Source organism: Pseudomonas sp. PL-6 (genome assembly GCF_054110165.1).
Genome location: NZ_CM134189.1, coordinates 3,306,059 through 3,361,178 on the forward strand (window position 1 = coordinate 3,306,059; position 55,120 = coordinate 3,361,178).

The following is a 55,120-nucleotide window of genomic DNA, read 5'->3' on the forward strand; positions in this document are numbered from 1 at the left end:
GGTGCAGGCCCTGCCCGCGGTCGCCGACCTCGGCCTGCAGGCCGGTCGGCGCTACCACCTGACCAGCTACGGCGCCTGGGGCTACGCCATGCTCAGCAGCGCCACCGCGCGCCAGGCGGCCGAACTGGGCCTGCGCTACCACGGCCTGACCTACGCCTTCACCCGCATCAGCCTGGACGAGGACGGCGTCACCGCCAGCCTGCGCTTCGACGACGGCGCGCTGGACGAGGAGCTGCGGCCCTTTATCGTCCAGCGCGATATGGTCGGCGCCCAGCTGATCGTGCGCGAACTGCTCGGCGCCCCGCTGCCGCTGACCTGCCTGGAGCTGCGCCAGCAGGCGCCGGCCGAGGTCGCGCCCTTCGTCGAGGTCTTCGGCCTGGCGCCGCATTTTGCTGCCGCGGCCAATCGCATCGGCCTGGCCGCCGGGCTGCTGGATGTTGCGCTGCCGCGGGCCAATTCGCAGCTGGTCAGCGCCTGCGAGCAGCAATGCCAGGCGATCCTCGCTCGCCACCAGTGGCACCAGGGCCTGGCCGGCCGCGTGCGCCAGTTGTTGCTGCAGGCGCCAGGGCAGATGAGCGACATGGAACGGGTCGCCGCCCGCCTGCACCTAAGCAGCCGTACCCTGCGCCGCCGCCTGATCGACGAAGGCAGCAGCTTTCGCGCCCTGCAGGACGAGGTGCGCCAGGCCCTGGCCGAGGATCTGCTGGCCGCCGGCGGCCTGAGCCTGGAGGAAATCGCCGAACGCCTGGGCTATGGCGAGCTGTCCAACTTCATCCACGCCTTCAAGCGCTGGAAAGGCACCACGCCGGGGCGTTACCAGCGCGGCGAGATCACTCCGTAGGGGGCGCCTTGCACACCACCCATCCGCTTGCCCGCGGTGTGCACAACCTAGCGGCCCCGCGACACCCTGCACAGGGCAGGTCGTCGCAGTTTGAAAGTCATCTTCACGCTGACAGCGCCGCCCGACGCGGCTAAGGTGCAAGCCATGCACAATATCAGCCTGCTCCTGCCCTACCTGCCGCCCTGGCACTGGCCGCAGTTCCACGCCCACTTCGCCCTGCGCGCGGTGCCGGGGCTGGAATGCCTGACGCCGGACAGCTACAGCCGCAGCTTCAGCCTGGCCGGCGCCAGCGGCTGGCTGCGGGTGACACCGCTGCCCGGGCAGAACGCCCTCGAACTGCGCTGCTGCAGCGCCGCGCCCATTGCCCTGGAGGCCTTGCAGCAGCGCGTGCGGCGGATGTTCGATCTCGACGCCGAGCCGCAGGCGATTGCCGCGCACCTCAGCGGCGACGCCCTGCTCGCGCCGCTGCTGCAGCGCAACCCCGGCCTGCGCCTGCCGGTGGCCTTCGACCCGTTCGAGCAGGCGGTGCGCGCCATCGTCGGCCAGCAGGTCACGGTCAAGGCGGCGGTGACCCTGGTCGGCCGCCTGGTGCAGCGCCTCGGCACGCCGTTGAACCTGCCCGGCTGCCCCGGCGTCGCCACGCTGTTTCCCAGCCCGCAGGCCATCGCCACGGCCGATCTGACCGCGATCGGCATGCCCGGCAAACGGGTGCAGAGCCTGCAGCAGTTCGCCGCGCGCATCGCCGACGGCAGCTTGCAACTGAATCTCGACGACGGCAGCGCGGCGCTGATCGAACGTCTGTGCGCCCTGCCCGGCATCGGCCCCTGGACCGCCGAGTACATCGCCCTGCGCGCCTTCGGCGAGGCCGACGCCTTCCCCGCCAGCGACCTGGGCCTGCTCAAGGCGCCGCTGTGGGGCGCCGGCGGCATCGATGCGCGCCGCCTCAAGGCCCGCGCCGAAGCCTGGCGGCCCTGGCGTGCCTACGCCGCCGCGCACCTGTGGCACAACTATTCGGGAGGCTGAACGCCATGCACTACCGCCACCACGACAGCCCCCTCGGCCCGCTGTTGCTCGCCGGCGACGAAAACGGCCTGCAGCTGCTGCTGATGGAGCTCGACAGCCGCCCCTGGCGCATCGGCGAAGACTGGCGACAAGCCGGCGGCGAGCTGGATGATGTGTGCCGGCAGCTGGACGAGTATTTCGCCGGCCATCGCCGCCAGTTCGAGCTGCGCCTGGCGCCGCGCGGCACGCCCTTTCAGCAGGTGGTATGGCAGGCCCTGCAGCGCATTCCCTACGGTCGCACCTGCAGCTACAGCGACCTGGCCGCCGCCATCGCGCGGCCGCAGGCGGTGCGCGCGGTGGGCACCGCCAACGGCGCCAACCCGCTGTCCATCGTCATCCCCTGCCACCGGGTGATCGGCCGCGACGGCAGCCTTACCGGCTACGCCGGCGGCCTGCCGCGCAAGCAACTGCTGCTGGAACTGGAAGGCGCGCTGCCGTCGCAGCAGACGCAACTGGCGCTTTGACCGCCGTGCGCACCGACGCTCAGGGCGGCGCGATACGCGCCAGCACTTGCGGCGCCGCGCGCAGCGGCAAGGCCAGGATCAGCCCCTCGCCGGACGCGGGAAACACCCGGGTCAGCGCGGTGATATTGACCTGATGCGACACCAGCACCAGCGGCTCGCCCGGCGGCAGCAGGTTGACCGCGCGAATCAGCTCGGCGGTCTGCGCCTCGGCGGCATCGCGTTGCTCGAAGAAAGAGTCCAGCGCCGGTAGCGGCTGCACCGGGCCCAGGCCCATGCCCCTGGCGGTATCCAGCGCGCGGCACCAGCGGCTGCTGAGCAGCCGCGGCCGCTCGATGCCCTGGCGGCGCAGCAGTTCGCCCCAGCGCCGCGACTCCTCGCGGCCCTGCTGGTTGAGGTTGCGTTGGGTGCTGCAGTTGCCCAGCTGGACATGCGCCGGATCGCCGACACCCGGCGCCGTGGCATGGCGCAGGATCAGCAGCGCCCGCCCCTCGCGCAGCGCCTGCCAGGCGTCGGACGGCTGCGCTGCCGAGGTCCACAGCGGCGCCAGCAGCAGCACCAGCAGCCAGATGCGCATCACAGCCTGACGTTGCCGCGCGGCCCGGCCAGCGCCCAGATGATCAGCCCCAGCACGGGCAGGAAGATGATCAGCAGCACCCAGAGAATCTTGATCCCGGTTTCGGCGCTGCTTTTCACCACGTTGACGATGGCCCAGATATCCAGGACCAGAATGATCAGGCCGATCAGCCCATTGAGGGTGGAACCCATGACGACACTCCTGTGTGAAGGGTTGCCCTCAGAGGATAGCCACTCAGTCGCCCAGACGCGGAAAACGGCTGGCGATCTGGTCGCCAGTCAGGCTTGGCGCTTCCGCCGTGGCGCTCAGGCGCACCAGCAGCAAGTGCGGCTCCTCGCCCAGGTCGAACCAGTGGCGGGTGTCCGCCGGCAGCTCCAGCAGATCGCCGCGCTCGCCCTGCAGCACATAGACGTACTCGCCCAGGTGCAGGCTGAGCTGGGCGAAACCGCCGACGAACAGCCAGGCGCTGGCCGCCGGCTGCGTCTGCTCGTCGAGGTAGCGCGCGCGCAGCTCGAGCTTGCGCGGGTGGTTGCGCTCCAGGCTGAGCAGCTCGTGCTGGCGGTAGCCGCCCTCGCCGCGCAGATCCTGCAGCCAGGCGCCGCAGGCGGCGTCGAACTCCTGCTCGCTGCAGCCGGGGCGCAGCGTCGCCGGCGGCGGGCACTGGCGATAGCGCACGCCGACCTCGGCCAGGGTGCTGGCGATGTCCTCGGCGTGGGTCAGCACCTTGTTCGGCAGCTGCGGGGAGGTTTGCAGGTGAACGCTCAGGCTGGTCATGGGGATTCTCGCTCGGACTCCGGGGGCAGACGAGTGGCAATGATAACGGCTGCGGCCAGCGCCGCCAGGCTGGCCAGGGCGAAGGTCCAGGCCGGGCCGATGCTGTTCCAGCTGTAGCCGGCATACAGCGCGCCGAGGGCGCCGCCGATGCCGGCCAGGGTGGCGTACAGCGCCTGGCCCTGGCCCTGCTGACCGCCTTCGAAGCTGCGCTGGATGAAGTGGATGCTGGCGGCGTGGAAGGCGCCGAAGGTGGCGGCGTGCATGCACTGCGCCAGCAGCAGGATCGCCAGCTGGTCAGCCAGGTTGCCCAGCAGCAGCCAGCGCACGGCGGTGATCAGGAAGCTGGCCAGCAGCACCGCGCGCAGCGAATAGTGCTGCAGCAGCCGCGCCATGACCAGGAACAGCAGAATCTCTGCCACCACGCCCAGGGCCCAGAGCATGCCGATGGTGCCGCGGCCGTAGCCGAGCGCCTCCAGGTGCAGGGTCAAAAAGGTGTAGTAGGGCCCGTTGCTCAGTTGCATCAGGCCAACGCTGGCGTAGAAGGCGAGGATGCCGGGGCGGCGCAGCTGGCGCAGAAAACCGCCCTGCTCGGCGCTGCCGGGTCGCGATAGCGGCTGCGCGTTGGGCACCCAGAAACTGCCGGCGACTATGCCGGCCATGATCAGCACCAGCGCCCAGGGGTAGGCGTCCAGGCTCAGCCACTCGAACAGGCGGCCCAGGCCGACCACCGCGACGATGAAACCGATGCTGCCCCACAGGCGGATCTGGCTGTAGCGCGCGGCCTGCTCGCGCAGGTGGGCCAGGGTGATGACCTCGAACTGCGGCAGCACCGCGTGCCAGAAGAAGGCGTGCGCGGCCATGATCAGCGCCAGCCAGGCATAGCTGTGGCTGACGAAGATGCCGGCGAAGCAGACCAGGGTGCACAGCGCGCCGAGGCGCACGATCAGCAGGCGCTGGCCGCTGTGATCGCCTAGCCAGCCCCACAGATTCGGCGCCAGGCAGCGCATCAGCATGGGGATGGCCACCAGCTCGCCGATGCGCGCCGGCGAGAAGCCCAGGTGGTCGAAGTACAGGGCGAGGAACGGCGCCGTGGCGCCGAGCAGGGCGAAGTAGAAGAAGTAGAAGCCGGACAGGCGCCAGTAAGGCAACGCGGCGATCATGGCCTGGTCTTAGCCCGGGTCGAGCGCAGCGACAGCCGGGGCAGCGGTTGTTGGGTATCGCTGCGCTCAACCCAACCTACGCAAGCGGTCACAGCTGCGGCAGCACCGGGGTAGTGACGCGCACCTCGGCGTTCTGCGCGCGATGACGCAGCAGGTGATCCATCAGCACTATGGCCATCATCGCCTCGGCGATGGGGGTGGCGCGAATGCCCACGCAGGGGTCGTGGCGACCCTTGGTGATCACCTCCACCGGGTTGCCGTCGACGTCGATCGAGCGCCCCGGCGTGGTGATGCTGGAAGTGGGTTTGAGCGCCAGGTGGGCGACGATCGGCTGGCCGCTGGAAATGCCGCCGAGGATGCCGCCGGCATTGTTCGACAGGAAGCCTTCGGGGGTCAGCTCGTCGCGGTGCTCGGTGCCACGCTGGGCGACGCTGGCGAAGCCAGCACCGATCTCCACGCCCTTGACCGCGTTGATGCTCATCAGCGCGTGGGCCAGTTCGGCGTCGAGGCGGTCGAAGATCGGCTCGCCGAGGCCCGGCATCACCCCTTCGGCGACCACGGTGATCTTCGCGCCGACCGAATCCTGGTCGCGGCGCAGCTGATCCATATAGGCCTCGAGCTCGGGCACCTTGTCCGGGTCGGGGCTGAAGAAGGCGTTCTGCTCGACGCTGTCCCAGGTCTTGAACGGAATCTCGATGGGACCGAGCTGGCTCATATAGCCGCGCACCACGATGCCCTGGGTCGCCAGGTATTTCTTGGCGATGGCGCCGGCGGCCACGCGCATGGCAGTCTCGCGCGCCGAGCTGCGGCCGCCGCCACGGTAGTCGCGGATGCCGTACTTGTGGTGGTAGGTGTAGTCGGCGTGGGCCGGGCGGAACAGATCCTTGATCGCCGAGTAGTCCTTGGACTTCTGGTCGGTGTTGCGGATCAGCAGGCCGATGGCGCAACCAGTGGTCTTGCCCTCGAACACCCCGGAGAGGATCTCCACCACGTCGTCTTCCTGGCGCTGGGTGGTGTGGCGGCTGGTGCCCGGCTTGCGCCGGTCGAGATCGCGCTGCATGTCCTCCAGCGACAGCTCCAGGCCCGGCGGACAACCGTCGACTATGGCGACCAGGGCCGGGCCATGGCTTTCGCCGGCGGTGGTGACGGTGAACAGCTTGCCGTAGGTATTGCCGGACATGGGAAGACGCTCCGCGAAATTCAGCCCCGACCTGCCGCTGCGCAGGCCGCTTAACGAGGTGGGCGAGTATACCCGCGGCGACCTTGCAGTTCACCCCGAACCTTGGTCGGCGACCGGCGTCCAATGCCGGTCTGCCACCACCCTGCCCCGATCATGCTGCGAACCCTGCTCTTGTCCCTTGCCCTGATAACCGGCCTGGCCCAGGCCAACACCACACGACAACTGCCCATCAGCCTGGACACCGACCAGGGCACCCTGTACGGCAGCCTGCTGGTGCCGCAAAGCGACGAGCCGGTGCCGGTGGCGCTGCTGATCGCCGGCTCCGGCCCCACCGATCGCGACGGCAACAACCCCGAGGGCGGCCACAACGACGCGCTGAAGAAGCTGGCCCAGCTGCTGGCGCGCCACGGCATCGCCAGCCTGCGCTACGACAAGCGCGGCGTGGCCGCCAGCCGTGCCGCCACGCCCGACGAACGCGACCTCAGCATCGAACGCTACGTCGCCGATGCCGAGGCCTGGGGACGACTGCTCGAGGGCGATCCGCGCTTCGACCGGCTGATCCTGATCGGCCACAGCGAAGGCGCGCTGATCGCCAGCCTGGCCGCCGCCGGCAGCGGCGCCGAGGCGCTGGTATCGATCGCCGGCCCCGCCTACCCCATCGGCCAGGTGCTCGACGCCCAGCTGGCCATGCGCCTGCCGCCGCCGCTGCTGGCCGACAGCCGGCAGATCCTGGCCAGCCTGATCCGCGGTCAGGAGCAAGCCGAGGTGCCCAAGGCATTGCAGGTGCTATTGCGCCCCAGCGTGCAGCCCTACCTGATCAGCCTGCTGCGCCAGCGTCCGGCCGAGGCCTTCGCCGCGCTACGGATTCCGGCGCTGATCGTGCAGGGCAGCCACGACGCCCAGGTGGGTCTCGACAACGCCGTGGCATTGCAGCAGGCGAAGCCGGATGCCGAGTTGGCGCTGATCCCCGGCATGAACCACGTGCTGCGCATCACTCCGCTGCCCTGGCACGAACAGCTGGCCTCCTACGACGATCCGCAGCTACCCTTGGCCCGCGCCCTGGGCGAACGCATCGTCGCCTTTATTCGCTCCAGTGCGAGGCAAAGCGGCCGATAACCTGCCTACACAGCAGTTTCAGCTTTAGCGCACAGGCCCCCACATGAGCGAGCAACCCGCCTCTCCCCCCGCAACCGCGCCGGTCGACGCCCAACAGAGCGGCGAAGCGCCGGCCGCCCCCCATCCCTGGGCCGACCTGCCGGCCGAGCAGTTCAGCCTGCTGCGCCTGGCGCCGTTGCCGGTGGATCGCGACACCGGCCCACGGCCGCTGCGCTTCGTCCAGCTCGGCCGGGTCGAACGCCATGCCAAGGACCTCAGCCTGCTGCGCCTGAGCCTGCAAGTGCCGGGGCAGCGCCTGCACCGCGAGCAGAACCTGCTGGAGGTCTGGGCCGATCATCAACGCAAGGAGGTGCGCTTCGGCCCGGACAAGGGCCTGAGCGTGGAGCCGGCCAACCGCGGCCTGGGGCGCTTCCTGCTGGCCCAGGGCATCGCCTGGGCGCGCAAGCAGTACGCCCATTACCAGGTCGAGGGCGGCGCCCTGCCGACCAAGGACAACTTCAACGAAGCGGCGCGCGCCCGCCGCGACCATGCCCTGAAGGCCCAGGGCTTTGCCATCGAATACAGCGACCCGCTGCAGCTCAAGCCGTTCTACAGCGCGCCGCGGGTCAGTTCGCTGCACGGCGACTGGCAGACCGAGAAGGTGCAGATCATCGAGCTGCTGGACGCCGCCGCCATGCTGCAGCAGGCCGATCAGAGCCTGCGCGAGCAGGACGTGCAGGTGCGCAAGCTGGAGGAGAAGGTCGCGCGATTCAGGCGCGAGGACAGCGGCCTACGCTTCACCATCAGCTGCCTGGTGGCCTTCTGCCTGTTCCAGGCCGGGCTGCTGATCTGGATCGCCACGCGGTAGAGTCATTGTCGGATCATCGTAGGGTGGATGGCGCTTCACCCATCCACCGATCAGGTCATCGTGGTGGATGAAAAAAGCGTCATCCACCCTACGCCTGTCCGTCGTCAGCCGTGCGAATCAGCCCTCGACCCGCGAGCGGAACAGCGCCTGATGCTCGCGGCACTGCTGGGCCGCCAGCAGGAACACGCCGTGGCCGCCGCGCGCGAACTCCAGCCAGGTGAAGTCCACCTCCGGGTACAGCGCCTCGACATGCACCTGGCTATTGCCCACCTCGACGATCAACAGGCCGCGCTCGGTGAGATGGTCGGCGGCCTCGGCCAGCATGCGCCGCACCAGGTCCAGCCCATCGTCGCCACAGGCCAGGCCCATGGCCGGTTCGTGCTGATACTCGGCCGGCATGTCGGCGAAATCCTCGGCATCGACGTAGGGCGGATTGGAGACGATCAGGTCGAAGCGCTGCCCCGGCAGCCCGGCGAAGCCGTCGCCCTGCACGCAGTAGACGCGCTCTTCCAGACCATGGCGCTCGATGTTCTGGTTGGCCACCTCCAGCGCCTCGAACGACAGATCGGCCAGCACCACCTCGGCCTCGGGAAACTCGTAGGCGCAGGCGATGCCGATGCAGCCCGAGCCGGTGCACAGGTCGAGCACCCGCGCCGGCTCAGCCGGCAGCCAGGGGGCGAAGTGCGCCTCGATCAGCTCGGCAATCGGCGAGCGCGGCACCAGCACGCGCTCGTCGACGACGAAGGGCAGCCCGCAGAACCAGGCCTCGCCGAGCAGGTAGGCGGTGGGCACGCGCTCCTCGATGCGGCGCTTGAGCAGCGCCTGCAGATGGGCGTGCTCGTCGTCCTCCAGGCGGCAGTCGAGGTAGGCATCGGACATTTCCCAGGGCAGGTGCAAGGCACCGAGCACCAGTTGGCGCGCCTCGTCCCAGGCATTGTCGGTGCCATGGCCGAAGAACAGTTGCTCGGCCTGGAAACGGCTGACGGCCCAGCGGATGTAGTCGCGCAGGGTGCGTAAACGGGTAGCGGGGAGGGTCACGGGCGATCTCCGGGTGAAAACGGCGCAGTTTAGCCCAGGGTAGGCACGGGGCGCATGGCCATAAATAAATGCCGTTAAGTCGTAGTTCGACTGCTGCCAGACGAGGGGTCACATCGTTATAATTTGCAACGATTTCTTAACCCTTCCTATCCCTTCCTAATGAGAACCCCCAATGGTCATCGACCCCTTCTCGCTCACGGGCTTGCTCGTGCTGGCGATATTCCTTATTGGCATGACGCTGATAGTTTTTGAAGCACAACTGGAGATGGATAAGTTCAAGCCGGCCATGTTCATGATGTCCGGCCTGATCGTCATCGGCGTCCACTACGCCCTCACCGACCCCAACGGCTTCCAGTATTTCCTCCACGCACAGAGCGAGACCAAGGAGGAATTGTTCGGCCTGATCGCCTTCATGGCCTTCATGTGGATGGTGGTCGAGCTGCTCAACGAGCGAAACGTGTTCACCGCACTGAACGGCTACCTGCTGCGCAAGGGCCTGGGTGCGCGCGGCATGTTCTGGGCCACCGGCGCGCTGTCGGCAACCCTGTCGCCCTTTCTCAACAACTTCACCACGGCGATGATCTTCGGCAAGACCATCACCAGCATTTCCAGCCACCAGCGCTACACCCACGTGGCGCTGTGCAACATCGTGGTGGCGTCCAACTCCGGGGTCTGGTTCCTCGGCACCTCCACCAGCCTGATGGTGGTGCTGGCCGGCAAGATCAGCATCGCCGGCCTGCTGCTGCTGATCCCCTCGGCGCTGATCGGCTGGATGCTGTGCGCCGCCACCCTGCAGCTGTTCTACCTGAACAAGCTGCAAGGCCAGCAGCTGATCCGCAAGGTCGACGCCAACGAGAGCCGGCTCAAGCCGGGCGGCGCCGGTCTGGCGCTGGTGGGTTTCATTGCGGTGATCGGCGCGGTGCTGTGCAACATCGTGCTCAAGGTCGGCATCGAGTTCGCCATCGGCATCGGCCTCGGCCTGGTCGCCCTGTACAGCTGGCTGCTGACCCGCATGGGCATCGAGACGCGCTGGCACGAGCAGCTGCAGAAGGTGGAGTGGAACGCCCTGCTGTTCTTCATCGGCATCATCACCTCGGTGGCCTGCCTCAACCACGTCGGCTGGCTGTCCTACATCGCGCGCCTGTTCGAGATCCTCGATCCGACCCTGGTCAACGTGGTGCTGGGCGTCGCCTCCGGGGTAATGGACAACGTGCCGGTGGAAGCCGCGGCGCTGATGTCCAACCCGCAACTGGGCCTCGACCAGTGGGCGCTGAACGCGCTGATGGTGGGCATCGGCGGTTCGCTGACGGTGGTCGGCTCGGCCGCCGGGGTGATGGCCATGAGCCTGGACAAGAGCTACAGCTTCGGCGTGCACCTGAAGTTCCTGCCGGCGATCCTGGTCAACTTCCTCGGCTCGTTGGGCATCTGGTACCTGCAGTTCCAGTGGTTCGGCCTCGGCGGCTGAGGCCCTCGCGCAACAGCAAACGCCCCGCAAATTGCGGGGCGTTTTCGTTTGTAGGGCTGCTTGGGGACATAGCCAACGCTTAACGCGCCGGCATCGGCTGATCAGGGGCGCTCGCGCTCCTTGCGCGACCAGCCGGGCCCATCCGGCGGCCGGCGCAGTTCGCGCAATACGGCGATGGCCACGGCGATGGAGAACAGCAGCCAGAAATGCGGGGACAATTGCGAAAACAGCGACATGGGCAACTCCTTTTGCATGCGACCCCGAGTCCTTCGGGACGGTTCCGATTCTGCTCCGCGCTCCACGGCCGAGCAAGTAATGGCGCACAAGAGGTTCACAGCGCGCTCTGGCAAGCGGACAATGGCACATCATCACCATCAGCCAGGAGCCCGAGATGTCCCATCCGCAAACCATGTTCCAGCTCACCGGTCGTGGCCATGCTCCGGCCAGTCTGGGCAATGCGACCCTGCTGATCATCGATGCTCAGGAAGAATACCGCAGCGGCGTGCTCGCCCTGCCCGGCCTGGACGCCGCCCTGGCCGAGATCGCCAGCCTGCTGGCCGCCGCCCGCGCCGCCGGCAGCGCCATCGTCCACGTCAAGCACCTCGGCATTCCCGGCGGCCTGCTCGACCCCAGCGGCCCGCGCGGCCGCCACCTGCCCGAGGCCGCCCCGCTGGCCGGCGAGATCGTGGTGGAGAAACGCCTGCCCAACGCCTTCGCCGGCACCGAACTGCACGACCGCCTGCAGGCCCTCGGCCATCTCGACCTGATCGTCTGCGGCTTCATGACCCATTCCAGCGTCAGCACCACGGTGCGCGCCGCCAAGGACTATGGTTATCGCTGCACCCTGGTCGACGCCGCCTGCGCCACCCGCGACCTGCCGGCCCCCGATGGCAGCGTGATCGCCGCCGCGCAGGTGCACCGCATCGAGATGATCGCCCTGGCCGACAACTTCGCCACCCTGGTGCCGCAAGCCAAGGCGCTGATCTGACCGCCGTCACAGTGCCGCCAGCATGGCGGAACCCCGGCGCTAATGTCCGGTCATAGCGCCGACACCCCAAAGGAAATCGGCATGAAGCTGTCCGACGATTTCGATGCCCGCCGCCTGCGCCCGCGCCAGCCGAAACACTGGCGCCTGCGCATCGGTGCGGCGCTGGGCGCGCTGCTGGCCACCTTCGGCATCCTCCTGGCGATGGCCGGTATCGCCTCGCTGGCCGGGCGCGCCCCGGTGCTGGGCACGCTCAACGACTCCACCGGCGAAGCCGGCGTCCTGCTGCTGCTCGGCTTGCTGCTGCTGTGGGCCGGCATCGCCTTCTGGCGCCGCTGCCGCCGGCGCCTGCGCCAGCCGCACGACCTCGCCCTGTCGCCACATCTGCTGAAAAAGCGCGACTGAAACACCGCGAGCGGGCTAGAAAATAGCCTGGCGCTATTTTTTAACCTCGCCCAGCGATGGCCCGCAGGGTGGCCGCCAACAACGGCAGGCCATAAAAAATGGCCGGGAGCCATTTTTAACGTCGCGCAGCGACGGCCCGAAGGGTGGCCGTCAGGGATGGCAGGCCATAAAATGCCCATCTGTTTCGCGGAGCCACCGATGCAAGACGACGACTTTTCCCTGTTCCAGGCCGAGCTGCGCGGCGTCAAGCCGCTCAAGCACGACCGCGCCGACACCGGCAAACCCAAGCCCGATCGCCAGCAGTTCAGCACCCTGCGCCAGGCCGCCAGCATCAGCCAGGGCGAGATCAAGGTGGACGGCCTGTCCGACCAGTTCGTCATCGACGTCGGCGCCGAAGACGCGCTGTACTGGGCCGGCAACGGCGTGCAGGAAGGCCAGATGCGCAAGCTCAAGCTCGGCCAGATCCCCTTCGACGGCAGCCTCGACCTGCACGGCATGAGCGTGGAGAAGGCGCGCGACACGCTGTGGGAGTTCCTCGCCGAAGCCGCCAAGCTGGAGGTGCGCTGCGTGCGCGTGACCCATGGCAAGGCGGTGCGCATGGACGGCCGCCGGCCGATGATCAAGAGCCACGTCAACACCTGGCTGCGCCAGCACCCGCAGGTGCTCGGCTTCGCCTCCTGCCTGGCCAAGCACGGCGGCACCGGCGCGTTGTACATCATCCTCAAGCGCACCATGATGGACGGCCGCGACGAGTAACCTGCCCGGCCCATGATTCTGGCGCCCGGCGCTCTTGCCAGGCGCCCATCGGCGCCCTACCCTGCGCCCTTCGATACCCAACAGGATTTTCCATGTCCCTGGAACAACACTACACCGCGATCCTCGGCCAGCTCGGCGAGGACGCCTCTCGCGAAGGCCTGCTGGATACCCCCAAGCGCGCGGCCAAGGCCATGCAGTACCTCTGCCGCGGCTACCAGCAGACACTGGAGGAAGTGACCAACGGCGCGCTGTTCAGCTCCGACAACAGCGAGATGGTGCTGGTCAAGAACATCGAGCTGTACTCGCTGTGCGAGCACCACCTGCTGCCGTTCATCGGCAAGGCCCACGTCGCCTACATCCCTAACGGCAAGGTGCTCGGCCTGTCCAAGGTGGCGCGCATCGTCGACATGTACGCCCGCCGCCTGCAGATCCAGGAAAACCTCAGCCGGCAGATCGCCGAGGCCATCGAACAGGTCACCGGCGCCCTCGGCGTGGCAGTGGTCATCGAGGCCCAGCACATGTGCATGATGATGCGCGGCGTGGAGAAGCAGAACTCGTCCATGGTCACCTCGGTGATGCTTGGCGAATTCCGTGAAAACCCGGCGACCCGCAGCGAATTCCTCAGCCTGATCGGCTAAGGCGCAGCCCCCCACCACGACGGCCGTTCACGACGCTGAACGGCCGTCGGCATTTCAGGAGTAGAAACCATGTTGCTCAAGGCCCTTCGCATTGGCCTCGGCCAGATCGTCGTTTTCGTCGACTGGATCAGCCGCCCGCGTAAACTCCAGCGCAGCGCCGCGGCGCAGGCCGAGGTGGAACGCGCCAGCGCCGACCTGGCGCTGTACCAGTTCCACGCCTGCCCGTTCTGCGTCAAGGTACGGCGCAGCCTTCACCGCCTGAACCTGCCGGTGCAACTGCGCGATGCCAAGCACGACGCCGAGCATCGCCAGGCCCTGGAACGGCAGGGCGGCCGCATCAAGGTGCCCTGCCTGCGCATCGAGGAAAACGGCCAGAGCACCTGGCTGTACGAGTCCAAGGCGATCATCGCCTATCTGGAGCAGCGCTTCGCCGGCTGAGCGTTCAGACGGCTCTGCACTCAAGCACTGATGCCCCCTCCGTCAGCCCCTCGCCCCTTCGGGGAGAGGGAAACTTATTTATCGAGCGAAGGGCATTGCCCAGTACGGCAAAGCTTTTCGCAGGAGCCGGCTTGCCGGTGATGCTTCTGCGTAGGGAACCGCCGGCAAGCCGGCTCCTGCAACATCAGGGCTCGACGCCGTAAGCCTTGAGCTGTTCGAGAAACTGCGCTTCGTCCAGCACCTTCACGCCCAGCTCGCTGGCCTTGGCCAGTTTCGAGCCGGCGCCCGGGCCGGCCACCACGCAATGGGTCTTGGCCGACACCGAACCGGCTACCTTGGCGCCGAGACCTTCCAGCTTGCCCTTGGCCACATCGCGGCTCATCAGTTCCAGGGTGCCGGTCAGCACCCAGGTCTGCCCGGCCAGGGGCAGACCTTCGGCGACCTTCTTCTCGCAGCTCCAGTGCATGCCGAAATCCAGCAACTGCTGCTCGATGGCGCGGGCCTTGGCGACCTTGGCCGGGTCGGCGAAGAATTCGCGCACGGCCTGCTTGGCCTTTTCGTTGAGCCCCTTGAGCACCGACAGGTCCAGCCAGTCCTGACTGAGTTCGATGACATGCTCCAGGCGCACGGCATTCTCCGCATTGCTCACGCCGGTGGCAGCCAGACGTCTGATCGCTTCATCGACCAGCTTCTGGGCGCCGGTCGCGGCGACCGAGGCGATATTCAGTTTGCCCAGCAGCTCGGCCAGGCTGGCGCAGGCGGTGAACTCCGCGCTCAGCCCGGCATCCTCGCGCAATACGCCGAGCGGCGCGTCGTTGTCATAGACCAGTTTCTCCAGCACGGCCTGGTTGTGGGCGTCGGCGAAGAAGCTGTGGATCTCGTGCGCCACTTCCAGGCCCACGTCCGGCAGCCAGGTCAGCACCTCGGGCAGCGCCTGCTGGATGCGCGCCAGCGAGCCCAGGGCGCGGGCCAACAGCTTGGCGGTTTCCTCGCCAACATCGGGAATGCCCAGGGCGTAGATAAAACGCGCCAGCGTCGGCTTGCGGCTATCGGCGATGGCCGCCAGCAGGTTGTTGCTGGACAGCTCGGCGAAGCCTTCGAGGCCGACGATCTGCTCGAAACTCAGGGTGTAGAGATCGGCCGGCGAACTCACCAGGCCCTCGTCCACCAGTTGCTCGACGCTCTTCTCGCCGAGGCCCTCGATATCCATGGCGCGGCGCGAGACGAAGTGGATGATCGCCTGCTTGAGCTGCGCCTGGCAGCTCAGGCGGCCGATGCAGCGGTACACCGAGCCCTCGCTGAGGCTCTCCTTGCCCTTGCTGCGCTTGACCAGCTGGGTGCGCTCCACCGCCGAACCGCATACCGGGCACTGCTCGGGAACCCGAACCGGACGGGCATCGGCCGGGCGCCGCTCGGGCACCACGGCCATGACCTGGGGGATCACGTCGCCGGCGCGGCGGATGATCACCGTATCGCCGATCATCAGCCCCAGGCGCGCCACCTCGTCCATATTGTGCAAGGTGGCGTTGGCCACGGTGACGCCGGCCACCTTGACCGGTTTGAGCCGCGCCACCGGCGTCACCGCGCCGGTGCGGCCGACCTGGAACTCGACGTCGAGTAGCTCGGTGAGCTCCTCCTGCGCCGGGAACTTGTGGGCGATGGCCCAGTGCGGCGTGCGCGCGCGAAAGCCCAGCTGCTGCTGGTCCTCGATGTGGTTGACCTTGAACACCACACCGTCGATGTCATAAGGCAGCTCCATGCGCCGCTGGCCGATATCGCGGTAGTAGTCCAGGCAGGCTTCCACGCCCTTGGCCAGCTTCAGCTCGCGGCTGATGGGGATGCCCCAGGCCTTGAGCTGCTCGAGCATGCCGATCTGGGTGGCCGGCAGCTCGCCGCTGACCTGGCCGACGCCATAGCAGCAGAACTCCAGCGGGCGGCTGGCGGTGATCCTCGGGTCAAGCTGACGCAGGCTGCCGGCCGCGGCGTTGCGCGGATTGGCGAAGGTCTTGGCGCCGGCCGCGGCCTGGCGTGCGTTGAGTTCGTCGAAGCCGGCCCTGGGCATGTACACCTCGCCGCGCACCTCCAGCACCTGCGGCCAGCCCTCGCCCTGCAGGCGCAGCGGTACGTTGCGGATGGTGCGCACGTTGGCGCTGATGTCCTCGCCGGTGCTGCCGTCGCCACGGGTGGCGCCGCGCACCAGTTGGCCGTGTTCGTAGCGCAGGCTGACGGCCAGGCCGTCGAGCTTGGGTTCACAACTGTACTCCACCTCGGCGCCGCCGCCGAACAGGTCGCCGCCGGCAAGCCCCAGGCCACTGCGCACGCTGCGGTCGAAGGCACGCAGGTCATCCTCCTCGAAGGCGTTGCCCAGGCTGAGCATGGGGATCTCGTGGCGCACCTCGCCGAAGGCGTCGAGCGCCTCGCCGCCGACGCGCTGGGTCGGCGATTCGGGGGTCACCAGTTCGGGATGCTCGGCCTCCAGCGCCTGCAGTTCGCGAAACAGGCGGTCGTACTCGGCGTCGGGAATACTCGGCTGGTCCAGCACGTAGTAGCGGTAGTTATGCGCATCCAGTTCGTTGCGCAGTTCGGCGATACGTTGGGCGGCATTCCGTTGGGCGGCGTCGGTCATCTTCGGTCTCTCAAACGAAAAGAGCAGCCTGAGCTGCTCTTTTGCAATGCGGTTGCTGTCAGCGCTTGTGGGTCAGCTGCCGGCGCTCGAACTCGACGATGCGCTGGCGGTAGTGCTCGATGGTCTGCGCGGTCATCACGCTGCGCTGGTCATCCTTCAGCTCGCCGCCCAGTTCGTGGGCCAGCTTGCGCGCCGCGGCAACCATCACGTCGAAGGCCTGCTTGGGATGACGCGGGCCGGGCAGGCTGAGGAAGAAGCTCACCGCGCGGGTGCTGAAGCCTTCGATGTCGTCCAGGTCGAAGGTGCCGGGCTTGAGGGCGTTGGCCATGGAGAACAACACCTCGCCGTTGCCGGCCATGCTCTCGTGGCGGTGGAAGATGTCCATCTCGCCGAAACGCAGGCCGCTTTCGAGGATGTTCTGCAGCAGTGCCGGGCCCTTGAAACCGATGTCGTCGCGGGCGACCACGTTGATCACCAGCACTTCCTCCACCGGCGCAGCCTCGGCGGCCGGCTTGGCGGTTTTCTTCGCATCCTTGGCTTCGACTTCGTCGTCGACCGGGTTGAGCAGGGTCGGCACCGGCTCGTCGACCGCCAGGTTGAGGTCGCCCTGCTGCGGCTCGCTGCGAAGACGACGCGGCAGATCCTTGGCGCTCATCGATGGCAGGTCGTCCTCGTCCAGTTGCGGTTCGAGGTCGCGCTTGATCACCCGCGGCGGGCTGAGCAGATCGGGGTCGCCGTCGTCATCGGGCATGTTGGCGAAACTACGGTCGAGCTTGAACTTCAAGCGCCCCTTGCCGCCACGCATGCGCCGCCAGCCGTCGAACAGAATGCCAGCGATAACGATGATACCAATAACGATCAGCCATTCGCGCAGACCGAATTCCATGAAATACCTAACCCCTAAAAATTCTGGTGAAGAAAGATCCAGTCAAACGGACCCTGACTCGACTATAAACGCGGCGCCAACTCCATGTTCTATCTGACGTTTTCCGCGTGTAACAAAAGTGGGCAATAAGCTAGCACGACGAAAGGCAACTTTACACCGGCACCCACATGGAGTTTTGCCTGTGTTCAGCCAGCCCGGCAACATCATGCCTCCACCATGGCCAGCGCCTCCTCGACGTCCACCGCCACCAGGCGCGAGCAGCCCGGCTCATGCATGGTGACGCCCATCAGCTGATCGGCCATTTCCATGGCGATCTTGTTGTGGGTGATGTAGATGAACTGCACCGTCGCCGACATCTCCTTGACCAGGCGCGCATAGCGCCCGACGTTGGCGTCGTCCAGCGGCGCATCCACTTCGTCCAGCATGCAGAACGGCGCCGGATTGAGCTGGAAGATGGAAAACACCAGTGCCAAAGCGGTCAAGGCCTTCTCTCCGCCGGAGAGCAAATGAATGGTGCTGTTCTTCTTGCCCGGGGGCCGCGCCATGATGGTTACACCGGTATCGAGTAGATCTTCGCCGGTGAGTTCCAAATAAGCGTTGCCGCCACCGAAAACTTTTGGAAAGAGTGCCTGCAGACCGCCATTGATCTGATCGAAGGTGTCCTTGAAACGGTTGCGCGTTTCCTTGTCGATCTTGCGGATGACGTTTTCCAAGGTGTCCAGCGCCTCGACCAGGTCGGCGTCCTGCGCATCCAGGTAGCGCTTGCGCTCGGACTGCTGCTGATACTCGTCGATGGCTGCCAGGTTGATCGGCCCGAGCCGGGCGATGCGCGCGGCCATGCGCTCCAGCTCTTCTTCCCAGGCGCTCTCGCTGGCCTCGGCCGGCAAGGTGGCGATCACCCCGTGCAGGTCGTAGTGGTCCTCGGCGAGCTGATCGGCCAGGGCCTTGCGCCGCACGTTGAGCGACTGCCAGTCCATGCGCTGCTGCTCCAGCTGGCCACGCAGCAGTTGCGCCTGCTGCTCGGCCTGGCTGCGGCGCTTCTCGGCGTCGCGCAGTTCGCGGTCGGCGTCTTCCAGGGCCAGACGCGCCTGGCGCAACTCTTCGTCCACCGCCATGCGTCGTTCCAGCAGTTCCTCGAGCTTGATGCGCAGCTCCTCCAGCGGCGCCTCGCCTTCTTCCAGATTCAGCGACAGCTGCTCGCGCCGCTCATGCAGGCGTTCGGCCTGCAGTTGCAGGCGCTCCAGCGCCTGGCGGGTGGAGTCGTGCTGCGCCCTGAGCGAGCCGACCCGCACCGCCAGCTGATGGGCGTGATCCTTGTGCTGGCGCGCCTCCTGGCGCACCCGGTCGAGGCGTTCGCGCAGGCTGTCGCGGCTGGCCAGCAGGCTTTCGCGCTGCTCGTTATCCAGCGCCATGGCGTCCAGCGCGTCCTGCAATTGCAAACGGGCTTCGCCCAGTTGTTCCTGCTCGATCTCGCGCTGCTCGGCGGCTTCCTGCAGCTCACCGTCCAGACGGCGGCGGCGCAGGCCCAGCTGCTCGGCCTTGGCCTGGCTGGCGGACAGCCGCGCCTTGAGCTCGCCCAGCTGGCGGCTGCTGTCCTGCAACTGGCGACGCTGCTGTTCGCGCAGCTCCTCCTGGCGGCGTTGCTGGTCGCGTAGCGCCAGCAGGCGCTCGTCCAGTTGCGCCAGGGCCGCTTCACGCTTCTCGCACTCCAGCTGCAGGCGTTCCAGCTCCTGGCCGCGGGCCAGCACGCCGCTGTCGGCCTCGGCGGCGCGGCGCACACGCAGGAAATGTCGGCCGACCCAGTAGCCGTCGCGGCTGATCAGGCTCTCGCCCTCGGCCAGCTGGGCGCGAGCCGCCAGGGCCTGCTCCAGCGACTCCACCGGGCGCACAGCGGCCAGCCAGGGCGACAGGTCATGCTTGGATTCGATTTTGTCCAGCAGGCTGCCGGCGTGGCGCGCACCGCCCGCAGCCGGGCTGGCCAGGCGCAGTTCGCCCTGCTGAAGCGCGCTGAAATCCAGCCCGGCAAAATCATCCAGCAGCACCGCCTGCAGGTCGGCGCCGAGCACAGTTTCCACCGCCAGCTCCCAGCCGGCTTCCACGCGCAGGCCTTCGGCCAGGCGCGGACGCTGCTGCAAGCCCTGCTCGCGCAGCCAGTCGCCGGCGCCCTGCCCCGGATCGAGCGCGGCCTGTTGCAGCGCCTCCAGCGAAGCCAGGCGACCGTTCAGCCGTTGTAACTCGCCCTGGGCCTGCTGCTGAGCCTGGCCGGCCTGCTGCAGCTCCTCGCGCAGCTGCTGCAGGCGCTCGGCCTGCTGCTCTTCGGCTGCCTGCAGCGACTCCTGCTCCAATTCGCCAGCCGCCAGCTGTTCGTTCAGTTCCAGGATCGCGGCGTCTTCGGGGTCGGCCGCCAGTTGCTGCAATTCTTCGCCCAGGCGGCGCTGGCGTTCGGCCAGACGTTCCAGGCTCTGCTCCAGCTGAGCGATGCGCGACTGCTGCACCTCGGCCTGCCGGCGCGGCTCGGCGCTGCGCTGGTTGAAGCCGTCCCACTGCTCCTGCCAGCCGTGCATGGCGGCCTCGGCCTCCTCCAGGCCGGCGGCGGACTCCTCGGCGGCGGCGGCGGTCAGCTCCTGCTCGGGCAACAGCATTTCCAGCTCTTCGCCCAGGGTGGCCAGCAGCGTGCGGTCATGGCCGAGGTGGGATTCGGTTTCCAGGCGCGCCTTTTCCGCCTCGCGCAAATCGTCCTGCAACTGGCGCAGACGCTGCTGGCCGTGCTGGATACTCTGCTCGACGCGGGCGATATCGCCACCCACCGAGTAGAAGCGCCCCTGCACCAGGTTGAAGCGCTCGCTCAGTTCGTGGTGGCCGTCGCGCAGGCGCTCGATAGCGGCATCGGCGCTGCGCTGCTCGGCCACCAGCGCCTCGAAAGCCACTTCCTGGTCGCCGATCACCTGTTCGCGGCTGCCGACCTGCTGGTTCAGGGTCTGCCAGCGCAGGGCCAGCAGCTGGGCCTTGAGCTGGCGTTCCTCGGCCTTGTATTCCTGGTACTTCTCCGCCGCCTGGGCCTGACGGTGCAGGCGTTCGAGCTGGCGTTCCAGCTCTTCGCGCAGGTCGGTCAGGCGCGCCAGGTTTTCCTGGGTGCGGCGGATGCGGTTCTCGGTCTCGCGGCGGCGCTCCTTGTACTTGGAGATGCCGGCGGCTTCCTCGATGAAGTTGCGCAGCTCCTCGGGCTTGGCCTCGATCAGCTTGCTGATCATGCCCTGCTCGATGATCGAGTAGCTGCGCGGCCCTAACCCCGTTCCCAGGAAGATGTCGGTGATGTCGCGGCGGCGGCACTTGGTGCCGTTGAGGAAATAGGTGTTCTGCCCGTCGCGGGTCACCCGGCGGCGGATGGAGATCTCGGCGAAGGCGGCGTACTCACCCACCAGCGAATTGTCGCTGTTGTCGAAGATCAGCTCGATGGAGGCCTGGGTCACCGGCTTGCGCGTGTTGGAGCCGTTGAAGATGACGTCGGTCATCGACTCGCCGCGAAGGTTCTTCGCCGAACTCTCGCCCATCACCCAGCGTACGGCGTCGATGATGTTGGACTTGCCGCAGCCGTTGGGCCCGACCACCGCCGCCATGTTGCTGGGAAAACTGACGGTCGTCGGGTCGACGAAGGACTTGAAGCCGGCCAGCTTGATGCTTTTCAGGCGCATCGGGGCTTAGCGCTCGGCCAGGGTCGCCAGCACCAGCTGGCAGTTGTGCTGACCGTAAGCCAGCAGCACCTCGCGGGCGCGGCCGTGGTCGCGGGCGATGATCGCCTGCAGCAGGCTGGCGAAGGTATTCATGAACTGACCCATCTCGCCTTTGCGCCGCTCCAGCGCCAGGTGATAGGTGCGGCTGATGGCCGGCAGCAGGTTCTCCAGGGTTTCCTGCAGGTAGGGGTTGTCGGCGAAGGGAAAGGCGGCGCGCATCACGTCGAAGCTGTTCTCGACGAAGGCGCCGATATCGCCGCGCTGCAGGCTGTCCAGCAGGCGCTGCTGAATGTCGACGAAGGGCGCCAGATCGCTTTCCGCCTGCCAGCGCTCGATCACCGCGCGGGCCAGCAGGATATACAGCTCGATCACCAGGCCGTAGAGGCTCTGCACCTTGTGCGGGGTCAGTTCGGTGACCTGGGCGCCGCGACGCGGCAGGATCACGATCAGGTGGCGACGCTCGAGAATCAGCAGCGCCTCGCGCACCGATCCGCGGCTGACGTTGAGCGCCTGGGTGACCTTCTGCTCCTGGATGCGCTCGCGCTCCTTGAGCTCGCCGCGAATGATGCGTTCGGCCAGGTAATGGGCAATTTGCTCGGCGAGGCTGTCCGGGGCCTTGAACGTCATGACATTCCTTATTTGCGTCGATCCAGGGGCAGGCGGTCGAGTCTGAGAGCCCCGCCATTGCTGGGCGGCGGCGGAAAATCGAGCGGCGAGTGTAACACAGGGTGTTACCGGGCCAAGCGCCCCGGCGGGCGGCTTTCTGATCTAAAGGTGGGCCCCGGACGGCTAGTCTCGAAAACAGATTGTCCTACAATCAGACATCAGTACCCACCACGATAACAAGCCGGAGCCGCCCATGTTCGAACGCCTGCCCTCCCCCTGGATGATCGCCCTGAAGAAGGTCGGCTACTGGATCTGGCTGGTGCCGGTGCTCGGCATTCCGCTCAGCTACTACTGGTCGCTGGGCAGCGCCCACGCCGACGCCTGGGCCTGGCTGGTGATCACCGTGGTGTTCGGGGTGATTCCGCTGCTGGATTTCGTGGTCGGCCGCGACCCGGCCAACCCGGAGGAAAGCAGCGAGGTGCCGGCCCTGGAAGCCCAGGGCTACTACCGCCTGCTGAGCCTGGCCACGGTGCCGCTGCTGCTGGCCATGCTGCTCTGGAGCGGCTGGGTGTTCGTCAACTACCAGGCCTGGAGCTGGCTCGGCCAGCTCGGCTGGGTGCTGTCGGTCGGCACGGTGATGGGCGCCATCGGCATCACCGTGGCGCACGAACTGATCCACAAGGATCCGCAGCTGGAACAACGCGCCGGCGGCCTGCTGCTGGCCGCGGTGTGCTACGCCGGCTTCAAGGTGGAGCACGTACGCGGCCATCACGTGCACGTCTCCACCCCCGAGGACGCCTCCTCCTCGCGCTTCGGCCAGAGCCTGTACGCCTTCCTGCCGCACGCCTACAAGCACAACTTCCTCAACGCCTGGACGCTGGAGGCCGAGCGCCTCAAACGTCGCGGCCTGCCGGCCCTGCACTGGCGCAACGAGCTGATCTGGTGGTACGCCATCAGCGCCCTGTTGCTGCTCGGTTTCGGCCTGGCGTTCGGCTGGCTCGGCGCGCTGTTCTTCCTCGGCCAGGCGGTCATGGCCTTCACCCTGCTGGAGATAGTCAACTACGTCGAGCACTACGGCCTGCACCGGCGCAAACTGGACAACGGCCGCTACGAGCGCACCAACCCGCATCACTCGTGGAACAGCAACTTCCTGCTGACCAACCTGTTCCTCTTTCACCTGCAGCGCCATTCCGACCACCACGCCTACGCCAAGCGTCGCTACCAGGTGCTGCGCCACTTCGACGACAGCCCGCAACTGCCCAACGGCTATGCCGGGATGATCGTCCTGGCGCTGATTCCGCCGCTGTGGCGCGCAGTGATGGACCCCAGGGTGCGCGCCTACTACGCCGGCGAGGAGCACCAGCTGAGCCAGTCGCAGCTGGCCCAGCCCTAGCCGGCGAAGGCCTGGCAACCTGCTAGCAGGCTGTTGAGAAACTACCTGCGTTGCCATCGCGGCGTTAAAAACAGGCTCAAAATGCTCATTTACAGCTCGTAAACTCCGCTTTTTCGCCTGTTTTTGCCTTGCGCTGGCTGCCTCGCCTACGTTTTTCAACGGCCTGCTAGTGCGCCGCCGGCTCCTGCAGCTCGGCGGCGCCCTTGAAGAACACCAGCATCAACGCCACGCCGGCGCCGAGCAGCGGCAGCACGGCCACCAGCATCAGCAGCACGCTGACCAGCATCAGGCCGCCGACCAGGTCGAGCCAGGCCATCACCCGCAGCGCCGGATAGGGGTAGTCGACCTTGAGCAGGCGTACACCGAGCCAGGCGGTGCAGGCGCCCATCAGGCAAAGCACGCCGATATAGCTCGCGGTCGGCCAATCCAGGGCGGCGAACAGGCGCTCGCCGAACAGAGCATCGAGCGCCTCCAGCAGCAGGGTCACCGCCACCAGCGCCCAGATCGGCACGCCCAGCCCCCTGGCGGCGAAACGCGCCTCGGCGAAGGCCTTGAACCGCAGCAGCAGGTAGCAGCCGAGCAGCACCAGCGCCAGGTTCAGCCAGTCGGTGTAGGCCAGCAGCAGCTGCGCCTCGCCCTCCTCCAGCAGGCCGCTGGCCACCAGCAAGCCAAACATCAGGGCGTTGGTCAGCACCGAGACCAGCGCCAGCCAGCCGAGCACCTGCAGCTGGCGCGCGCTCCAGCCCTGCAGGCGGGGGGCGCGTGTCGCGTCGAGCAGGTCCGCCTGCGGCGCGCTATAGGGGTTGTCCGGTTGCATCGGGCCTGTCCTGATCCGGGAAAACCCCGAGGCTAACCAGGCGCGCGACGCTTGACCAGACTGTACGGTTCAACCCGCAGGTGGCTGTACCGCGACGCCGCCCCGGCGGCGCCATAGGCTGATGGCCTGTCACCGGAGAACCCCCATGACCGCCGAACTCTTGCTCGCCTTCGTCGCCTTCGCCTTCGTCACCTCGGTCACGCCTGGGCCCAACAACATGATGCTGCTCGCCTCCGGGGTGAATTTCGGCGTGCGCCGCAGCATCCCGCACATGCTCGGCATCAGCCTGGGCTTCATGCTGCTGGTGGCTGCGGTGGGGCTGGGGCTGGGCCAGCTGTTCGAGCGCGTGCCGGTGCTGCACCAGGTGCTGCGCTACGTCGGCGCCGCCTATCTGCTCTACCTGGCCTGGAAGATCGCCCAGGCCGGCGCGCCGCAGGGCAGCGCCAGATCGGCGGCCAAGCCCTTCACCTTCCTCCAGGCGGCGGCCTTCCAGTGGGTCAACCCCAAGGCGTGGATCATGGCCATCGGCGCCATCACCACCTACACGCCGCAGGACGGCTTCGTCAGCAACGTGCTGCTGATCGCCGCGCTGTTCGCCCTGGTCAACTGCCCCAGCGTCGGCCTGTGGACCGTGGCCGGCAGCCTGCTGCGCAGCTGGCTGGACAATCCGCGTGCGCTGCGCGCCTTCAATATCGGCATGGCGTTACTCTTGGTCGCCTCGCTCTACCCTATACTCGTCGACACGGGACTGTTCTGATGCAAGACGCCGCCCCCGCCCGCCTGCGCCCGCTGGCGGACACCTCCACCTCGGCCGTGGTCGCCGGCTTCATCGCCATGCTCACCGGCTACACCAGCTCGCTGGTGCTGATGTTCCAGGCCGGCCAGGCCGCCGGCCTGAGCAGCGGGCAGATTTCCTCGTGGATCTGGGCGCTGTCGATCGGCATGGCGCTGTGCTGCATCGTGCTGTCGCTGCGCTACCGCGCGCCGGTGATGATCGCCTGGTCCACCCCCGGCGCGGCGCTGCTGATCACCAGCCTGCCGCAGGTGTCCTACGGCGAGGCCATCGGCGCCTATATCCTGGCTTCGGGGCTGATCGTGCTGATCGGCCTGACCGGCACCTTCGACCGCCTGATGCGGCGTATCCCCGCCTCCATCGCCGCCGCCCTGCTGGCCGGCGTGCTGTTCAAGATCGGCCTGGAAATCTGCGTGGCCGCCGAGCAGCAGCCCGTGCTAGTGGTCGCCATGCTGCTCGCCTACCTGTTCGGCAAGCGCCTGTGGCCGCGCTACGCGGTGCTCGCCGCGCTGATCGTTGGCAGCATGCTGGCCGGGGTCTTCGGCCTGCTGGATTTCAGCGGCTTCCAGCTGCAGCTGGCTACGCCAGAGTGGACCACGCCGAGCTTCTCCCTGGCCGCCGCCATCAGCATCGGCATTCCGCTGTTCATCGTCGCCATGGCCTCGCAGAACCTGCCGGGCATGGCCGTGCTGCGCGCCAACGGCTACGAGGTGCCGGCCTCGCCGCTGCTGACCAGCACCGGCCTGGTGTCGATCCTGATGGCGCCGTTCGGCAGCCACGGCATCCATATGGCGGCGATCAGCGCGGCGATCTGCGCCGGCCCGGAAGCCCACGAAGACCCGCGCAAGCGCTACACCGCGGCGGTCTGGTGCGGGGTGTTCTACGGCATCGCCGGGATCTTCGGCGCCACCCTGGCGGCGCTGTTCGCCGCACTGCCGGCGGCGCTGATCCTGTCCATCGCCGCGCTGGCGCTGTTCGCCTCGATCATCGGCGGCCTGACCCAGGCCATGAGCGAACCCAACGAGCGCGAGGCGGCGCTGATCACCTTCCTGGTCACCGCCTCGGGCATGAGCCTGCTCGGCGTCGGCTCGGCGTTCTGGGGCATAATCGCCGGCCTGCTGACCCTGGCGATTCTCAACGCTGGCAAGCGTTGAGGTCGCGCAGGGTGGATGATGCTCTTTTCATCCACCCTTGGCGTCAGAAGTGGTGGATGGATAAAGCGCTAGCCACCCTACGCACTACGCCCGCTCCCCCGGCGCCACCGGCCCTGTCAGCTCGGCGCCGTGCACGCGGTTGACCCACAGGCCGAACAGCGCCGCGGTGATGAACATGATCAGGCTGTAGATGGCCGCCGGAATGGCCATGGTCGGGTTGTTCAGCAGCGCCGGGCTGAGCGCCAGGGCGATGGCCAGGGTGCCGTTGTGGATGCCGATCTCCATGGCGATGGCGATCGCCTGGCGCAGGTTGAGCTTGAGCAGGCGCGGCACGCAGTAGCCCACCGCCATGCTCAGCAGGTTGAAGGCCAGCGCCGCACCGCCCACCGCCGGGGCGTAGTCGACGAAGGTGCGCCAGTCCTTGGCCACCGCCAGCAGGATGATCAGCAGCAGGAACAGCGCCGAGACGATCTTCACCGGTTTCTGCATGCGCTCGGCGAAACCGGGGAAGCGGCTGCGCAGCCACATGCCGATGGCCACCGGACCGAGGACGATGGCGAACACCTGCACCACCTTGGCGAACTGCAGCGGGATGGCCTGCTCGGCGGTCATGAAATAGGCCAGCGACAGGTTGACGATCAGCGGCATGGTGAGGATCGCCACCACCGAGTTGACCGCGGTCAGGGTGATGTTCAGCGCCACGTCGCCATGCGCCAGGTGGCTGTAGAGGTTGGCCGTGGTGCCGCCCGGCGAGGCGGCCAGCAGCATCAGCCCCACCGCCAGCGCCGGCGCCAGGCCGAAGGCCTTGGCCAGGAAGAAGCAGGCCAGCGGCAACAGCAGCAGCTGGCAGGCCAGGCCGATCAGCACGGGTTTGGGGAATTTCGCCACCCGGGCGAAGTCCGCCAGGCTCAGCGACAAGCCGAGACCGAGCATGATGATGCCCAGGGCGGCGGGGAGAAACAGCGTCAGCAGGGGATCGGCGGTCATCAGGGTTATCGCTCCGGTTGAACCTGGCAGGATTTTGCGCAGTCAGGGCCACCCAACGCAGTGGCCCTGCGAGCCAACGATAGCCCAGGGGCGTCGCCAAACGCCGAGTTAGAGGCTCAGATTGCGGTAGCGCCGCCATCCACCGCCAACGCATGGCCGGTGGTGAAAGCCGCGTTGTCGCAGCACAGGTAGAGCACGGCGGTGGCGATCTCCTCGACCTTGCCGATGCGCCCGACCGGGTGCATGGTGGCGACGAACTCGGCCTTCTTCGGGTCGGCCTCGTAGGCGCGACGGAACATGTCGGTGTCGATCACCGCCGGGCACACGGCGTTGACGCGGATTTTCTTCTTCGCGTACTCCACCGCCGCCGACTTGGTCAGGCCGATCACCGCATGCTTGGAGGCGGCGTAGATGCTCATCTTCGGCGCCGCGCCGAGGCCGGCCACCGAGGCGGTGTTGACGATGGCGCCGCCGCCCTGGGCCAGCAGCAGCGGAATCTGGTGCTTCATGCACAGCCACACGCCCTTGACGTTGACGCCCATGATGGCGTCGAACTCGGCCTCGCTGCCCTCGGCCAGCTTGCCCTTCTCTATCTCGATGCCGGCGTTGTTGAAGGCGTAGTCGAGGCGGCCGTAGGCGGCGATCACCGCTTCCATCAGCGCCTTGACCTCGGCGTCACGGGTCACGTCGCAGCGCACGAAACGCGCCTCGCCGCCGGCCGCACGAATCAGCTCGACGGTGCCCTCGCCGCCCGCGGCGTCGACGTCGGAAACCACCACCTTGAGGCCCTCGGCGGCGAATGCCAGGGCAGTGGCGCGGCCGATGCCGGCGGCGCCGCCGGTGACCAGGGCGACCTGGCCGGAGAAGGTCATGCTCATATCTGCTTCCTCGCAGCGATTGAAAGTCGCGACGAGTCTAGCCAGCGCGCCGGGCGGCGAGCAGCACTATCAGGCTTTGGAGTGCAGGATCATGCAGGGAACTGATAAAGGCCCGCGGGCCTTTATCAGTCGGATGGATGCAGCGCCCAGATCAGGCGCCGAGTTCGGCCACCACCGCAACCAGCGCCTGCGCCGGATCGGCGGCCTGGCTGATCGGCCGGCCGATCACCAGGTAGTCGGAGCCGGCGTCCAGCGCCTGACGCGGGGTGAGGATGCGTTTCTGGTCGTCGGCGGCGCTGCCGGCCGGGCGGATACCCGGGGTGACCAGCTGCAGGCGCGGTTGCGCGACCTTCAGCGCCTGCGCTTCCTGCGCCGAGCAGACCAGGCCGTCGAGGCCGGCTTCGGCGGCCAGGCCGGCCAGACGCAGCACCTGCTGCTGCGGCGGCAGGTCCAGGCCGATGCCGGCCAGGTCCTGCTGCTCCATGCTGGTCAGCACGGTGACGCCGATCAGCAGCGGCTTGGGCCCGCTGAGCTTGTCCAGTTCCTCGCGGCAGGCGGCCATCATGCGCAGGCCGCCGGAGCAGTGCACGTTGACCATCCACACGCCCAGCTCCGCCGCGGCCTTGACCGCCATCGCCGTGGTGTTGGGGATGTCGTGGAATTTCAGGTCGAGGAACAGCTCGAAACCCTTGGCCTGCAGCGCCTCGACCACCTGCGGGCCGCAGCGGGTGAACAGCTCCTTGCCCACCTTGACCCGGCACAGCGCGGGGTCGAGGCGGTCGGCCAGGGCCAGGGCGGCGTCACGGCTGGGGAAGTCGAGGGCGACGATGATCGGGGTCTGGCAGGCGGGCATGGCGGGTCTCGGCAGGTCAAAAACGCCGCGCATTGTAGCGCAAACACAGGCCGCCGGAGCGGCGCCCCGGCATAGGCTGGATGACGCGTTGTTGATCCTCCCTTGTCGAGCCCTGGCGGATTGTGCTCATGGCCCGGATCAAGCGCAGCGCTTGGCAACAGTCCCCCAGGTTGCATCTGAGCGGCTAGGGACTCAGTCCTCTTCCGGCGTCGCCCGGTATTCGCGCGCCAGGCGCTGCTGCACCTCGACCGGTACCTGCTCGTAGTGGCTGAGCGCCAGGCTGTAGCTCCCCTGCCCGGCGGTGATCGCCTTGAGCCGTCCGGCATAGCCCTCCAGCTCGGCCAGCGGCACCAGGCCGCGCACCAGCAGTTGGTCCGGGCCCAGCGAGTCGGTGCCGAGCACCTGGCCGCGGCGGCTGGTCAGGTCGGAGGTGATGTCGCCCAGGCGGCCCTGCGGCGCCACCACCTCGATGTTGACCAGCGGCTCCAGCACTATGCCACCGGCGGCCCGCAGGGCCTCGAGCATCGCCCGCCGGCCGGCGGCCTGGAAGGCCACGTCCTTGGAATCCACCGGGTGGCTCTTGCCATCGTGGACGCAGACCCGCACGTCTTCCAGCGGGCAGCCGGCCAGGGGGCCGGCGGCCAGCACCGAGCGCACGCCCTTCTCCACCGAGGGAATGAACTGCCCGGGGATCACCCCGCCCTTGATCTGGTCGACGAACTCGAAGCCCGCGCCACGCGGCAGCGGCTCGATGCGCAGGTACACCTCGCCGAACTGGCCGGCGCCACCGCTCTGCTTCTTGTGCCGGTAGTGGCCCTCGGCCGCGCGGCTGATGGTCTCGCGGTAGGGCACGCGCGGCGGGCGGGTCTCCACTTCCAGCTTGTAGGTACCGGCCATGCGATCGAGCAGGTAGCGCAGGTGCAACTCGCCCATGCCGCGCAGCACCGTCTCCTGGGTGTCCTGGTGGTAGTCCAGGCGCAGGCAGGGATCCTCGGCCAGCAGGCGTCCCAGCACCTCGGCGAGGCGCTGCTCGTCGCCGCGGCGCTTGGCCGCGACGGCCAGCCCCTGCATCGGCTGCGGCAGGGGCAGCGGCTTGAACTGCAGCGCATCCTCGTCGTGGGAGTCGTGCAACAGCGCGCCGAACTCCAGGTCCTCCACCTTGGCCAGGGCACCGAACTGGCCGGGCAGCAGCTGCGCCACCTCCTCGTAACGCCGGCCCTGCGGGCGCAGCAAGTGACCGACCTTGACCGCCTTGCGCAGCGCACCGACGTACAGCTGGGCATCGCGCCGCAGCGTGCCCTGGTACAGGCGGAAGATGCCGAGTTTGCCGACGAAGGGATCCATCACCACCTTGAACACCTGGGCCAAGACATGGCGATCGGGCTCGGCCAGCGTGGCGAAGGCCTTGCCGCGCTCGTCGAGAAAAACCGGCGGATTGCCCTCCAGCGGGTTGGGCGCCAGCTTCTCCAGCACCTCGAGCAGCTCGACCACCCCGGCGCCGCTGCGCGCCGAGACGAAACACAGCGGGATCAGGTGGCCCTCGCGCAGGGCCTGCTCGAAGGGCGCGTGCAACTCCTCCGGGCGGATCACGCCCTGCTCCAGGTAACGCGCCATCAGCGCCTCGTCCACCTCGACCACCTGGTCCACCAGCGCCTGGTGGGCCTCGGCCACCGAGGAGAAGTCGGCCTGCCCCTCGGGGTTGAAGAAGCAGTCCACCACCCGGCGGGCATCGTCGGCCGGCAGGTTGAGCGGCAGCACCTCCTTGCCGAAGGCCTCACGCAGGGCGGCCAGCAGGCCGGGCAGGTCGACCCGCTCGGCGTCGATCTTGTTCACCACCAGCATGCGGCACAGGCCACGCTCGGCCGCCCAGGCCATCATGCGCCGGGTGCTGGGCTCGACGGCTGCGGCCTGGGCATCGACCAGCACCAGCGCGGTGTCCACCGCGGCCAGGGCCGGCAGGGCCTGGCCGACGAAGTCGGGAGAGCCGGGGGTGTCGACCAGGTTGACCTCGGCCGCGCCGTAGCAGAAATGCACCAGCGCCGACGCCAGCGAATGGCGGTACTCGCGCTCGAGGGGATCGAAGTCGCACTGGCTGTCGCCACGTTCCACGATGCCGGCCGTTGCGATGGCGCCGCTGGCCTGCAACAAGGCCTCGGCCAGGCTGGTCTTGCCGCTTTGAGCATGGCCCACCAACGCCACGCAGCGGATGGATTCGACGGCGGGATGGCTCATGGCGGCCTCCATGCTGGGCGGGGAATGCCTGAAGTATAGGCAGGCGCCGGCGCCCGCCAGGCCCCCTAGCGGTGCACCGCCATCGCCAATGCACCAGCCCGGCGCCCGTCCCGGGGCTACAGCCGCAGCCGGCGCGGCGCCGTAAAGCCTGGCACGGCCGCTGCACGGTAATCCCGTCGTTCTCCGCACGGGTTGCAGCCATGCCCTACCAGACCACCGTCGGCCGCCTGGTCTACCGCTTCGCCGACCTCAAGCCCCTGCTGGCCAAGGCCAGCCCGGCGCGCTCCGGCGACTACCTGGCCGGCCTCGCCGCCGCCACCTATGAAGAGCGCATGGCGGCCAAGCTGACCCTGGCCGAGGTGCCGCTCAAACGCTTTCTCGACGAGGCGCTGATCCCCTACGAAGCGGACGAAGTCACCCGGCTGATCCTCGACCGCCACGACTCCGCCGCCTTCGCCCCGATCAGCCACCTGAGCGTGGGCGACCTGCGCGACTGGCTGCTGCTGGAGCGCACCGACAGCGCGCGCCTGGCCGCCGTGGCGCCGGGGCTGACGCCGGAGATGGTCGCCGCGGTGAGCAAGCTGATGCGCAACCAGGACCTGATCCTGGTGGCGAAGAAATGCCAGGTGGTCACCCGCTTTCGCAACACCCTCGGCCTGCCCGGTCATCTGGCCGTGCGCCTGCAGCCCAACCACCCCACCGACGACGTGCGCGGCATCGCCGCCAGCCTGCTCGACGGCCTGCTCTACGGCGCCGGCGACGCCTGCGTGGGCATCAACCCGGCGAGCGATTCGCTGCCGACCCTGATGCGCCTGTGGCAGATGCTGGACGAGGTGCGCCAGCACTTCGACATCCCCATGCAGAGCTGCGTGCTGACCCACGTCACCACGCAGATCCAGGCCATCGAGGCCGGCGCGCCGGTGGACCTGGTGTTCCAGTCCATCGCCGGCAGCGAGGCGGCCAACGCCGGCTTCGGCGTGTCCCTGGCGATTCTGCGCGAGGCGCACGAAGCGGCGCTGTCGCTGGGTCGCGGCACGCTCGGCGACCACTGCATGTACTTCGAGACCGGCCAGGGCAGCGCGCTGTCGGCCGGCGGCCACCATGGCGTCGACCAGCAGACCTGCGAGGCCCGCGCCTACGCCGTGGCCCGCGAATTCCGCCCGCTGCTGGTCAACAGCGTGGTCGGCTTCATCGGCCCGGAATACCTCTACGACGGCAAGCAGATCGTCCGCGCCGGCCTGGAGGATCACTTCTGCGCCAAGCTGCTGGGTCTGCCGATGGGCTGCGACGTGTGCTACACCAACCACGCCGAGGCCGACCAGGACGATATGGACAACCTGCTGACCCTGCTCGGCGCGGCCGGGATCAACTTCATCATGGGCATTCCCGGCGCCGACGACATCATGCTCAACTACCAGAGCACCTCGTTCCACGATGCCCTGTACCTGCGCAAGGTGCTGGGCCTGAAACGCGCCCCCGAGTTCGACGCCTGGCTGGCGCGCATGGCCATCACCGAACCCGGCGGCCGCCTGCGCGAGATCGGCCGCGGCCATCACCTGCTCAAGCAACTGCCGCAGATTTCCGGAGCCGCCTGATGAACGAGTCCGAGCCGGCCCAGGCCGGCATAGAGCTGGCCCAGGCCGAGGTGAAGCTGGCCCAGGCCAAGGTAGAGCTGGCCCAGGCCAACCCCTGGGACGAGCTGCGCGCCCACACCTCGGCGCGTATCGCCCTCGGCCGCGTCGGCTGCAGCCTGCCCACCGCCGAGGTGCTCAGGTTCGGCCTGGCCCACGCCCAGGCGCGCGACGCCGTGCACCGCCCGCTAGACTTCGCCGAACTCAAGCAGCAGCTGCACGGCGCCGGGTTTCGTACGCTGAAGGTGCGCAGCAACGCCGAGGACCGCCAGAGCTACCTGCTGCGCCCGGATCACGGCCGCCACCTACACGACGACTGCCGCGTGCAGCTGCAGCACGAGCTGCCGGCGCCGGAGCTGGCCATTGTCCTGGCCGATGGCCTGTCGGCCATCGCCGTGCAGCGCCACGCCCTGCCGCTGCTGCTGGCCTTTCGCGAACGCTTCGCCACCGACTGGGCCAATACCCCGGTGGTGCTCGCCGAGCAGGGTCGCGTGGCCATCGGCGACGGCATCGGCGAGGCGCTGCGCGCGCGCCTGGTGATCGTCATGATCGGCGAACGCCCGGGACTGTCCTCGCCGGACAGCCTCGGCCTGTACCTGACCCACGCGCCGCGCATCGGCTGCCCGGACAGCGCGCGCAACTGCATCTCCAACGTGCGCCCCGAAGGCCTGCCCTACGCCCTGGCGGCGCACAAGCTCGACTACCTGACGCGCCAGGCGCTGCGCCTGCGACTGAGCGGGGTGCAGCTGAAGGACGACAGCACGCTGCAGGCACTGCCGCCCGCCTGACAAGGCGCCGGCGGCAGGTTAAGGTGGAGTTCCCGCCACTTCAGAGGAACTCACCATGCCCTGGTACGCCTGGCTTATCCTGGCCCTGGCCTTGGGCTCCATCCTCGGCAGCCTGCTGCTGTTGCGCGACACGGCGAAGAAGCTGCCGCTGAGCGAGGAGCAGCTCAAACGCATCCGCGAGCGCAACGCCGAGCAGGATGCCAAGGATGCGCGCGAGCGCTAGCCTGGCGCTGCTGGCCCTGCTCGCCGGCTGCGCCGGGCAGGCGCCGCCGACGACCGACGAGGACTGCTCCCTGGCCTTCGCCGCTTGGCAGAGCGCCAGCGCTGCCGCACGCGACAGCCGCTACCGCCTGATTGCGGGGTTTCCCGGCCTGCGCAGCGACCGCCTCGCCGCCGCATTGGGCGAGCAGGCGCACAGCGCCGAACAGCGCCGCCTGTGGCTGGCGCAGCTGGCCGCCAACGACCGCGACGCCCAGGCCGTGGAACAGGCGACGTTGGGCAGCGCGCCAAGCGCGGCACTGGAGACCTGCCGCCAGCGCCAGCAGGCCCGCCTGCTGACCGACGCCGCCGCCTTCGAGCGCCTGCGCCAGGCCGCCCGCGTCGCGGACGACTATCGCCCCTGGGCCAGGTGGCTCGGCCTCTATCCGCTGGCGGCGCCCGTCTATCGTCGCGCCATCGCCGCCTGGCAGGCCGAAAGCGCCGCCGCGCGCGCCCCCGCCGACGGCCCCCAGTGGCTGAACTACCAGCCGCCGGCCAGAACCGCGCCGCCAGTCGCAGCGCTGGCGCACGATGCCCTCGGCCTGCCGCAGCCCGACGCCGCGCAGCGCCAGGCGCTGTTCGCCCGCCACGCGCCGCAGCTGCTGATCGAGCAGCGCAGCCGCGCCGACCGCATCGGCAGCCCGGGATTCGCCGGCGACGGCCGACGCCGTTTCGCCGACATCGAGCCGCGGCTCTATCGCCAGCTCGGCTGGAGCCGGCTGAACGGCCGCTGGCACCTGCAGCTGATCTACCAGTTCTGGTTCGCCCAGCGCCCCGCGGCGCATCCTCTGGATCTCTACGCCGGCGAGCTGGACGGCCTGATCTGGCGCGTCACCCTCGACGAGCGTGGCGGCGCCCTGCTCTACGACAGCATCCACCCCTGCGGCTGCTGGCATGCCTTCTTCCTGCCGGCGGACTCGCCGCTGCGCTTGCGCCAGCCGGCACAAGCCGAGGCACGCAGTGCGCTACGCCTGGATATCGCCGGCGGCACGGCGCCGAGTCTGTGGCTGCGCGGCGGCGATCACCGCCTGCTGTGGGTCGACGGCCGACGCCCCGCGCGGCCATCGCAGACCTACGGCTTCGCCGCGCTGGACGAACTGCGCAGCCTGCCGCACCCGCAGGGCCGGCGCAGCCTCTACGACCGCCACGGCCTGGTGCCGGGCAGCGAGCGCCTGGAGCGCTGGCTGCTGTGGCCGTCCGGGGTGCGCTCGGCGGGCGCCATGCGCCAATGGGGGCGCCACGCCACGGCCTTTATCGGCCGTGCCCACTTCGACGATCCCGACCTGTTGCAGCAGTACTTCGGATTTACCGCCACAACCGCGGCCGAATAGACTGCGCCCCCCCCACCACAAGGAAGTGCCATGCCCCTGCATCTACGCCTGCTGCTGCCCGCCTTCGCCCTGGTCCTCGGTCATGCCCTGGGTTTTATCGAGCCTGTCGGTCTGCTGCTTGGCGCGCTGTTCGTCGGCCTCGTATTCGGCGGCGAACGCCTGCTGCCCAGCTGGCTGTGGCTGAGCGCGGTGCTGGTCGCCGGCATCGCCCTGGCCGCCCACCTGCTGCCGGGCTTCAGCCCCTGGCCCCTGTGGGAGCCGCGACGGATCAGCACGGACGCCGCGCCCTACGCCCTGCGCCTGTCCTGGGACAAGCTGCTGCTGGGCGCTACCTTGCTGGCCTGGTGGCTGGGCCAGCGCCGCGCGCCGACGCTCTCCCGGTCGCGCGCCGGCTGGGCCTGCCTCGCAACCCTGCTGGCGGTGCCCACGCTGGCCCTGGCGCTGGGAATGGCGGGCTGGCAGCCGAAATGGCCGGACGGCCTGCTGCTGTGGCTGGCGGTGAACCTGGGGGTGGCGGTACTGGCCGAGGAGCTGCTGTTTCGCGGCCTGCTGCAGCGCGCGCTGATCCAGCGTCTGGGCGCCTGGCCGGGGCTGCTGCTGACGGCCGCGCTATTCGGCGCCGCGCACCTGCCGTTCAGCCCGCTGTTCGCCCTGGTGGCGGGCATCGCCGGCCTGGGCTACGGCCTGGCCTTGCATTACAGCGGGCGCCTGAGCCTGGCCATCGCCTTGCACGGCGCGGTCAATCTGCTGCATATCCTGCTGCTGAGCTATCCGCTGCGGCTGGCATGACGGCGATGCGGTAGGGCGAGAAGATTCGCGCCAGCTCGCCCTTGGCGCGCAAGGCCTCGAGCAGCTCGGCGAAACGAGCGGCACTGAGCGGCGCGCCGGGGCGGATCAGCGCATGGTGGCGGTAGACCTGGTCGATGCGTTCGGAGATCAGCAACTGCCGCGCGTGCTCGCGGTTGCGCTTGATGAAGTCGTAGAGGTTGGAACGGGTCACCAGGGCGATATCGGCGCGGCCGCGCAGCACCATCAGCAGGTTGCTGTCGTGGGAATGGCCGAGGTTGGCGTTGAAGGTCTTGGTGAGAAACTCAGGGTCGCTGTTGAAGTCGGCGAAGCCGTAGTGATAGCCGCGGTACAGCGCCAGGCGCTTGCCCTGCAGCTGGTCGAAGTAGTCCTGGCCGCGTAGCTCCTCGTCGCGGGCGACGAACAGCTCGGCGTCTTCCAGGCCCATGTCCACCGCCTCGAAGTCGATGCCCTGCCAACCCCAACCGGGATTCTCGAAGATGGCCATGTCGATGCGCCCGCGCTGCAGGTCGCTGAAGCGGCGGACGATGGCGGTCGGCAGCATGACGAAGTGGTAGTCGCTCTGCTCGCGGTTGAGCGCCTCCAGCAACTGCGGCAGCAGCCCGCTGGACTCCTGCAGGTTGGACTTGACCACGTAGGGCGGGAAATGCGCGCCGCCGACGTGCACCACCTCGGCGGCGGCCAGCATGCCGGCGAACAGCAGACCGGTCGCAGCCAAGCCCAAGCCAATCCACTGCCGCAAGCGCCGCATATCGACTCCCCCAAAAATCCTTCTTCTAGTAAACGGCAGCCTACTCCAGTCGCGCCCCGAGCGACCAGAGGGTTTTCAGTCCGGCGCGGTTTTATCGCCGAGGGTCAGGTGGTAACGACGCAATAGCCTCATCAATTCGCCATCGGCCTGTAATCTTTCCAGCAGCTGCGCCATCTGCTGCGGCGTCAGCGGGCCGTCCGGGCGCAGCAGCACCTGGTGCCGGTAGACCTGGTCGAAGCGCTCGGACACCAGCAAGCCGGCCGCCGCCTCCGGATAGCGCTCCAGGTACAGCTGCAGATAGGAACGGGTGATCACCGCGACATCGGCACGCTGCCGTTGCAGCAGGCGCAGGTTGCTGTCGTGGGAATAGGTCAGCACCGCCTTGAAGGTGCGCCCAAGGTAGTCTTGGTCGGCGTTGTAGCCGGCGAAGCCATAGTGATAGCCACTGTACAGGGCCATGCGCTTGCCGGCGAAATCGGCGAAGTACTCCTGGCCGCGCCCCGGTGCAGCGGCGGCGACGTAGACCTCGGCATCCTCGATATCCAGCGGCAGGCCGAGATGGGGCGTGTCCTGCCAGCCCCACTGGCTGGACTCGAACAGGATCAGGTCGTAGCGCCCGTTTTCCAGATCGCGGTAACGCCGCGTGGCCGAGGTCGGCACCAGCACGAAGCGATACTCGTCCTGCAGGCGGTTCAGCGCCTGCAGCAGCTCCGGCACCAGGCCGCGCGGCTGCGGCGCCTCGGGTTTGAACAGATAGGGCGGGAAGTGATAGCCGCCGACGCGAACCTGCTGCGCGGCATCGGCAGCAAAGGTGTGCAGCAACAGGCAGGCAAACAGGCAAACAGCTAACGCACGCAAACTCGACCTCTCGTCACGGAACACAGAGCGGAAATCAGGCGAACGTCCCGTGTTCGAAGCCGACGCAGCGGCAGTTGCTCTAGAGCCTAGACCAGTTTTTTCATCCGTCCTTGCACACCAGCGACAAGGCCTCCTCGGCCAGTTGATCGAGGCTCATCGGCCCCTGCGGGCGGAACCAGGTGGTGGTCCAGCTCAGCGCGCCGGTGAGGAAACGTCGCTGGATAAAGGGATCGCCCTGGAAGTAACCGGCCTCGCGGGCTTCGCCCAGCACCTGCAGCCAGATCTGCTCGTAGGTATCGCGCAGCGCCAACACCTGCGCCTGGCCCTCGTCCGACAGCGAGCGCCACTCGTACACCAGCACCGCCATGGCCTCGCCGGTGCCGCCCATGATCGACTGCAGCTCGCAGCGGATCAGCGCCAGCAGGCGCTCGCGGGTGCCCTGCGCCTCGGCCAACGCGGCGCGCATCAAGGCGGTGTTGTAAAGGATGGTTTCCTCCATCACCGCCTTGAGGATCTCGTCCTTGCTCTTGAAGTGATGAAAGATGCTGCCCGACTGGATGCCCACCGCGCCGGCCAGGTCGCGCACCGTGGTGCGCTCGAAGCCCTTGCTGCGAAACAGGTGGGCGGCCATCTGCAGCAGCTTGCCCCGGGCGCTGTCCGGGTCGGTGACGTGGCCACCGCTGACCAGCTCCTGCATCACCGCCTGGGCCTTGTGTTCGTCCACGCTGACTTCTCCTGGTATTGGCTGCGCTGCGGCGGCCCGTTGCTTTCACGGATTCTGCAAGCCGCCGGCAAGTGCTTGTCTTACTTAATGAAATATATGCGATGAAATTTATGCCCCCGCGCCTGACCAAGCAAGCGCTTGGCCGCACTTTTGGCGGGAAAGCCCTCTTTTCCGACTTTTCAACCAAGCGCTTGCTTGGTAGTGTTGGTTTCAGCTTCCCAACCTGTGACGGGCCATCACCATGAGCAAAACCCTACGCATCGGCTGCGCCTCCGCCTTCTGGGGCGACACCTGCACCGCCGCCGCCCAGCTGGTGCGGGGGGCCGAGCTGGATTACCTGGTGTTCGACTACCTAGCCGAAGTGACTATGTCGATCATGGCCGGCGCCCGCATGAAGAAGCCGGACGAGGGCTACGCCCGCGACTTCGTCGAGGTGCTCGCGCCGCTGCTGGGCGAGATCGCGCAGAAGAAGATCCGCGTGATCAGCAACGCCGGCGGGGTCAACCCCACGGCTTGCGCCGCGGCCCTCGAGGCGGCGTGCGAGCAGGCCGGGGTGAAGCTGAAGATCGCCGTGCTGCATGGCGACAACCTGCAGCCCAAACTCGGCGAGCTGGTCAAGGCCGGCACCCGCGAGATGTTCAGCGGCGCGCCGCTGCCGCCCTTCTGCGTGTCGGTCAACGCCTACCTGGGTGCGCCGGGCATAGTCGCCGCGCTCGAACAAGGCGCCGACATCGTCATCACCGGCCGCGTGGTCGACAGCGCCGTGGTCAGCGCCGCCCTGGTGCACGAGTTCGGCTGGGCCTGGACCGATTACGACAAGCTGGCCCAGGCGGCGCTGGCCGGGCACATCATCGAATGCGGCGCGCAGTGCACCGGCGGTAACTTCACCGACTGGCGCGCGGTGCCGGACTACGAACACATCGGCTTCCCCATCGTCGAGGTGCAGGCCGATGGCCGTTTCGTCGTGACCAAGCCGGAGGGTTCCGGCGGCCTGGTCACGCCTTTTACCGTTGGCGAGCAGCTGCTCTACGAGATCGGCGACCCGCGCGCCTATCTGCTGCCGGACGTGGTCTGCGATTTCACCGCCGTCGAGCTGAGCCAGGTTGGCGACAACCGCGTCGAGCTCAAGGGTGCGCGCGGCCTACCGCCGACCGCGCAGTACAAGGTCAGCGCCACCCACCCGGACGGCTTCCGCTGCACCGCCAGCTGCCTGCTCGCCGGCATCGACGCGGTGGCCAAGGCCGAGCGGGTCAGCCAGGCGATCATCGCCAAGACCGCGGCGCTGTTCGCCGAGCGCGGCTGGGGCGCCTATCAGGAAGTCAGCATCGAGCTGCTCGGCAGCGAGGCCACCTACGGCCCGCACGGTCGGCGCCGGGATTGCCGCGAGGTGGTGGTGAAGATCGCCGTGCGCCACGCCAAGAAGGAGGCCCTGGTGCTGTTCTCCCGCGAGATCGCCCAGGCCGCCACCGGCATGGCGCCGGGGCTGACCGGCATAGTCGGCGGCCGCCCCACCGTGTACCCGGTGATCCGCCTGTTCAGCTTCCTGGTGGACAAGAGCGCCTGCGAGCTGGCAGTGGAGATAGACGGCCAGCGCCAACCGGTCGCCCTGCCCCAGGTCGATGCCTTCGACCCCGAGCGACTGCACGCGCCGGCCGCCCTGCCCGTACCGATGGGTGAAGCCGACGCCTCCGTGCCACTGATCCGCCTCGCCGTGGCCCGCTCCGGCGACAAGGGCAACCACAGCAATATCGGCGTGATGGCCAGAAAGCCCGAGTACCTGGCGTGGATCGCCGCTGCGCTGACCCCCGAAGCCGTGGCGCAATGGATGGGCCATGTCATGGACCCGCAAGCCAGCAAGGTCAGCCGCTGGCACCTGCCGGGCAGCCACAGCCTCAACTTCCTGCTGGAAAATGCCCTGGGCGGCGGCGGCGTGGCCAGCCTGCGTATCGACCCGCAGGGCAAGGCCTTCGCCCAGCAGCTGCTGGAATTCCCGGTACCGGTGCCGCGCGCACTGGCCGACAGCCTATAACAAGGACAACCAGAACGATGAGCTACGACTCCGTCTTCAAACCTGGCCTTTTTGCAGGCCAGACCATCCTCGTCACCGGCGGCGGCAGCGGTATCGGTCGCTGCGTGGCCCACGAGCTGGCCCATCTCGGCGCCCACGTGGTGCTGGTCGGACGCAAGCAGGAAAAACTGGAGAAGACCTGCGCCGAGATCATCGAAGACGGCGGCAGCGCCAGCTTCCAGGTCTGCGACATCCGCGACGAAGAGGCGGTCAAGGCCATGGTCGGCGCGGTGCTCGCGCAGCGCGGACGCATCCATCACCTGGTCAACAACGCCGGCGGCCAGTTCCCCGCGCCGTTGATCGGCATCAACCAGAAAGGCTTCGAGACCGTGGTGCGCACCAACCTGGTGGGCGGTTTCCTGGTGGCCAAGGAAGTCTTCCTGCAAAGCCTGAGCAAGCACGGCGGCGCCATCGTCAACATGCTCGCCGACATGTGGGGCGGCATGCCCGGCATGGGCCATTCGGGGGCGGCGCGGGCGGGTATGGAGAACTTCACCAAGACCGCCGCCTACGAGTGGGGCCACGCCGGCGTGCGGGTCAACGCCGTGGCGCCGGGCTGGATCGCCTCCAGCGGTATGGACACCTACCCCGAGTCGATGAAGAACATGATCCGCAACCTAAAGGATCACGTGCCGCTGCAGCGCATCGGCAGCGAGTCCGAGGTGGCCGCCGCTATCGTCTTCCTGCTCAGCCCCGGCGCCAACTTCATCAGCGGCAACACCATCCGCATCGACGGTGCGGCCAGCCAGGGCACCCGTGCCTGGACGCTGGGCAAGGCGAGAAACAGCGAGCCCTACAACGGTTTCCACCGGGCCTACCTGCCCGATGTACTGAAAGATCAGGAGTAAGGCGATGCCCGTGATCCAATCGGAAATCGACGTGCATGGCGAAGCCTTCGCGCAGAACCGCGCGGCCATGCTGGCGGCCATCGCGGCCTTTCGCGACGTCGAGCAGAAGGTGCTCGACAAGGCGCAGGAGGCCAAGGCCAAGTTCGACAAGCGCGGCCAGTTGCTGCCGCGCGAACGCCTCAACCTGCTGCTCGATGCTGGCGCGCCCTTTCTCGAACTGGCCTCGCTGGCCGGCTACAAGCTGCACGACGACAAGGACGGCAGCCAGGCCGGCGGTGGCCTGATCGCCGGCATCGGCTACATCGCCGGCGTGCGCTGCCTGGTGATCGCCAACAACAGCGCGATCAAGGGCGGCACCATCTCCCCCACGGGCCTGAAAAAATCCCTGCGCCTGCAGCAGATCGCCTTCGAGAACAAGCTGCCGGTGGTGACCCTGGCCGAGAGCGGCGGCGCCAACCTCAACTACGCCGCCGACATCTTCGTCGAGGGCGCACGTGGCTTCGCCAACCAGGCGCGCATGTCCGCCATGGGCCTGCCGCAGATCACCGTGGTGCACGGCTCCAGCACCGCCGGCGGGGCCTACCAGCCCGGCCTGTCGGACTACGTGGTGGTGGTGCGCGGCAAAGCCAAGATGTTCCTTGCAGGCCCGCCATTGCTCAAGGCCGCCACCGGCGAGATCGCCACCGACGAGCAACTCGGTGGCGCCGAGATGCACGCCCAGGTCGCCGGCACCGCCGAGTACCTGGCCGAGAACGACGCCGATGGCGTGCGCCTGGCGCGCGAGATAGTCGGCATGCTGCCGTGGAACCAGCAGCTGCCGGCACGTGAGAAACGCACCTGGCGCGAGCCGCTGTACCCGGCCGAGGAACTGCTCGGCCTGGTGCCGGCCGATGCCAAGAAACCCTACGACGTACGCGAGATCATCGCGCGCATCGCCGACGGCTCTGAGTTCCTCGACTTCAAGAACGAGTTCGACAGCCAGACCGTCTGCGGCCACCTGCAGATCGAAGGCCAGGCCTGCGGCTTCATCGGCAACAACGGCCCGATCACCCCGCAAGGCGCGGCCAAGGCGGCGCAGTTCATCCAGCTGTGCGAGCAGAGCAACACGCCGATCCTGTTCTTCCACAACACCACCGGCTTTATGGTCGGCACAGAGTCCGAGCAGAACGGCGTGATCAAGCACGGCTCGAAGATGATCCAGGCCGTGGCCAACGCCACCGTGCCAAAGCTCACCATCGTCGTCGGTGGCTCCTACGGCGCAGGCAACTACGCCATGTGCGGCCGTGGCCTCGACCCACGCTTCATCTTCGCCTGGCCCAACAGCAAGACCGCCGTTATGGGCGGTGCCCAGGCCGGCAAGGTGCTGCGCATCGTCACCGAGGAAAAGCACGCCAAGGAAGGCAAGGAAGCCGATCCGAAAATGCTCGATATGCTGGAACAGATGACCGCACAGAAGCTCGACAGCCAGTCCACCGCGCTGTACGGCACCGCCAGCCTGTGGGACGACGGCCTGATCGACCCGCGCGATACGCGCAAGCTGCTGGGCTTCTTGCTGGACATCTGCGCCGAAGCCAATCTGCGGCCCCTGAAATCCAATCGTTTCGGCGTCGCCCGTTTCTGACCCTCATCATCGGAGCACAACAACAATGATCTTCACCCAGGAACACGAAGAACTCCGCCGCACCGTCCGTAACTTCGTCGACAAGGAAATCAATCCGCACGTCGACGCCTGGGAGAAGGAAGGCCGCTTCCCCATCCACGACATCTTCAAGAAGGCCGGCGAGCTGGGCCTGCTGGGCATCTCCAAGCCGGAGAAATTCGGCGGCATGGGCCTGGACTACAGCTACTCGATAGTCGCCGCCGAGGAGTTCGGCACCATCCATTGCGGCGGCATCCCCATGTCCATCGGCGTGCAGACCGACATGTGCACCCCGGCCCTGGCGCGCTTCGGCTCAGACGAGCTGCGCGAAGAGTTCCTGCGCCCGGCCATCACCGGCGAGATGGTCGGCTGCATCGGCGTCTCCGAAGTCGGCGCCGGCTCCGACGTGGCGGGCCTGAAGACCACCGCGCGCAAGGACGGCGACGACTACCTGATCAACGGCAGCAAGATGTGGATCACCAACTCTCCGAGTGCCGACTTTATCTGCCTGCTGGCCAACACCTCGGACGACAAGCCGCACGTCAACAAATCGCTGATCATGGTGCCGATGAAGACCCCGGGCATCAGCGTCAGCCCGCACCTGGACAAGCTCGGCATGCGCAGCTCGGAGACCGCCCAGGTGTTCTTCGACAACGTGCGCGTGCCGCAGCGCTACCGCATAGGGGCCGAAGGCGCCGGCTTTATGATGCAGATGCTGCAGTTCCAGGAAGAGCGCCTGTTCGGCGCGGCCAACATGATCAAGGGCCTGGAGCACTGCGTCGACAGCACCATCGACTACTGCAAGCAGCGCCACACCTTTGGCCAACCGCTGATCGACAACCAGGTCATCCACTTCCGCATGGCCGAGCTGCAGACCGAGATCGAGTGCCTGCGCGCACTGGTCTACCAGGCCACCGAACAGTACGTGAAGGGCCGCGACGTGACCAAGCTGGCGTCCATGGCCAAGCTCAAGGCCGGCCGCCTGGGCCGCGAGGTGTCCGACGCCTGCCTGCAGTACTGGGGCGGCATGGGCTTCATGTGGGACAACCCGGTGTCGCGCGCCTACCGCGACGTGCGCCTGGTCAGCATCGGCGGTGGCGCCGACGAAATCATGCTCGGCATCATCTGCAAGCTGATGGGCATCCTGCCCGGCAAGAAAAAGGGCTGAGGAGGCGACCATGGCCGAACTGCCGAATTGCCAGACCCTGCTGCTGGAGCAGGTCGAGGGCGTGCTCTACGTCACCCTCAACCGCCCGGACAGCCGCAACGCCATGAGCCTGGCCATGGTCGGCGAACTACGCGCCACCCTGGAGGCCGTGCGCCACGACGCCGGCGTGCGCGCCCTCGTGCTGCGCGGTGCCGATGGCCACTTCTGCGCCGGCGGCGATATCAAGGACATGGCCGGCGCCAGAGCCCGCGGCGGCGACGCCTACCGCGAGCTGAACCGCGCCTTCGGTGCGCTGCTGGAAGAGGCCCAGGCCGCTCCGCAGGTACTGGTGGCGGTGCTGGAAGGCGCCGTGCTCGGCGGTGGTTTCGGCCTGGCCTGCGTGTCCGACGTGGCCATCGCGGCGAGCGGCGCCAAGTTCGGCCTGCCGGAAACCACCCTCGGCATCCTCCCGGCGCAGATCGCCCCCTTCGTGGTGCGGCGCATCGGCCTGACCCAGGCGCGCCGCCTGGCCCTGACCGCCGCCCGCTTCGACGGCGCCGAGGCGTTGCGCCTGGGCCTGGTGCACTACTGCGAGCACGATGACGCCGCCCTGCAGCAGCGCCTGGACGAGACCCTGGCGCAGATCCGCCAGTGCGCGCCCCAGGCCAACGCCCAGACCAAGGCTCTGCTGCTGGCCAGCGAGCGCGAGGCCCTCGGCCCGCTGCTCGATCGCGGCGCCGAACAGTTCGCCGCGGCCGTCACCGGCGCCGAGGGCGTCGAAGGCACCCTGGCCTTCGTGCAGAAACGCAAGCCCAGATGGGCAGAGTGAAACCCTAGGGTGGATGTCGCTTTTTACATCCACCAATTCAGGTCACCAAACGGTGGATCGATAAAGCGCGATCCACCCTACGCAAGAACAGCGCAGCCCGGCAGCAATCCGGGGATCGCCCCACAGGAGCACGCAGATGCCCGCATTCAACAAGATCCTGATCGCCAACCGTGGCGAGATCGCCTGCCGGGTGATGCGCACTGCCATCGAACTCGGCTACCGCACCGTGGCGGTGTACTCCGAGGCCGATAGCGATGCCCGCCATGTGCAGATCGCCGACGAAGCCGTGTGCATCGGCCCGGCTCAGGTCAGCCAGTCCTACCTGCGCATCGACGCCATCATCGAGGCCGCGCGCAAGACCGGTGCCGACGCCATTCACCCCGGCTACGGCTTTCTCTCCGAGAACGCCGAATTCGCCCGCGCTTGTGAAGAAGCTGGAATCGTCTTTATCGGCCCGACCGTGGAAGCCATTCACCTGATGGGCAGCAAGCGCCTGTCCAAGATCGCCATGCTGGAGGCCGGCGTACCCTGCATTCCCGGCTACGAAGGCGCCGCCCAGGACGACGACACCCTGGCCCGCGAAGCCGAGCGCATCGGCTACCCGCTGATGATCAAGGCCAGCGCCGGCGGCGGCGGTCGTGGCATGCGCCTGGTACAGGAAGCCGCCGAACTGCTGGGGCAGATCCGCACCGCTCGCTCGGAGGCGCAGAACGCCTTCGGCTCCGGCGAGCTGATCCTCGAGCGCGCGGTGATCCGCCCGCGCCATGTGGAGATCCAGGTCTTCGGCGACCAGCATGGCAATATCCTCTACCTCGGCGAGCGCGACTGCTCGGTGCAGCGTCGCCACCAGAAGGTGGTCGAGGAAGCGCCCTGCCCGGTGATGACGCCCGAGCTGCGCCGCGCCATGGGCGAGGCGGCGGTGAAGGCGGCGGCATCGGTCAACTACGTCGGCGCCGGCACCGTGGAGTTCCTGCTCGACGCCAGCGGCGAGTTCTTCTTCCTGGAAATGAACACCCGCCTGCAGGTGGAACACCCGGTCACCGAGCTGATCACCGGCCAGGACCTGGTGGCCTGGCAGATTCGCGTGGCCAAGGGCCAGCCCCTGCCGCTGCAGCAGGACGAGATTCGCCTCACCGGCCATGCCATGGAAGTACGCCTGTACGCCGAGGATTCGGCCGCCGGCTTCCTGCCGCAAACCGGCCAGGTGCTGCGCTGGGAGCCGGAATTGCTGAGCGGCGTGCGCATCGACCACGGCCTGGTCGAAGGCCAGGCCGTCACCCCCTTTTACGACCCGATGCTGGCCAAGGTCATCGCCTACGGCGAAACCCGCGACGAAGCGCGGCGCAAGCTGCTGCGCGCCGTGGAAAACTGCGTGCTGCTGGGGGTGAACGGCAACCAGCGCTTTCTCGCCAACCTGCTCAAGCACCCGGAGTTCGCCGCCGGCAACGCCACCACCGCCTTTATCGCCGAACATTTCGCAGGCGATCCCAGCCTGCAGCCGCACACCGCCAGCCTGGCCGTGCTGGCCGTGGCCGCCGCCCTGCTCTACCAGGCCTCAGCCGACGCCCGCGCGCACCAGCCCGGCCTCGCCGGCTGGCGCAGCGCCGGCAGCGTACCCTGGCGCTTCGTCCTCAAGCAGGGCGAACACAAGCACGCCGTGGAACTGGACGTGATCGCCAGCGGCCCGCAGGCGCAGCTGCGCGTGCGTCGGGGCGAGGAGCAGCTGTCTCTGCGCCTGCTGGCCAGCGACGGCCGCTGGCTGACCCTGGAACTGGACGGCGTGCGCCGCCGCCAGGCCTATCACAGCGAAGGCGAGCGTCTGTGGCTGTACGGTGAACACGGCAACCTGGAGCTACAGGACGTCACCCACGAGCCGGCCGGTGGACAGAACGCCGCCAGCAGCGGCGCGGTGAAGGCACCGATGGATGGCGCCATCGTCGACGTACTGATCGCCGAGGGCGCCAGCGTGAGCAAGGGACAACTGTTGGTTGTGCTGGAAGCGATGAAGATGGAACACCCACTCAAGGCCGGCGTCGACGGCATCGTCCGCCGCGTCGGCGTGAGCCAGGGCGACCAGGTCAAGAACCGCCAGTTGCTGGTGGAGATCGAAGCGGCAGAAGTCTGATGCAGGGTGGGTGGCGCTTCATCCATCCACCCTACGACTAGAACAACAAGAGGAACGCCCATGTCACTTTCCGGCAAGACCCTGTTTATCACCGGCGCCAGCCGCGGCATCGGCCGCGAGATCGCACTCAAGGCTGCCGCCGACGGCGCCAACATCGTCATCGCGGCCAAGAGCGCCGAGCCGCACCCGAAGCTGGCAGGCACCATCCATAGCGTCGCCGCCGAGGTCGAGGCCGCCGGCGGCCAGGCCCTGGCCCTGCAACTGGACGTACGCGACGAACAGGCCGTGGCCGCCGCCATGGCCCGTGCCGCCGAGCATTTCGGCGGCATCGACGCGCTGGTCAACAACGCCGGGGCGATCAAGCTGGTGGGCGTGGAACGGCTGGAACCCAAGCGCTTCGACCTGATGTACCAGATCAATACCCGCGCGGTGATGGTGTGCAGCCAGGCAGCGCTGCCCTATCTGAAAAAGAGCCCCGGCGGGCATATCCTCAACCTGTCGCCACCGCTCAACCTCGACGCCAAGTGGTTCGCCCAGCACGGCCCCTACACCGTCACCAAGTACGGCATGAGCATGCTCACCCTAGGCATGAACGAGGAATTCAAGAAATACGGCATCAGCGTCAACTCGCTGTGGCCCAAGACCATGATCGCCACCGCCGCCATCGAGTTCGAACTGGGCAGCCGCGACGCCTTCAAGCGCGCGCGCAGCCCGGCCATCATGGCCGATGCGGCCCACGCCATCCTGAGTAGCGAGGGCCGCAGCATCAGCGGGCGCCTGCTGATCGACGAGGACATCCTGCGTGAACGAGGCGTCACCGACTTCGAGCAGTACCGTTTCGATCCCGCTGGCGGCAGCCTGGTACCCGACCTGTTCGTTGATTGAACGCCCCACTGGGTGCATCGCCGCTACTCTGCTCCCCCTCTCCCATTCCTGGGAGAAGGGCTGTGGGAAAGGGAACGTCGTTTCGGTTTCGTAGCCCGGATGAAATCCGGGAAGAATGCGCCAGCCACCCCCGGATTTCATCCGGGCTACGGACAGCCGACTTGCTCACCGAAAGCCTCGGCTATTTGCCGATCTGCCCGCCGCTGGACGCACCAGAGCCATGGCTGGTGCGCGCCAGGCTGACTAGAGTCAGAACTCGCCTCCAATTCATAACAGTTCAAGTGCGAGCCCCATGAGCCAAGCCGATCTGATTTCGCCCTTTCGCTTCCTCGCCCACCTGCCGCAGCACCTGCCGCGCGTGCCGCGCATGCTGCGCGGCCTGTACTACGCCGGCATCCGCAACCGCGAGAAGAAGCTGTCGCTGGCCTGGGCGCTGCAGCGCGCCGCGCAGCTGCATCCCGAGCGTCCGGCGCTGCTGGACGAGCAACGCCGGCTCAGCTACCGCCAGTTCAACGCCTGGGCCAATCGCCTGGCCTGGGCCTTCAAGGCCGAGGGCGTGGGTCACGGCAGCGTGGTTGCGGTGATGCTGGAGAACCGCCTGGAGCTGCTGGCTATCCTCGCCGCCCTGAGCAAGCTCGGCGCGGTCGGCGCGCTGGTCAACACCACCCAGCGCGGCAAGGTGCTGGCCCATAGCCTGAACCTGGTCAAGCCGGGCTTTCTGGTGGTCGGCGCCGAGCTGCAGGCGGCCTTCGCCGAGGTCGCCGGGCAGCTCGATAACCCCGATGCGCCGCGCTACTGGGTGGCCGACCAGGATTGCCTGGAGGACGCCGGGCAGGCGCCGGACGGCTGGCGCAACCCAATGCAGCTGGCACGCGGCCAGGCCGAAGGCAACCCGCCGGACAGCGCCCTGGTGCGGATGAAGGATCCCTGCTTTCTGATCTACACCTCTGGCACCACCGGCCTGCCCAAGGCCTCGATCATGAGCCACGGCAAGTGGATCAAGGCCTACGGCGGCTTCGGCCACTCCGGCCTGACGCTCAGTGAGCGCGACGTGCTCTACCTCACCCTGCCCTGTTACCACAACAACGCCGTCACCGTGTGCTGGAGCGCGGCCCTGGCCGGCGGCGCGGCCATCGCCCTGCGCCGCAAGTTCTCCGCCAGTGCCTTCTGGAGCGACGTGGCGCGTTACCAGGCTACCTGCTTCGGCTATATCGGCGAGCTGTGCCGCTACCTGCTCAATCAGCCGGAAACCGACATCGAAAAGAACAACAGCCTGCGCTGCATGATCGGTAACGGCCTGCGCCCGTCGATCTGGGCCGAATTCAAGCAGCGCTTCAGCGTCGAGCAGATCACCGAGTTCTACGCCTCCAGCGAGGGCAATATCGGCTTCACCAACGTCTTTAACTTCGACAACACCGTCGGCTATACCCCGGCCACCTACGCCATCGTCCGCTACGACCTGGAGAATGATCGGCCGCTGCGCGGCAAGAAGGGCTTTCTGCAGAAGGCCGACAAAGGCGAAGCGGGTCTGCTGATCAGCGAGATCAGTGCCAAGTGGCCGTTCGACGGCTACACCGACCCGGCCAAGAGCGAGGCGGCGATCCTGCGCGACGTGTTCAAGAAGGGCGACGCCTGGTTCAACACCGGCGACCTGATGCGCGACATCGGCTGCAAGCACGCGCAGTTCGTCGACCGCCTCGGCGACACCTTCCGCTGGAAGGGCGAGAACGTCTCCACCACCGAGGTGGAAAACGTGCTCGGCGCCTTCGCCGGGGTGGAGGACGCGGTGGTCTACGGTGTGGAGATTCCCGGTACCAATGGCCGCTGCGGCATGGCCGCGCTGCGCCTGGCGCCTGGCTTTGAGCTGGACGGCGCCGCACTGGCCGCGCACCTGGATCGCGAACTGCCGGCCTACGCCGCGCCGCTGTTCGTGCGCCTGCTCGGCGAGGTGGAGACCACCGGCACTTTCAAGTACAAGAAGACCGACCTCAAGCAGGCCGGCTACGACCCGAGCCGGGTCGATGGGCCGCTCTACGTGCGCCTGCCCGGCACGGCGAGCTTCCAGCCGCTGGATGACGCGCTGCATGCGGCCATCGCGCGCCAGGCTTATCGCTTCTGAACGTTCGAACGCCTGGAAGCGCTAGGGGGCGCCGCGCACCGGCCGCGCTACTGCTTGAACTCGAACTGCAACTCGGCGCCTTCGATGGACTCCCAGTAGTCGTCCACCCGCTCGTTGCTGATCAGCCGACCGCTGAGCTGGAAGGGGCTGACAGTCTCGGGTTTGTCGCCGAACAGGGGAGGCAGCAGTGGCGAGAGCTCCTCGCGGGTTTCGCTCTCCAACGCTTGCTCGAACAGCTCCTGCGGCACGCTCAGATCCAGCGCCGGTTTCGGCTCGAGTTCGGGCTTGAGCTGCGGCGCGGCGGCCGGCTTGGGCTTGGCAACGGCCTGAGGTTTGCCAGGCGCGGCTGGTTTGACTTCGGCGGCTTCGGCCGGCGACGCCGGCTCGACGGGCTCAGGCTTGGCAACCTCGGTTGCAGGCGCCTCGACCGGCGCGGCAAGCGGCGCCGGAACAGGCTCGGGCTGCTGCGCCACGGGCTCCGCTGTACGCTCGCAGGCGCTCAGCCAAGCCAGGCACAGCAGCAACGGAAGGGACTTACGCATCATGGGACAAGGGTAACTCGGTCGACGATGCGCTCATGCTCCCCTGCCCGTGCCTGGCTGGCAAGCCGGCTTACACGACTTTTACCTCGCCCTTCATTCCTGAAGCGGCTCGGCAGCCAGATGGCTCAGCTCGGCTTCGATATCCAGTTGCGGATAATCGGCCTGCAACTGCTCCAGCAAACGCTTTGCCTCGGCCTGCTTGCCCGTACGCCGCAGCTCCAGCAGACGCAGCAAGGCCTCGCGCGGCTCGCTCTGGCTCACCAACTCGGCCATGGGCGCTATGGCCGCGGTGCTGGCCATCGGCGCGTCGGCCATCGCGGCAGGTGGCGCCAAGCGTGCCATGACCTCGGCCTTCATCCGTTCCTGAGGAGCGGCCATGCGCGCCACCGACTCGCCCTCGGCAGCACGCTTGGCCGCCATCGGCGCGGAGGCTGGCGCAGCTGGGCTCATGGCCACGCCGGGCGGCACGGCATCGAATGCCTCCGGAGTCTGCTCCAGGGTGCGCCAGGTCAGGCTGACGCCGATGCCGACGCAGGCCAGCCCGGCTACCGCCACCGACCAGCGCTGCCGGCCGCTACCGAACAGCCACTGGTGCAAACGCTGCGGCCAGCCAGCCTTGTCGCTGACGGCTTCGGCCTGCTTCGCCTCACGGGCGGCCGCGCTTGCCGCCGCCAGGATGCGTGCGTCCAGCTCGGCCGAGGGTTCGCCTTCGCCATGGGCACGAAAATGCGCCAGCAGCGCCTGTTCGTGGTCCAGTGTTTCTCGATCGTGGGTCATGCGGACAACTCCTCGGTAGCCAGCAGCCGGCGTAGTTTCTGCAGGGCGTAGCGCAGGCGGCTCTTGACCGTCTCGGCCGGCGTGCGGGTCAGCTCGGCGATCTCGCTCAGCTCCAGGTCGCCATGGGCGCGCAGCAGGAACACCTCGCGCTGGTCGGCCGGCAGGTCCGCCAGCGCGGCCTGCAGGCGCTGGCTGTCGCGGCTCAGGCCGAGCTGCTGCTCCGGGCCCGGCTGCGGGTCCGCCTGGGCGTGCTGGCCTTCATCGTACGCGTCGTGGCCGGCCTGGTGCCTGCCAGTCTTGCGCCAGTGGTCGATCAGCCGGTTGCGGGCGATCTGGTACAGCCAGGTCTTGAACAACACCGCCTCGCGCTGTTCGCTCTGGCTGCGCACCAGGCTCATCCAGGTTTCCTGGAACACCTCCTCGGCCAGGGCGTGGTCGCCGCACAGGCCGAGCAGAAAGCGGAACAGACCCAGCCGATGGCGCTGGTACAGCGCATTGAAGGCCGCGGCGTCGCCGCGGCGGTAACGCCGCAACAGGGCGGCGTCGTCATCCGTGAGAGGTGCGTTCACTGCTGAACTCGTACTGGAGTGGAGCCGGAAGTGTGCAGGCTCTGGGCGATTTCGGCCAGCTGGATGAACTCGCCGCGCAGGCCGAAACGGTCCTCGCCCTTGCCCGAGCGGGCCAGCGCGATGCTCTGCGCCAGATCGAAGTCGCCGGTGTAACGGCCGTCCTTGAGCTGCTGGGCGAAGGCGGCCACGGCCGCGGCGAAACGCAGATCCTCGCTGGCGGCCGCAACCGGTTTCGCCTCGTCGCGCGCAATGGGTCGTTCCAGCAGGCGACTGCTCGCTTCCCCCGGCGCCTTGTAGCGAATCCGCAGCCAGGCCAGCTCGCCCCGTTGCCCGGTAGCCTGGCTGGCGGTCTGGTAGCGCAGCGGCTCCAGCCAGCCCTTGCCGCCGGCCGGCACGATCTCGTAGAGCGCGGTGACGGTATGCCCGGCGCCGATCTCGCCGGCATCGACCTTGTCGTTGCTGAAATCCTCGCGTTTGAGCGCACGGTTCTCGTAGCCCAGCAGGCGGTATTCGCTGACCTCGGCCGGGTTGAACTCCAGCTGCAGCTTGACGTCGCTGGCCACAGTGGCGAGGGTCGAACCGAGCTGGTCGACCAGCACCTTGCGCGCCTCGCGCAGGTTGTCGATATAGGCGTAGTTGCCGTTGCCGGCGTCGGCCAGCTGCTCCATCAGGCGCTCGTTGTAGTTGTCCACGCCAAAGCCCAGGGTGGTCAGCGACACGCCGCTCTTGCGCTTGTCCGCGGCCAGTTGCTTGAGGCTGTCGAAGTCGCTGATGCCGACGTTGAAGTCGCCGTCGGTGGCCAGCAGGATGCGGTTGATGCCGCCGTCGATCAGGTGCTTGCTCGCCTGCCGATAGGCCAGTTGAATGCCCGACTCGCCGGCGGTGGAGCCGCCCGCGGTCAGCTGGTCGATGGCCGCGCGAATGGCCGCCTTGTCGGCGCCGGACGTGGACTCCAGGACCACCTGACTGGCGCCGGCATAGGTGACCAGCGACACGCGATCCTGCGGGCGCAGCTGCTCGACCAGCAGCTTGAGCGTGCCCTGCACCAGCGGCAGGCCTTCGCGGCGCTGCATCGAGCCGGAGACATCGACGAGAAACACCAGGTTGGCCGGCGGCAGCTCATCCACGCTGCGATCCGACGCCTTGATGGCGATACGCAGCAGGCGCGTGTCGGGATTCCAGGGCGTGACCGCCAGTTCGGTGCCGACGCCGAAGGGCGCGTCGCCCCGCGGCAACGGGTAGGCGTAGGGGAAGTAGTTGACCAGCTCTTCCAGACGCACGGCGTCTTTCGGCGGCAGTTGCCCGCCATTGAGGAAACGCCGCACGTTGGCATAGCTGCCGGTGTCCACGTCGATGCTGAAGGTCGACACCGGCGTCTCCGCCACGGCGAATACCGGGTTGTCCGCGTAGGTCTGGTACTGCTCGCGCGCCACGTCGCGGTAGACCGGCGGCAAGGTATCGAGCATGGGGCTGGAGGCAGGGGCGACATGGTTGGGCAGCAGGCGCTCGCGCTTGCGCGTCAGCTCGGCACGCGCCTCGGCGGCGACTGGCGCCGCCAGGCTGTCGTGCAGCGTGGCGGCCGGCGCGGCGGGCTTGCCCTGCGCCTCGGCTTCGGGGCCCGAGACGCTGCAGGCGACCAGGGCGAGCAACACACCGGCGGCGAAACCGGCGGCGAGCGGACGAACGAGCAGTACGGAATAAGCGGACATGGTGCAGCTCCTGAGCAATGGCATGGAACCTTCGCTCAGGTAGACGCAGCCCCTGCCCGATTCGGGTTAAACCGCTATGCCGCCCGCCCGCTCCAGCGACAAGCCGCCGCTCACCTCCTGGCACAGCTGGCTGGCCAGCATGCCCAGGGTCATCAGCGCGCGCTCGGCCTCGCGGTTCCACGGGATGCCGCAGTTCAGCCGCACGCAATGGTTGAACTGCTCGGTGTTGCTGAAGATCAGCCCGGGGGCGATGGAAATGCCCTGCTGCAGCGCGCGCACGTGCAGGTCCTTGGTATTGACCCGAACCGGCAGGCTGACCCAGAGGATGAAGCCGCCCTTGGGCCGGGTCATCTGCGTACCGTCGGGGAAATACTGCTGCACCGCCAGCTGGAAGGCGCTGAGGTTCTTGCGGTACTCCTGGCGGATGAAACGCAGGTGGCGGTCGTAGCCGCCGTTCTCCAGGTAGGCGGCCACCGCCATCTGCGTCACGCTGCACGCCGAGTGGGTGGTGAAGGTCTGCAGGCGCTGGATCTCGTCCTGGTATTTGCCGGCGACTATCCAGCCGATGCGCACGCCGGGCGACAGGGTCTTGGAGAAGCTCGAGCAGTAGATCACCCGGCTGTCGCGATCGTGCGACTTGAGCGCCTTGGTCGGCCCTTGCTCGAACATCAGCTCGCCGTAGATATCGTCCTCGATGATCTGGATGTCGTAGTCGCCGGCCAGGCGCAGCAACTGACGCTGGCGTTCCTCGGGAACGGTGCCGCCAAGCGGGTTGGACAGCCGCGCGGTGAGCACCAGCGCCTTGATCGGCCACTGGTTGGCCGCCAGCTGCAGGGCCTCCAGGCTGATGCCGGTGGTCGGGTCACTGGGAATCTCGATCACCTTGAGACCGAGCAGATCGGCCAGCTGCAGCAGGCCGTAGTAGGTCGGCGACTCGGCGGCGATCAGGTCGCCCGGCTGGGTCAGCACGCGCAGGCTCATCTGCAGGGCGTCGACGCAGCCATGGGTGATCACCACCTCGGACGGGTCGACCACCACCCCGGCGTCGCGCATGCGGATCGCCACCTGTCGGCGCAGCGGCTCGAAGCCGGGGCTGAACATGTAGCTGAAGGCGCGCGGGCTGTGGAAACGGGTGACCTTGGCCAGTTGCTGGTGCAGCGCGCGCACCGGCAGGTAGTCGACGTGCGGCACCGCGGCGCCCAGCGGGAACACCCCCTCGCGGCGCGACTCGGTAAGCACCTGGTTGATGATGCTGCTGCGGGTGACCAGGCCGGGGCGCTCGACCCGCGCGATATCCGGGGTCGGCGCGGTCAGCGCCGGCGTCTGGTGCACGTAGAAGCCGGACTGCGGCCGCGCGCGGATCAGCCCCTGGTCTTCCAGATTGGCGTAGGCCTGCAGCACGGTGGCATGGCTGACGTTGAGCTGCGCGCTCATCTTGCGCACCGAGGGCACCCGCTCGCCCGGCTGGTAGACGCCCCGACGAATGTCCTCGGCCAACTGCTGGGCGATGCGCTGGTAGAGCAACAGATTGGTCATGGCCGTCTCCTTCGGGTCACTGAACCATAACAGTAGCCGATTTACCCGAAAGTGTACTGGTACAGTTCAGAACAGTGTCGGCCATACAGTATTCGTACGGCAGCTGTATGCCTTATGCCCAGGCGATTGCGGCCAGACAGGCGCAGAAACGAAAAACCCCGGCCAGGCCGGGGTTCGTGTGCAGCCGGGCGTATCTAGCGTTCGGCGCCGAGCTGGCCGCGCTCATCGGAGAAGACGATCTCCACCCGACGGTTCTGCGCCCGCCCGCGCGCCGAGGCATTCTCCGCCACCGGGAAGTCGACGCCGTAGCCGACCACCTGAAGGCGCTTGGCGTCGATGCCCAGGTCCACCAGCAGATCGGCCACGCTCTGCGCCCGCGCGCGCGACAGTTCGAGGTTCTCCTCGGCGCTGCCGGTGTTGTCGGTATAGCCCTCGATACGCACCCGCCGCTGCGGGTTGATCTGCAGGAACTGCACCAGC

52 protein-coding genes (2 of these 52 cut by a window edge) are annotated in these 55,120 nt (G+C 67.8%); 27 read left to right on the top strand and 25 right to left on the bottom strand.

Going from position 1 to position 55,120, the window contains the following annotated elements; translation table 11 throughout:
- The 3 genes from ACW9UL_RS14035 to ACW9UL_RS14045 all read left to right on the top strand — a co-directional run.
- Positions 1 to 841 carry the 3' portion of an AraC family transcriptional regulator gene (locus ACW9UL_RS14035; RefSeq protein WP_457790961.1) on the top strand. It extends 185 nt beyond the left edge of the window, so only the last 841 of its 1,026 coding nucleotides appear in the window; its start codon lies beyond the left edge, outside the window; it ends in the stop codon at positions 839 to 841.
- 144 nt (positions 842 to 985) lie between these two features.
- The gene (locus ACW9UL_RS14040) at positions 986 to 1,864 is read left to right on the top strand and encodes a DNA-3-methyladenine glycosylase family protein (RefSeq protein ID WP_457787380.1); all 879 of its coding nucleotides are present in this window, start codon (positions 986 to 988) and stop codon (positions 1,862 to 1,864) included.
- Positions 1,865 to 1,869: 5 nt separating this feature from the next.
- Positions 1,870 to 2,367 carry a methylated-DNA--[protein]-cysteine S-methyltransferase gene (locus ACW9UL_RS14045; protein WP_457787381.1) on the top strand — a complete coding sequence of 166 codons (498 nt, stop codon included), beginning with the start codon at positions 1,870 to 1,872 and terminating at the stop codon, positions 2,365 to 2,367.
- A gap of 19 nt (positions 2,368 to 2,386) precedes the next feature.
- Here ACW9UL_RS14045 and ACW9UL_RS14050 read toward each other — a convergent pair whose 3' ends face one another.
- The 5 genes from ACW9UL_RS14050 to aroC form a co-directional block, all read right to left on the bottom strand.
- Entirely contained in the window at positions 2,387 to 2,941 is a 555-nt protein-coding gene (locus ACW9UL_RS14050) for a histidine phosphatase family protein (RefSeq protein ID WP_457787382.1), read from the bottom strand.
- Complete coding sequence (locus tag ACW9UL_RS14055) at positions 2,941 to 3,132, bottom strand: PLDc N-terminal domain-containing protein (RefSeq protein WP_457787383.1); 192 nt, start codon at positions 3,130 to 3,132, stop codon at positions 2,941 to 2,943. Before ACW9UL_RS14055 ends, ACW9UL_RS14050 begins: the two co-directional genes overlap by 1 nt.
- Positions 3,133 to 3,175: 43 nt before the next feature.
- On the bottom strand, positions 3,176 to 3,715 hold the full coding sequence (locus ACW9UL_RS14060) for an acireductone dioxygenase (RefSeq protein ID WP_457787384.1): 540 nt from the start codon (positions 3,713 to 3,715) through the stop codon (positions 3,176 to 3,178).
- Entirely contained in the window at positions 3,712 to 4,875 is a 1,164-nt protein-coding gene (locus tag ACW9UL_RS14065; protein WP_457787385.1) for an MFS transporter, read from the bottom strand. The genes ACW9UL_RS14060 and ACW9UL_RS14065 overlap by 4 nt, the downstream gene beginning before the upstream one ends.
- Before the next feature lie 88 nt (positions 4,876 to 4,963).
- On the bottom strand, positions 4,964 to 6,055 hold the full coding sequence (gene aroC, locus ACW9UL_RS14070; protein ID WP_021444391.1) for a chorismate synthase: 1,092 nt from the start codon (positions 6,053 to 6,055) through the stop codon (positions 4,964 to 4,966).
- A gap of 123 nt (positions 6,056 to 6,178) precedes the next feature.
- Here aroC and ACW9UL_RS14075 point away from each other — a divergent pair, with 123 nt between their 5' ends.
- Together ACW9UL_RS14075 and ACW9UL_RS14080 are read left to right on the top strand one after the other, a co-directional pair.
- Positions 6,179 to 7,171: an alpha/beta hydrolase gene (locus ACW9UL_RS14075; protein ID WP_457787386.1), complete on the top strand. Its 993-nt coding sequence runs from the start codon at positions 6,179 to 6,181 to the stop codon at positions 7,169 to 7,171.
- Between the two features lie 43 nt (positions 7,172 to 7,214).
- Positions 7,215 to 8,018, top strand: a complete 804-nt coding sequence (locus tag ACW9UL_RS14080) for a hypothetical protein (protein WP_457787387.1) — start codon at positions 7,215 to 7,217, stop codon at positions 8,016 to 8,018.
- Between the two features lie 117 nt (positions 8,019 to 8,135).
- Here the strand turns inward: ACW9UL_RS14080 and prmB are convergent, their stop codons facing one another.
- Complete coding sequence (prmB, locus tag ACW9UL_RS14085; RefSeq protein ID WP_021444178.1) at positions 8,136 to 9,056, bottom strand: 50S ribosomal protein L3 N(5)-glutamine methyltransferase; 921 nt, start codon at positions 9,054 to 9,056, stop codon at positions 8,136 to 8,138.
- A 232-nt stretch (positions 9,057 to 9,288) separates the two neighbouring features.
- On the opposite strand from prmB, the gene nhaD reads away from it, so the two are divergent.
- On the top strand, positions 9,289 to 10,521 hold the full coding sequence (gene nhaD / locus ACW9UL_RS14090) for a sodium:proton antiporter NhaD (RefSeq protein ID WP_457790963.1): 1,233 nt from the start codon (positions 9,289 to 9,291) through the stop codon (positions 10,519 to 10,521).
- A gap of 101 nt (positions 10,522 to 10,622) precedes the next feature.
- Here the strand turns inward: nhaD and ACW9UL_RS14095 are convergent, their stop codons facing one another.
- Positions 10,623 to 10,757, bottom strand: coding sequence for a hypothetical protein (locus ACW9UL_RS14095; protein ID WP_021444180.1), 135 nt, complete (start codon positions 10,755 to 10,757; stop codon positions 10,623 to 10,625).
- A 155-nt stretch (positions 10,758 to 10,912) separates the two neighbouring features.
- Between ACW9UL_RS14095 and ACW9UL_RS14100 the strand changes: the two genes are divergently transcribed.
- The 5 genes from ACW9UL_RS14100 to ACW9UL_RS14120 all read left to right on the top strand — a co-directional run bounded on the left by ACW9UL_RS14100 (position 10,913) and on the right by ACW9UL_RS14120 (position 13,743).
- Positions 10,913 to 11,509 carry a cysteine hydrolase family protein gene (locus tag ACW9UL_RS14100; protein WP_122107092.1) on the top strand — a complete coding sequence of 199 codons (597 nt, stop codon included), beginning with the start codon at positions 10,913 to 10,915 and terminating at the stop codon, positions 11,507 to 11,509.
- Positions 11,510 to 11,590: 81 nt separating this feature from the next.
- On the top strand, positions 11,591 to 11,911 hold the full coding sequence (locus ACW9UL_RS14105) for a hypothetical protein (RefSeq protein WP_397496791.1): 321 nt from the start codon (positions 11,591 to 11,593) through the stop codon (positions 11,909 to 11,911).
- A 198-nt stretch (positions 11,912 to 12,109) separates the two neighbouring features.
- A complete protein-coding gene (locus ACW9UL_RS14110; RefSeq protein ID WP_457787388.1) occupies positions 12,110 to 12,667 on the top strand; it encodes a Smr/MutS family protein in 558 nt (185 codons plus the stop codon).
- 92 nt (positions 12,668 to 12,759) lie between these two features.
- Positions 12,760 to 13,305, top strand: a complete 546-nt coding sequence (gene folE, locus ACW9UL_RS14115) for a GTP cyclohydrolase I FolE (protein ID WP_021445284.1) — start codon at positions 12,760 to 12,762, stop codon at positions 13,303 to 13,305.
- A 69-nt stretch (positions 13,306 to 13,374) separates the two neighbouring features.
- A complete protein-coding gene (locus ACW9UL_RS14120; RefSeq protein ID WP_457787389.1) occupies positions 13,375 to 13,743 on the top strand; it encodes a glutathione S-transferase N-terminal domain-containing protein in 369 nt (122 codons plus the stop codon).
- 184 nt (positions 13,744 to 13,927) lie between these two features.
- Here the strand turns inward: ACW9UL_RS14120 and ligA are convergent, their stop codons facing one another.
- The 4 genes from ligA to ACW9UL_RS14140 all read right to left on the bottom strand — a co-directional run bounded on the left by ligA (position 13,928) and on the right by ACW9UL_RS14140 (position 21,613).
- The gene (gene ligA, locus ACW9UL_RS14125) at positions 13,928 to 16,369 is read right to left on the bottom strand and encodes an NAD-dependent DNA ligase LigA (protein WP_457787390.1); all 2,442 of its coding nucleotides are present in this window, start codon (positions 16,367 to 16,369) and stop codon (positions 13,928 to 13,930) included.
- A gap of 58 nt (positions 16,370 to 16,427) precedes the next feature.
- Positions 16,428 to 17,255: a cell division protein ZipA gene (zipA, locus tag ACW9UL_RS14130; protein WP_457787391.1), complete on the bottom strand. Its 828-nt coding sequence runs from the start codon at positions 17,253 to 17,255 to the stop codon at positions 16,428 to 16,430.
- A gap of 203 nt (positions 17,256 to 17,458) precedes the next feature.
- A complete protein-coding gene (smc, locus tag ACW9UL_RS14135; protein WP_457787392.1) occupies positions 17,459 to 20,947 on the bottom strand; it encodes a chromosome segregation protein SMC in 3,489 nt (1,162 codons plus the stop codon).
- Between the two features lie 6 nt (positions 20,948 to 20,953).
- Positions 20,954 to 21,613, bottom strand: a complete 660-nt coding sequence (locus tag ACW9UL_RS14140; protein ID WP_021442184.1) for a GntR family transcriptional regulator — start codon at positions 21,611 to 21,613, stop codon at positions 20,954 to 20,956.
- 232 nt (positions 21,614 to 21,845) lie between these two features.
- Here ACW9UL_RS14140 and ACW9UL_RS14145 point away from each other — a divergent pair, with 232 nt between their 5' ends.
- On the top strand, positions 21,846 to 22,985 hold the full coding sequence (locus tag ACW9UL_RS14145) for an alkane 1-monooxygenase (RefSeq protein WP_457787393.1): 1,140 nt from the start codon (positions 21,846 to 21,848) through the stop codon (positions 22,983 to 22,985).
- A gap of 166 nt (positions 22,986 to 23,151) precedes the next feature.
- On the opposite strand, the gene ACW9UL_RS14150 is transcribed toward ACW9UL_RS14145, so the two are convergent.
- Positions 23,152 to 23,802 carry a hypothetical protein gene (locus ACW9UL_RS14150; protein WP_021442186.1) on the bottom strand — a complete coding sequence of 217 codons (651 nt, stop codon included), beginning with the start codon at positions 23,800 to 23,802 and terminating at the stop codon, positions 23,152 to 23,154.
- Between the two features lie 145 nt (positions 23,803 to 23,947).
- Between ACW9UL_RS14150 and ACW9UL_RS14155 the strand changes: the two genes are divergently transcribed.
- The gene (locus tag ACW9UL_RS14155) at positions 23,948 to 24,559 is read left to right on the top strand and encodes a LysE family translocator (RefSeq protein ID WP_397496797.1); all 612 of its coding nucleotides are present in this window, start codon (positions 23,948 to 23,950) and stop codon (positions 24,557 to 24,559) included.
- Positions 24,559 to 25,749 (top strand): benzoate/H(+) symporter BenE family transporter, encoded by a 1,191-nt coding sequence (locus tag ACW9UL_RS14160; protein WP_457787394.1) that lies wholly within the window; start codon positions 24,559 to 24,561, stop codon positions 25,747 to 25,749. Before ACW9UL_RS14155 ends, ACW9UL_RS14160 begins: the two co-directional genes overlap by 1 nt.
- 84 nt (positions 25,750 to 25,833) lie before the next feature.
- On the opposite strand, the gene ACW9UL_RS14165 is transcribed toward ACW9UL_RS14160, so the two are convergent.
- From ACW9UL_RS14165 to fusA, 4 genes are all read right to left on the bottom strand, one after another.
- Complete coding sequence (locus ACW9UL_RS14165; protein ID WP_021442189.1) at positions 25,834 to 26,736, bottom strand: bile acid:sodium symporter family protein; 903 nt, start codon at positions 26,734 to 26,736, stop codon at positions 25,834 to 25,836.
- 116 nt (positions 26,737 to 26,852) lie between these two features.
- Positions 26,853 to 27,614, bottom strand: coding sequence for an SDR family oxidoreductase (locus ACW9UL_RS14170; RefSeq protein ID WP_122107116.1), 762 nt, complete (start codon positions 27,612 to 27,614; stop codon positions 26,853 to 26,855).
- Positions 27,615 to 27,765: 151 nt separating this feature from the next.
- Positions 27,766 to 28,467 (bottom strand): orotidine-5'-phosphate decarboxylase, encoded by a 702-nt coding sequence (gene pyrF, locus ACW9UL_RS14175; protein WP_021442191.1) that lies wholly within the window; start codon positions 28,465 to 28,467, stop codon positions 27,766 to 27,768.
- 192 nt (positions 28,468 to 28,659) lie between these two features.
- On the bottom strand, positions 28,660 to 30,699 hold the full coding sequence (gene fusA / locus ACW9UL_RS14180; protein ID WP_457787395.1) for an elongation factor G: 2,040 nt from the start codon (positions 30,697 to 30,699) through the stop codon (positions 28,660 to 28,662).
- Between the two features lie 200 nt (positions 30,700 to 30,899).
- Between fusA and ACW9UL_RS14185 the strand changes: the two genes are divergently transcribed.
- The 5 genes from ACW9UL_RS14185 to ACW9UL_RS14205 are packed head-to-tail and all read left to right on the top strand — an operon-like array spanning position 30,900 to position 35,496.
- Complete coding sequence (locus ACW9UL_RS14185) at positions 30,900 to 32,294, top strand: ethanolamine ammonia-lyase subunit EutB (RefSeq protein ID WP_457787396.1); 1,395 nt, start codon at positions 30,900 to 30,902, stop codon at positions 32,292 to 32,294.
- Positions 32,294 to 33,118 carry an ethanolamine ammonia-lyase subunit EutC gene (gene eutC / locus ACW9UL_RS14190; protein WP_457787397.1) on the top strand — a complete coding sequence of 275 codons (825 nt, stop codon included), beginning with the start codon at positions 32,294 to 32,296 and terminating at the stop codon, positions 33,116 to 33,118. Before ACW9UL_RS14185 ends, eutC begins: the two co-directional genes overlap by 1 nt.
- Before the next feature lie 55 nt (positions 33,119 to 33,173).
- A complete protein-coding gene (locus tag ACW9UL_RS14195) occupies positions 33,174 to 33,341 on the top strand; it encodes a DUF2897 family protein (RefSeq protein ID WP_021444814.1) in 168 nt (55 codons plus the stop codon).
- Positions 33,325 to 34,707, top strand: a complete 1,383-nt coding sequence (locus ACW9UL_RS14200; protein ID WP_457787398.1) for a hypothetical protein — start codon at positions 33,325 to 33,327, stop codon at positions 34,705 to 34,707. Before ACW9UL_RS14195 ends, ACW9UL_RS14200 begins: the two co-directional genes overlap by 17 nt.
- Positions 34,708 to 34,737: 30 nt before the next feature.
- Complete coding sequence (locus tag ACW9UL_RS14205) at positions 34,738 to 35,496, top strand: CPBP family intramembrane glutamic endopeptidase (RefSeq protein ID WP_457787399.1); 759 nt, start codon at positions 34,738 to 34,740, stop codon at positions 35,494 to 35,496.
- Here ACW9UL_RS14205 and ACW9UL_RS14210 read toward each other — a convergent pair.
- From ACW9UL_RS14210 to ACW9UL_RS14220, 3 genes are all read right to left on the bottom strand, one after another.
- Positions 35,447 to 36,202 (bottom strand): substrate-binding periplasmic protein, encoded by a 756-nt coding sequence (locus tag ACW9UL_RS14210; RefSeq protein ID WP_256217983.1) that lies wholly within the window; start codon positions 36,200 to 36,202, stop codon positions 35,447 to 35,449. The genes ACW9UL_RS14205 and ACW9UL_RS14210 overlap by 50 nt on opposite strands.
- 138 nt (positions 36,203 to 36,340) lie before the next feature.
- Positions 36,341 to 37,123: a substrate-binding periplasmic protein gene (locus ACW9UL_RS14215; protein WP_397496805.1), complete on the bottom strand. Its 783-nt coding sequence runs from the start codon at positions 37,121 to 37,123 to the stop codon at positions 36,341 to 36,343.
- Positions 37,124 to 37,223: 100 nt separating this feature from the next.
- On the bottom strand, positions 37,224 to 37,847 hold the full coding sequence (locus tag ACW9UL_RS14220; RefSeq protein WP_397496806.1) for a TetR/AcrR family transcriptional regulator: 624 nt from the start codon (positions 37,845 to 37,847) through the stop codon (positions 37,224 to 37,226).
- 241 nt (positions 37,848 to 38,088) lie between these two features.
- On the opposite strand from ACW9UL_RS14220, the gene ACW9UL_RS14225 reads away from it, so the two are divergent.
- From ACW9UL_RS14225 to ACW9UL_RS14260, 8 genes are all read left to right on the top strand, one after another.
- Positions 38,089 to 39,876 carry an acyclic terpene utilization AtuA family protein gene (locus tag ACW9UL_RS14225; RefSeq protein WP_457787400.1) on the top strand — a complete coding sequence of 596 codons (1,788 nt, stop codon included), beginning with the start codon at positions 38,089 to 38,091 and terminating at the stop codon, positions 39,874 to 39,876.
- A gap of 17 nt (positions 39,877 to 39,893) precedes the next feature.
- Positions 39,894 to 40,763, top strand: a complete 870-nt coding sequence (locus tag ACW9UL_RS14230; protein ID WP_457787401.1) for an SDR family oxidoreductase — start codon at positions 39,894 to 39,896, stop codon at positions 40,761 to 40,763.
- Positions 40,764 to 40,767: 4 nt separating this feature from the next.
- Positions 40,768 to 42,384 (top strand): geranyl-CoA carboxylase subunit beta, encoded by a 1,617-nt coding sequence (gene atuC, locus ACW9UL_RS14235; RefSeq protein WP_457787402.1) that lies wholly within the window; start codon positions 40,768 to 40,770, stop codon positions 42,382 to 42,384.
- A 25-nt stretch (positions 42,385 to 42,409) separates the two neighbouring features.
- On the top strand, positions 42,410 to 43,570 hold the full coding sequence (gene atuD / locus ACW9UL_RS14240; protein ID WP_457787403.1) for a citronellyl-CoA dehydrogenase: 1,161 nt from the start codon (positions 42,410 to 42,412) through the stop codon (positions 43,568 to 43,570).
- A 10-nt stretch (positions 43,571 to 43,580) separates the two neighbouring features.
- Positions 43,581 to 44,378, top strand: coding sequence for an isohexenylglutaconyl-CoA hydratase (atuE, locus tag ACW9UL_RS14245; RefSeq protein ID WP_457787404.1), 798 nt, complete (start codon positions 43,581 to 43,583; stop codon positions 44,376 to 44,378).
- A gap of 136 nt (positions 44,379 to 44,514) precedes the next feature.
- Entirely contained in the window at positions 44,515 to 46,503 is a 1,989-nt protein-coding gene (locus ACW9UL_RS14250) for an acetyl/propionyl/methylcrotonyl-CoA carboxylase subunit alpha (RefSeq protein WP_457787405.1), read from the top strand.
- A 60-nt stretch (positions 46,504 to 46,563) separates the two neighbouring features.
- Complete coding sequence (locus ACW9UL_RS14255) at positions 46,564 to 47,388, top strand: SDR family oxidoreductase (RefSeq protein WP_457787406.1); 825 nt, start codon at positions 46,564 to 46,566, stop codon at positions 47,386 to 47,388.
- A gap of 292 nt (positions 47,389 to 47,680) precedes the next feature.
- Positions 47,681 to 49,507, top strand: coding sequence for a long-chain-acyl-CoA synthetase (locus tag ACW9UL_RS14260; protein WP_457787407.1), 1,827 nt, complete (start codon positions 47,681 to 47,683; stop codon positions 49,505 to 49,507).
- Between the two features lie 47 nt (positions 49,508 to 49,554).
- On the opposite strand, the gene ACW9UL_RS14265 is transcribed toward ACW9UL_RS14260, so the two are convergent.
- The 6 genes from ACW9UL_RS14265 to ACW9UL_RS14290 form a co-directional block, all read right to left on the bottom strand.
- Positions 49,555 to 50,049: a hypothetical protein gene (locus ACW9UL_RS14265; RefSeq protein ID WP_457787408.1), complete on the bottom strand. Its 495-nt coding sequence runs from the start codon at positions 50,047 to 50,049 to the stop codon at positions 49,555 to 49,557.
- 93 nt (positions 50,050 to 50,142) lie between these two features.
- Entirely contained in the window at positions 50,143 to 50,826 is a 684-nt protein-coding gene (locus ACW9UL_RS14270) for a hypothetical protein (protein ID WP_457787409.1), read from the bottom strand.
- A complete protein-coding gene (locus tag ACW9UL_RS14275; RefSeq protein ID WP_457787410.1) occupies positions 50,823 to 51,395 on the bottom strand; it encodes an RNA polymerase sigma factor in 573 nt (190 codons plus the stop codon). The genes ACW9UL_RS14270 and ACW9UL_RS14275 overlap by 4 nt, the downstream gene beginning before the upstream one ends.
- Complete coding sequence (locus ACW9UL_RS14280) at positions 51,392 to 53,104, bottom strand: vWA domain-containing protein (RefSeq protein WP_457787411.1); 1,713 nt, start codon at positions 53,102 to 53,104, stop codon at positions 51,392 to 51,394. The genes ACW9UL_RS14275 and ACW9UL_RS14280 overlap by 4 nt, the downstream gene beginning before the upstream one ends.
- A 66-nt stretch (positions 53,105 to 53,170) precedes the next feature.
- Complete coding sequence (locus tag ACW9UL_RS14285; RefSeq protein WP_122107136.1) at positions 53,171 to 54,640, bottom strand: aminotransferase-like domain-containing protein; 1,470 nt, start codon at positions 54,638 to 54,640, stop codon at positions 53,171 to 53,173.
- A 194-nt stretch (positions 54,641 to 54,834) separates the two neighbouring features.
- Positions 54,835 to 55,120: the end of an OmpA family protein gene (locus tag ACW9UL_RS14290; RefSeq protein ID WP_031302982.1), read on the bottom strand. 527 nt of this gene lie beyond the right edge of the window; only the last 286 of its 813 coding nucleotides appear in the window; its start codon lies beyond the right edge, outside the window; it ends in the stop codon at positions 54,835 to 54,837.

What these genes read in the sequence shown, in the direction of transcription:
- ACW9UL_RS14040 (WP_457787380.1), top strand. Translation starts at nt 986, where the DNA reads ATGCACAATATCAGCCTGCTCCTGCCCTACCTGCCGCCCTGGCACTGG.
- ACW9UL_RS14045 (WP_457787381.1), top strand. Translation starts at nt 1,870, where the DNA reads ATGCACTACCGCCACCACGACAGCCCCCTCGGCCCGCTGTTGCTCGCC.
- ACW9UL_RS14050 (WP_457787382.1), bottom strand. Translation starts at nt 2,941, where the DNA reads ATGCGCATCTGGCTGCTGGTGCTGCTGCTGGCGCCGCTGTGGACCTCG.
- ACW9UL_RS14055 (WP_457787383.1), bottom strand. Translation starts at nt 3,132, where the DNA reads ATGGGTTCCACCCTCAATGGGCTGATCGGCCTGATCATTCTGGTCCTG.
- ACW9UL_RS14060 (WP_457787384.1), bottom strand. Translation starts at nt 3,715, where the DNA reads ATGACCAGCCTGAGCGTTCACCTGCAAACCTCCCCGCAGCTGCCGAAC.
- ACW9UL_RS14065 (WP_457787385.1), bottom strand. Translation starts at nt 4,875, where the DNA reads ATGATCGCCGCGTTGCCTTACTGGCGCCTGTCCGGCTTCTACTTCTTC.
- aroC (WP_021444391.1), bottom strand. Translation starts at nt 6,055, where the DNA reads ATGTCCGGCAATACCTACGGCAAGCTGTTCACCGTCACCACCGCCGGC.
- ACW9UL_RS14075 (WP_457787386.1), top strand. Translation starts at nt 6,179, where the DNA reads ATGCCGGTCTGCCACCACCCTGCCCCGATCATGCTGCGAACCCTGCTC.
- ACW9UL_RS14080 (WP_457787387.1), top strand. Translation starts at nt 7,215, where the DNA reads ATGAGCGAGCAACCCGCCTCTCCCCCCGCAACCGCGCCGGTCGACGCC.
- nhaD (WP_457790963.1), top strand. Translation starts at nt 9,289, where the DNA reads ATGACGCTGATAGTTTTTGAAGCACAACTGGAGATGGATAAGTTCAAG.
- ACW9UL_RS14095 (WP_021444180.1), bottom strand. Translation starts at nt 10,757, where the DNA reads ATGTCGCTGTTTTCGCAATTGTCCCCGCATTTCTGGCTGCTGTTCTCC.
- ACW9UL_RS14100 (WP_122107092.1), top strand. Translation starts at nt 10,913, where the DNA reads ATGTCCCATCCGCAAACCATGTTCCAGCTCACCGGTCGTGGCCATGCT.
- ACW9UL_RS14105 (WP_397496791.1), top strand. Translation starts at nt 11,591, where the DNA reads ATGAAGCTGTCCGACGATTTCGATGCCCGCCGCCTGCGCCCGCGCCAG.
- ACW9UL_RS14110 (WP_457787388.1), top strand. Translation starts at nt 12,110, where the DNA reads ATGCAAGACGACGACTTTTCCCTGTTCCAGGCCGAGCTGCGCGGCGTC.
- folE (WP_021445284.1), top strand. Translation starts at nt 12,760, where the DNA reads ATGTCCCTGGAACAACACTACACCGCGATCCTCGGCCAGCTCGGCGAG.
- ACW9UL_RS14120 (WP_457787389.1), top strand. Translation starts at nt 13,375, where the DNA reads ATGTTGCTCAAGGCCCTTCGCATTGGCCTCGGCCAGATCGTCGTTTTC.
- ligA (WP_457787390.1), bottom strand. Translation starts at nt 16,369, where the DNA reads ATGACCGACGCCGCCCAACGGAATGCCGCCCAACGTATCGCCGAACTG.
- zipA (WP_457787391.1), bottom strand. Translation starts at nt 17,255, where the DNA reads ATGGAATTCGGTCTGCGCGAATGGCTGATCGTTATTGGTATCATCGTT.
- smc (WP_457787392.1), bottom strand. Translation starts at nt 20,947, where the DNA reads ATGCGCCTGAAAAGCATCAAGCTGGCCGGCTTCAAGTCCTTCGTCGAC.
- ACW9UL_RS14140 (WP_021442184.1), bottom strand. Translation starts at nt 21,613, where the DNA reads ATGACGTTCAAGGCCCCGGACAGCCTCGCCGAGCAAATTGCCCATTAC.
- ACW9UL_RS14145 (WP_457787393.1), top strand. Translation starts at nt 21,846, where the DNA reads ATGTTCGAACGCCTGCCCTCCCCCTGGATGATCGCCCTGAAGAAGGTC.
- ACW9UL_RS14150 (WP_021442186.1), bottom strand. Translation starts at nt 23,802, where the DNA reads ATGCAACCGGACAACCCCTATAGCGCGCCGCAGGCGGACCTGCTCGAC.
- ACW9UL_RS14155 (WP_397496797.1), top strand. Translation starts at nt 23,948, where the DNA reads ATGACCGCCGAACTCTTGCTCGCCTTCGTCGCCTTCGCCTTCGTCACC.
- ACW9UL_RS14160 (WP_457787394.1), top strand. Translation starts at nt 24,559, where the DNA reads ATGCAAGACGCCGCCCCCGCCCGCCTGCGCCCGCTGGCGGACACCTCC.
- ACW9UL_RS14165 (WP_021442189.1), bottom strand. Translation starts at nt 26,736, where the DNA reads ATGACCGCCGATCCCCTGCTGACGCTGTTTCTCCCCGCCGCCCTGGGC.
- ACW9UL_RS14170 (WP_122107116.1), bottom strand. Translation starts at nt 27,614, where the DNA reads ATGAGCATGACCTTCTCCGGCCAGGTCGCCCTGGTCACCGGCGGCGCC.
- pyrF (WP_021442191.1), bottom strand. Translation starts at nt 28,467, where the DNA reads ATGCCCGCCTGCCAGACCCCGATCATCGTCGCCCTCGACTTCCCCAGC.
- fusA (WP_457787395.1), bottom strand. Translation starts at nt 30,699, where the DNA reads ATGAGCCATCCCGCCGTCGAATCCATCCGCTGCGTGGCGTTGGTGGGC.
- ACW9UL_RS14185 (WP_457787396.1), top strand. Translation starts at nt 30,900, where the DNA reads ATGCCCTACCAGACCACCGTCGGCCGCCTGGTCTACCGCTTCGCCGAC.
- eutC (WP_457787397.1), top strand. Translation starts at nt 32,294, where the DNA reads ATGAACGAGTCCGAGCCGGCCCAGGCCGGCATAGAGCTGGCCCAGGCC.
- ACW9UL_RS14195 (WP_021444814.1), top strand. Translation starts at nt 33,174, where the DNA reads ATGCCCTGGTACGCCTGGCTTATCCTGGCCCTGGCCTTGGGCTCCATC.
- ACW9UL_RS14200 (WP_457787398.1), top strand. Translation starts at nt 33,325, where the DNA reads ATGCGCGCGAGCGCTAGCCTGGCGCTGCTGGCCCTGCTCGCCGGCTGC.
- ACW9UL_RS14205 (WP_457787399.1), top strand. Translation starts at nt 34,738, where the DNA reads ATGCCCCTGCATCTACGCCTGCTGCTGCCCGCCTTCGCCCTGGTCCTC.
- ACW9UL_RS14210 (WP_256217983.1), bottom strand. Translation starts at nt 36,202, where the DNA reads ATGCTGGCCGCCGCCGAGGTGGTGCACGTCGGCGGCGCGCATTTCCCG.
- ACW9UL_RS14225 (WP_457787400.1), top strand. Translation starts at nt 38,089, where the DNA reads ATGAGCAAAACCCTACGCATCGGCTGCGCCTCCGCCTTCTGGGGCGAC.
- ACW9UL_RS14230 (WP_457787401.1), top strand. Translation starts at nt 39,894, where the DNA reads ATGAGCTACGACTCCGTCTTCAAACCTGGCCTTTTTGCAGGCCAGACC.
- atuC (WP_457787402.1), top strand. Translation starts at nt 40,768, where the DNA reads ATGCCCGTGATCCAATCGGAAATCGACGTGCATGGCGAAGCCTTCGCG.
- atuD (WP_457787403.1), top strand. Translation starts at nt 42,410, where the DNA reads ATGATCTTCACCCAGGAACACGAAGAACTCCGCCGCACCGTCCGTAAC.
- atuE (WP_457787404.1), top strand. Translation starts at nt 43,581, where the DNA reads ATGGCCGAACTGCCGAATTGCCAGACCCTGCTGCTGGAGCAGGTCGAG.
- ACW9UL_RS14250 (WP_457787405.1), top strand. Translation starts at nt 44,515, where the DNA reads ATGCCCGCATTCAACAAGATCCTGATCGCCAACCGTGGCGAGATCGCC.
- ACW9UL_RS14255 (WP_457787406.1), top strand. Translation starts at nt 46,564, where the DNA reads ATGTCACTTTCCGGCAAGACCCTGTTTATCACCGGCGCCAGCCGCGGC.
- ACW9UL_RS14260 (WP_457787407.1), top strand. Translation starts at nt 47,681, where the DNA reads ATGAGCCAAGCCGATCTGATTTCGCCCTTTCGCTTCCTCGCCCACCTG.
- ACW9UL_RS14265 (WP_457787408.1), bottom strand. Translation starts at nt 50,049, where the DNA reads ATGCGTAAGTCCCTTCCGTTGCTGCTGTGCCTGGCTTGGCTGAGCGCC.
- ACW9UL_RS14270 (WP_457787409.1), bottom strand. Translation starts at nt 50,826, where the DNA reads ATGACCCACGATCGAGAAACACTGGACCACGAACAGGCGCTGCTGGCG.
- ACW9UL_RS14280 (WP_457787411.1), bottom strand. Translation starts at nt 53,104, where the DNA reads ATGTCCGCTTATTCCGTACTGCTCGTTCGTCCGCTCGCCGCCGGTTTC.
- ACW9UL_RS14285 (WP_122107136.1), bottom strand. Translation starts at nt 54,640, where the DNA reads ATGACCAATCTGTTGCTCTACCAGCGCATCGCCCAGCAGTTGGCCGAG.